The 50,849-nt window shown below is 65.9% G+C and carries 54 protein-coding genes (1 of these 54 only partly in view); 33 read left to right on the forward strand and 21 right to left on the reverse strand.

Features of this window, described 5'->3' with window-relative positions; translation table 11 throughout:
- A protein-coding gene (locus tag ACNJ7E_RS26465; protein WP_418341331.1) for a hypothetical protein crosses the window boundary here: on the forward strand, nt 1–194 show its final stretch. 811 nt of this gene lie to the left of the window's left edge; 194 of the gene's 1,005 nt are visible here — the last part of the coding sequence; its start codon lies off the left edge, out of view; its stop codon occupies nt 192–194.
- A 475-nt stretch (nt 195–669) separates the two neighbouring features.
- Here ACNJ7E_RS26465 and ACNJ7E_RS26470 read toward each other — a convergent pair whose 3' ends face one another.
- The 7 genes from ACNJ7E_RS26470 to ACNJ7E_RS26500 form a co-directional block, all read right to left on the reverse strand.
- The gene (locus tag ACNJ7E_RS26470) at nt 670–1,086 is read right to left on the reverse strand and encodes a hypothetical protein (protein WP_418341332.1); all 417 of its coding nucleotides are present in this window, start codon (nt 1,084–1,086) and stop codon (nt 670–672) included.
- A gap of 775 nt (nt 1,087–1,861) precedes the next feature.
- Nucleotides 1,862–2,317 (reverse strand): hypothetical protein, encoded by a 456-nt coding sequence (locus tag ACNJ7E_RS26475; RefSeq protein ID WP_064080011.1) that lies wholly within the window; start codon nt 2,315–2,317, stop codon nt 1,862–1,864.
- The gene (locus ACNJ7E_RS26480) at nt 2,314–2,544 is read right to left on the reverse strand and encodes a helix-turn-helix domain-containing protein (RefSeq protein WP_064080010.1); all 231 of its coding nucleotides are present in this window, start codon (nt 2,542–2,544) and stop codon (nt 2,314–2,316) included. The genes ACNJ7E_RS26475 and ACNJ7E_RS26480 overlap by 4 nt, the downstream gene beginning before the upstream one ends.
- A gap of 402 nt (nt 2,545–2,946) precedes the next feature.
- Entirely contained in the window at nt 2,947–3,363 is a 417-nt protein-coding gene (locus ACNJ7E_RS26485) for a hypothetical protein (protein ID WP_064080009.1), read from the reverse strand.
- 514 nt (nt 3,364–3,877) lie between these two features.
- Nucleotides 3,878–5,041 carry a DUF2637 domain-containing protein gene (locus tag ACNJ7E_RS26490; RefSeq protein WP_418341333.1) on the reverse strand — a complete coding sequence of 388 codons (1,164 nt, stop codon included), beginning with the start codon at nt 5,039–5,041 and terminating at the stop codon, nt 3,878–3,880.
- 77 nt (nt 5,042–5,118) lie between these two features.
- Complete coding sequence (locus ACNJ7E_RS26495; protein ID WP_418341334.1) at nt 5,119–5,379, reverse strand: ParB family protein; 261 nt, start codon at nt 5,377–5,379, stop codon at nt 5,119–5,121.
- Nucleotides 5,380–5,507: 128 nt separating this feature from the next.
- Complete coding sequence (locus tag ACNJ7E_RS26500; RefSeq protein WP_206017365.1) at nt 5,508–6,458, reverse strand: ParA family protein; 951 nt, start codon at nt 6,456–6,458, stop codon at nt 5,508–5,510.
- A 995-nt stretch (nt 6,459–7,453) separates the two neighbouring features.
- Here ACNJ7E_RS26500 and ACNJ7E_RS26505 point away from each other — a divergent pair.
- On the forward strand, nt 7,454–8,272 hold the full coding sequence (locus ACNJ7E_RS26505) for an SDR family NAD(P)-dependent oxidoreductase (RefSeq protein WP_064080005.1): 819 nt from the start codon (nt 7,454–7,456) through the stop codon (nt 8,270–8,272).
- A 76-nt stretch (nt 8,273–8,348) separates the two neighbouring features.
- Nucleotides 8,349–9,353: a GAF domain-containing protein gene (locus tag ACNJ7E_RS26510; RefSeq protein WP_418341335.1), complete on the forward strand. Its 1,005-nt coding sequence runs from the start codon at nt 8,349–8,351 to the stop codon at nt 9,351–9,353.
- Between the two features lie 153 nt (nt 9,354–9,506).
- Here ACNJ7E_RS26510 and ACNJ7E_RS26515 read toward each other — a convergent pair whose 3' ends face one another.
- Nucleotides 9,507–10,091: a hypothetical protein gene (locus ACNJ7E_RS26515; protein WP_064080003.1), complete on the reverse strand. Its 585-nt coding sequence runs from the start codon at nt 10,089–10,091 to the stop codon at nt 9,507–9,509.
- Nucleotides 10,092–11,457: 1,366 nt separating this feature from the next.
- Between ACNJ7E_RS26515 and ACNJ7E_RS26520 the strand changes: the two genes are divergently transcribed.
- On the forward strand, nt 11,458–11,880 hold the full coding sequence (locus tag ACNJ7E_RS26520; protein WP_155755975.1) for a hypothetical protein: 423 nt from the start codon (nt 11,458–11,460) through the stop codon (nt 11,878–11,880).
- Nucleotides 11,881–12,290: 410 nt separating this feature from the next.
- On the opposite strand, the gene ACNJ7E_RS26525 is transcribed toward ACNJ7E_RS26520, so the two are convergent.
- Both ACNJ7E_RS26525 and ACNJ7E_RS26530 read right to left on the reverse strand, forming a co-directional pair.
- Nucleotides 12,291–12,434: a hypothetical protein gene (locus tag ACNJ7E_RS26525; RefSeq protein WP_155755974.1), complete on the reverse strand. Its 144-nt coding sequence runs from the start codon at nt 12,432–12,434 to the stop codon at nt 12,291–12,293.
- 200 nt (nt 12,435–12,634) lie between these two features.
- Nucleotides 12,635–13,129 carry a helix-turn-helix domain-containing protein gene (locus ACNJ7E_RS26530; protein ID WP_418341336.1) on the reverse strand — a complete coding sequence of 165 codons (495 nt, stop codon included), beginning with the start codon at nt 13,127–13,129 and terminating at the stop codon, nt 12,635–12,637.
- A 1,313-nt stretch (nt 13,130–14,442) separates the two neighbouring features.
- On the opposite strand from ACNJ7E_RS26530, the gene ACNJ7E_RS26535 reads away from it, so the two are divergent.
- The 25 genes from ACNJ7E_RS26535 to ACNJ7E_RS26655 all read left to right on the forward strand — a co-directional run bounded on the left by ACNJ7E_RS26535 (nt 14,443) and on the right by ACNJ7E_RS26655 (nt 37,328).
- Nucleotides 14,443–15,648, forward strand: coding sequence for a hypothetical protein (locus tag ACNJ7E_RS26535; protein WP_418341337.1), 1,206 nt, complete (start codon nt 14,443–14,445; stop codon nt 15,646–15,648).
- A gap of 13 nt (nt 15,649–15,661) precedes the next feature.
- Nucleotides 15,662–17,215: a cutinase family protein gene (locus tag ACNJ7E_RS26540; protein ID WP_418341338.1), complete on the forward strand. Its 1,554-nt coding sequence runs from the start codon at nt 15,662–15,664 to the stop codon at nt 17,213–17,215.
- A gap of 64 nt (nt 17,216–17,279) precedes the next feature.
- Nucleotides 17,280–18,035, forward strand: a complete 756-nt coding sequence (locus ACNJ7E_RS26545; RefSeq protein ID WP_418341339.1) for a DUF8176 domain-containing protein — start codon at nt 17,280–17,282, stop codon at nt 18,033–18,035.
- Entirely contained in the window at nt 18,032–18,979 is a 948-nt protein-coding gene (locus ACNJ7E_RS26550) for a MinD/ParA family ATP-binding protein (protein WP_418341340.1), read from the forward strand. The genes ACNJ7E_RS26545 and ACNJ7E_RS26550 overlap by 4 nt, the downstream gene beginning before the upstream one ends.
- The gene (locus ACNJ7E_RS26555) at nt 18,979–19,620 is read left to right on the forward strand and encodes a DUF6668 family protein (RefSeq protein ID WP_418341378.1); all 642 of its coding nucleotides are present in this window, start codon (nt 18,979–18,981) and stop codon (nt 19,618–19,620) included. Before ACNJ7E_RS26550 ends, ACNJ7E_RS26555 begins: the two co-directional genes overlap by 1 nt.
- A gap of 35 nt (nt 19,621–19,655) precedes the next feature.
- The gene (locus tag ACNJ7E_RS26560; RefSeq protein ID WP_012691833.1) at nt 19,656–19,943 is read left to right on the forward strand and encodes a hypothetical protein; all 288 of its coding nucleotides are present in this window, start codon (nt 19,656–19,658) and stop codon (nt 19,941–19,943) included.
- Nucleotides 19,940–20,191, forward strand: coding sequence for a hypothetical protein (locus ACNJ7E_RS26565; protein ID WP_005561380.1), 252 nt, complete (start codon nt 19,940–19,942; stop codon nt 20,189–20,191). Before ACNJ7E_RS26560 ends, ACNJ7E_RS26565 begins: the two co-directional genes overlap by 4 nt.
- A 73-nt stretch (nt 20,192–20,264) precedes the next feature.
- The gene (locus ACNJ7E_RS26570) at nt 20,265–20,900 is read left to right on the forward strand and encodes a DUF8175 domain-containg protein (RefSeq protein ID WP_418341341.1); all 636 of its coding nucleotides are present in this window, start codon (nt 20,265–20,267) and stop codon (nt 20,898–20,900) included.
- Entirely contained in the window at nt 20,897–21,799 is a 903-nt protein-coding gene (locus tag ACNJ7E_RS26575; RefSeq protein ID WP_418341342.1) for a DUF8175 domain-containg protein, read from the forward strand. The genes ACNJ7E_RS26570 and ACNJ7E_RS26575 overlap by 4 nt, the downstream gene beginning before the upstream one ends.
- Complete coding sequence (locus ACNJ7E_RS26580; RefSeq protein ID WP_418341343.1) at nt 21,784–23,343, forward strand: hypothetical protein; 1,560 nt, start codon at nt 21,784–21,786, stop codon at nt 23,341–23,343. The genes ACNJ7E_RS26575 and ACNJ7E_RS26580 overlap by 16 nt, the downstream gene beginning before the upstream one ends.
- Before the next feature lie 13 nt (nt 23,344–23,356).
- Nucleotides 23,357–23,527 (forward strand): hypothetical protein, encoded by a 171-nt coding sequence (locus tag ACNJ7E_RS26585; RefSeq protein WP_418341344.1) that lies wholly within the window; start codon nt 23,357–23,359, stop codon nt 23,525–23,527.
- Nucleotides 23,524–25,020 carry an SCO6880 family protein gene (locus tag ACNJ7E_RS26590; RefSeq protein WP_418341345.1) on the forward strand — a complete coding sequence of 499 codons (1,497 nt, stop codon included), beginning with the start codon at nt 23,524–23,526 and terminating at the stop codon, nt 25,018–25,020. Before ACNJ7E_RS26585 ends, ACNJ7E_RS26590 begins: the two co-directional genes overlap by 4 nt.
- Before the next feature lie 18 nt (nt 25,021–25,038).
- Nucleotides 25,039–26,709 (forward strand): hypothetical protein, encoded by a 1,671-nt coding sequence (locus tag ACNJ7E_RS26595; protein ID WP_418341346.1) that lies wholly within the window; start codon nt 25,039–25,041, stop codon nt 26,707–26,709.
- Nucleotides 26,706–27,008 carry a helix-turn-helix domain-containing protein gene (locus tag ACNJ7E_RS26600; protein WP_185950159.1) on the forward strand — a complete coding sequence of 101 codons (303 nt, stop codon included), beginning with the start codon at nt 26,706–26,708 and terminating at the stop codon, nt 27,006–27,008. Before ACNJ7E_RS26595 ends, ACNJ7E_RS26600 begins: the two co-directional genes overlap by 4 nt.
- Nucleotides 27,009–27,016: 8 nt before the next feature.
- On the forward strand, nt 27,017–28,699 hold the full coding sequence (locus ACNJ7E_RS26605) for a peptidoglycan DD-metalloendopeptidase family protein (protein ID WP_418341347.1): 1,683 nt from the start codon (nt 27,017–27,019) through the stop codon (nt 28,697–28,699).
- Nucleotides 28,699–29,592, forward strand: a complete 894-nt coding sequence (locus ACNJ7E_RS26610; RefSeq protein ID WP_418341348.1) for a DUF8175 domain-containg protein — start codon at nt 28,699–28,701, stop codon at nt 29,590–29,592. The genes ACNJ7E_RS26605 and ACNJ7E_RS26610 overlap by 1 nt, the downstream gene beginning before the upstream one ends.
- Nucleotides 29,589–29,813 carry a hypothetical protein gene (locus ACNJ7E_RS26615; RefSeq protein ID WP_418341349.1) on the forward strand — a complete coding sequence of 75 codons (225 nt, stop codon included), beginning with the start codon at nt 29,589–29,591 and terminating at the stop codon, nt 29,811–29,813. The genes ACNJ7E_RS26610 and ACNJ7E_RS26615 overlap by 4 nt, the downstream gene beginning before the upstream one ends.
- Before the next feature lie 59 nt (nt 29,814–29,872).
- A complete protein-coding gene (locus tag ACNJ7E_RS26620) occupies nt 29,873–30,556 on the forward strand; it encodes a hypothetical protein (RefSeq protein WP_418341350.1) in 684 nt (227 codons plus the stop codon).
- A gap of 4 nt (nt 30,557–30,560) precedes the next feature.
- On the forward strand, nt 30,561–31,157 hold the full coding sequence (locus tag ACNJ7E_RS26625; protein ID WP_418341351.1) for a hypothetical protein: 597 nt from the start codon (nt 30,561–30,563) through the stop codon (nt 31,155–31,157).
- Nucleotides 31,158–31,259: 102 nt separating this feature from the next.
- A complete protein-coding gene (locus ACNJ7E_RS26630; protein WP_418341352.1) occupies nt 31,260–33,047 on the forward strand; it encodes a type IV secretory system conjugative DNA transfer family protein in 1,788 nt (595 codons plus the stop codon).
- A complete protein-coding gene (locus ACNJ7E_RS26635; RefSeq protein WP_418341353.1) occupies nt 33,044–33,775 on the forward strand; it encodes a DUF4913 domain-containing protein in 732 nt (243 codons plus the stop codon). The genes ACNJ7E_RS26630 and ACNJ7E_RS26635 overlap by 4 nt, the downstream gene beginning before the upstream one ends.
- A 21-nt stretch (nt 33,776–33,796) precedes the next feature.
- A complete protein-coding gene (locus ACNJ7E_RS26640) occupies nt 33,797–34,693 on the forward strand; it encodes a hypothetical protein (protein WP_418341354.1) in 897 nt (298 codons plus the stop codon).
- Between the two features lie 36 nt (nt 34,694–34,729).
- Nucleotides 34,730–35,554, forward strand: coding sequence for a hypothetical protein (locus ACNJ7E_RS26645; protein WP_418341355.1), 825 nt, complete (start codon nt 34,730–34,732; stop codon nt 35,552–35,554).
- A 388-nt stretch (nt 35,555–35,942) separates the two neighbouring features.
- A complete protein-coding gene (locus ACNJ7E_RS26650; RefSeq protein WP_418341356.1) occupies nt 35,943–36,470 on the forward strand; it encodes a MarR family winged helix-turn-helix transcriptional regulator in 528 nt (175 codons plus the stop codon).
- A gap of 3 nt (nt 36,471–36,473) precedes the next feature.
- Nucleotides 36,474–37,328 carry an EamA family transporter gene (locus ACNJ7E_RS26655; RefSeq protein WP_418341357.1) on the forward strand — a complete coding sequence of 285 codons (855 nt, stop codon included), beginning with the start codon at nt 36,474–36,476 and terminating at the stop codon, nt 37,326–37,328.
- Nucleotides 37,329–37,532: 204 nt separating this feature from the next.
- Here the strand turns inward: ACNJ7E_RS26655 and ACNJ7E_RS26660 are convergent, their stop codons facing one another.
- Nucleotides 37,533–38,543: a hypothetical protein gene (locus tag ACNJ7E_RS26660; protein ID WP_418341358.1), complete on the reverse strand. Its 1,011-nt coding sequence runs from the start codon at nt 38,541–38,543 to the stop codon at nt 37,533–37,535.
- 272 nt (nt 38,544–38,815) lie between these two features.
- Between ACNJ7E_RS26660 and ACNJ7E_RS26665 the strand changes: the two genes are divergently transcribed.
- Nucleotides 38,816–39,043, forward strand: a complete 228-nt coding sequence (locus tag ACNJ7E_RS26665; RefSeq protein ID WP_418341359.1) for a hypothetical protein — start codon at nt 38,816–38,818, stop codon at nt 39,041–39,043.
- A 29-nt stretch (nt 39,044–39,072) separates the two neighbouring features.
- On the opposite strand, the gene ACNJ7E_RS26670 is transcribed toward ACNJ7E_RS26665, so the two are convergent.
- The 7 genes from ACNJ7E_RS26670 to ACNJ7E_RS26700 all read right to left on the reverse strand — a co-directional run bounded on the left by ACNJ7E_RS26670 (nt 39,073) and on the right by ACNJ7E_RS26700 (nt 45,723).
- Nucleotides 39,073–39,765 (reverse strand): GAF and ANTAR domain-containing protein, encoded by a 693-nt coding sequence (locus tag ACNJ7E_RS26670; protein ID WP_418341360.1) that lies wholly within the window; start codon nt 39,763–39,765, stop codon nt 39,073–39,075.
- Between the two features lie 312 nt (nt 39,766–40,077).
- Nucleotides 40,078–40,281, reverse strand: a complete 204-nt coding sequence (locus ACNJ7E_RS26675) for a cold-shock protein (protein WP_009476254.1) — start codon at nt 40,279–40,281, stop codon at nt 40,078–40,080.
- Between the two features lie 80 nt (nt 40,282–40,361).
- Complete coding sequence (locus tag ACNJ7E_RS26680) at nt 40,362–41,129, reverse strand: ANTAR domain-containing protein (RefSeq protein WP_418341361.1); 768 nt, start codon at nt 41,127–41,129, stop codon at nt 40,362–40,364.
- A 194-nt stretch (nt 41,130–41,323) separates the two neighbouring features.
- Nucleotides 41,324–42,496, reverse strand: coding sequence for a protein-L-isoaspartate O-methyltransferase family protein (locus ACNJ7E_RS26685; RefSeq protein WP_418341362.1), 1,173 nt, complete (start codon nt 42,494–42,496; stop codon nt 41,324–41,326).
- Between the two features lie 228 nt (nt 42,497–42,724).
- Nucleotides 42,725–43,342: a hypothetical protein gene (locus ACNJ7E_RS26690; RefSeq protein WP_418341363.1), complete on the reverse strand. Its 618-nt coding sequence runs from the start codon at nt 43,340–43,342 to the stop codon at nt 42,725–42,727.
- A 264-nt stretch (nt 43,343–43,606) separates the two neighbouring features.
- Nucleotides 43,607–45,328, reverse strand: a complete 1,722-nt coding sequence (locus tag ACNJ7E_RS26695; RefSeq protein WP_418341364.1) for a relaxase/mobilization nuclease domain-containing protein — start codon at nt 45,326–45,328, stop codon at nt 43,607–43,609.
- Entirely contained in the window at nt 45,325–45,723 is a 399-nt protein-coding gene (locus ACNJ7E_RS26700) for a MobC domain-containing protein (protein ID WP_387494295.1), read from the reverse strand. The genes ACNJ7E_RS26695 and ACNJ7E_RS26700 overlap by 4 nt, the downstream gene beginning before the upstream one ends.
- A gap of 599 nt (nt 45,724–46,322) precedes the next feature.
- Between ACNJ7E_RS26700 and ACNJ7E_RS26705 the strand changes: the two genes are divergently transcribed.
- The 3 genes from ACNJ7E_RS26705 to ACNJ7E_RS26715 all read left to right on the forward strand — a co-directional run bounded on the left by ACNJ7E_RS26705 (nt 46,323) and on the right by ACNJ7E_RS26715 (nt 48,322).
- The gene (locus tag ACNJ7E_RS26705; RefSeq protein ID WP_418341365.1) at nt 46,323–46,700 is read left to right on the forward strand and encodes a hypothetical protein; all 378 of its coding nucleotides are present in this window, start codon (nt 46,323–46,325) and stop codon (nt 46,698–46,700) included.
- Between the two features lie 79 nt (nt 46,701–46,779).
- Nucleotides 46,780–47,550: a CPBP family intramembrane glutamic endopeptidase gene (locus ACNJ7E_RS26710; RefSeq protein ID WP_418341366.1), complete on the forward strand. Its 771-nt coding sequence runs from the start codon at nt 46,780–46,782 to the stop codon at nt 47,548–47,550.
- Between the two features lie 184 nt (nt 47,551–47,734).
- Nucleotides 47,735–48,322 carry a hypothetical protein gene (locus ACNJ7E_RS26715; RefSeq protein WP_387494389.1) on the forward strand — a complete coding sequence of 196 codons (588 nt, stop codon included), beginning with the start codon at nt 47,735–47,737 and terminating at the stop codon, nt 48,320–48,322.
- A 143-nt stretch (nt 48,323–48,465) separates the two neighbouring features.
- Here the strand turns inward: ACNJ7E_RS26715 and ACNJ7E_RS26720 are convergent, their stop codons facing one another.
- From ACNJ7E_RS26720 to ACNJ7E_RS26730, 3 genes are all read right to left on the reverse strand, one after another.
- The gene (locus ACNJ7E_RS26720; protein WP_418341367.1) at nt 48,466–50,085 is read right to left on the reverse strand and encodes a ParB/RepB/Spo0J family partition protein; all 1,620 of its coding nucleotides are present in this window, start codon (nt 50,083–50,085) and stop codon (nt 48,466–48,468) included.
- 85 nt (nt 50,086–50,170) lie between these two features.
- Nucleotides 50,171–50,398: a hypothetical protein gene (locus ACNJ7E_RS26725; RefSeq protein ID WP_418341368.1), complete on the reverse strand. Its 228-nt coding sequence runs from the start codon at nt 50,396–50,398 to the stop codon at nt 50,171–50,173.
- A 17-nt stretch (nt 50,399–50,415) separates the two neighbouring features.
- The gene (locus ACNJ7E_RS26730) at nt 50,416–50,763 is read right to left on the reverse strand and encodes a hypothetical protein (protein WP_418341369.1); all 348 of its coding nucleotides are present in this window, start codon (nt 50,761–50,763) and stop codon (nt 50,416–50,418) included.
- Nucleotides 50,764–50,849 lie beyond the last annotated feature (86 nt).

Genomic DNA, 50,849 nt, shown 5'->3' on the forward strand with positions numbered 1-50,849 from the left:
CACACCTCGATGCGCTCCGCGCCGGTGAGGATGGCCAGATCGGCACCTCCGACGACGACGAGACGCGGTACTACTACGACGCCGACGGCAACCTCGACGTCCGACCGGACTACAGCAGCCCCAGCTACAGCGGCGGTGACGGCGGTGGCGGTGGCGGCGAGAGCCGCTTCTGCAGCAAGAGATGGTGGTGCTGAAATCATCCCGCTGATCGGTTCTTTCGGAGTCCCCAGTGCTCGGTCGGGCACTCCCTTGCACTGACCGGACGTGCCTCGAACTGAGGCGCGACCTCTCGCCGGCGAACCCCTTCCGGGTTCGCCGGCGAATTGGTCTGTGGGGCTCTGCTCCCCTGCTATGCGCGGCACCGGCGTAGGCGAAGCTCGACACGTGAAGGCCCTATACCGGGTGTGGGTGACTCAGGCGGAGAAGGATGCGATGAGCCAGGTTCTGCACTTCTGCTGAGCGGGGAACCCGACCGACCGGGTTCGACCCACGCGGACGCTGTGGCCATGCTGAGGTGCCGGGCGCACAGCCGTGGTCCTATCGGGCTTGTGGAACAGCCTCTCAGCCTGCAGGATTGGCGCACAGCGTCGCGTTTGTGGTCGTCGGCCGGGGTGACGGACCGCCGACTCGGTGCGCTGCGCCGAGGTGCGCGGGCCCCGCGTATGAGGGTCACGGCACCCAGAACACTCCCGTCCCGGCGATGACCTCGTGCCCGATGGTCATCGATGCGGTCACCGGTCCTATACCCGTGAATGCACTTGCGGACTCGTTGTACGGGACAGTCAGTACTCCAGCGGCCCCAGTCGCTAGGTTTCTCCAGTGCATCCAGTAAGTGCCGTTGCCGTTGGCCGAGATGGCCGGGAAGGTGACGGTGCCGGGTCTCTCACCTGTTATTACCGTCGGAGTCCTGACACAGTAGTAGAGCGGCGGCGGGCACCCCACAAAGAGACCGTTGCTCCAGACGAGCGGAATCTGAAAGCTGTTCACAGTGGGCGCTGCTGACGCCGTGCTTGGTGCGATAGTTAACGGGGTAGCCACCACCAGGGCGGCGACAGTGAGTGCTTTCACGAGCGTGGACTTGAGCACGGTGCGAGCCTTTCGTTCACTGAAACGACTACTCAGACCCGCCCCGACGCAGATTGAGATCAACGGTAACTGCTATCTCCTGGTCTCGTGCGGCGTTTGGAACTGGTGGAGTTCGTCCCAGTCCTGGCATGCCCGCTCCACGTGAGTGAGCCACCGGGCGGATCCCCGGACCAGGACATGGCGGGCTCAGTGGCCGATGCGGCCCGCAAGCAGGTCCGCCGGTACTGGCTGGTGTCGGAGCACCGGTCAACCTGAACGGACACCGCTCGACACACCCCGGGGCGATTCCGACCAGGTGGCCACGTAGGGCGACGGCCACCCCACCGCTCGGCCGGGGTGGTCGCATGCAGCTCACGGGGACGGACCCTGGTCCGTTCGAGCGTCCTCCCGAGCACGGTATCGGCCACGTTCCCGTGAAAAATGCGTTGAGGTGCGATTTCGGTGGAGACGGTGCGGGAAGAGGAATTCTCGTCACCAACCGCGCACAAACCGGAAGTAAGCCGCTGCAGGGCCTCGGTAGCCCCAGCAGAGCATTCCGAGTCATACCCATGAGTCTCCCGGGAGAATCCGCTCCCGCCCTATTTTCCCGGACCGATACGCCGCTTGTGCAGGGTCAACAAGGCGGTCGGACAGGGCGGCGGCGTCGCGCAGGATGTCGGCTACCAGGAGTTCGCGCCTGCCCTCGACGGCCGCACGGACGGTGCCGACGAGCTCGTCGCGTCGGTGGGTCGCCTCGGCGATGTGGGCGAGGACATGGTCGGGGCCAAGGTGGCGCTCATGAGCGGCCCCGTAGCCGTGAGCCGAGCTGGAAGGCCCCGTCGAAGACGTCGTAAACCTCGTTCAATGCCCGCTGCGTATCGGCGAGTCGGTCGATGGTCTCGGCGACCGCGACGGCGCCGTTCATGGCTGGGCCGAGCTCGTCGACGTCGACCTGCTCGGGGTCGAGTTTGCCGTACTCCTCGTACAGCTCCCGGACGCGGCGCATCAGTTGGAGCAGGTCGTCGCGGGCCTTTCCGACCTCCTCGTTCAGGTCGGCCGGCGCATTCTCGTCGGTCATGCGATCACTCCCTCGGTTGAAGCTGGCGGGCATATCGTGCAGGCGGCCCGCCCGCCAGCACTGGGCCAGCATCATGCGACGGGTGTAGAGCTCGGCGGGCAGGTAGGGGTTGGTGGCGTCGAGGATGCGGGACTGGGCGACGCCGAGCTCGTAGGCCGCTCTGTAGGCGTTCACACCGTCACCTGCGTATCGTCGGCGAGGTAGCGGTAAACGGTTGCCCGGGAGACGCCGAGCGACCTACCCACCTCAGCGGCCGAGAGGCCCTGTACACGCAGCTCAAGGGCACGCGCGGCGTCGGACGTGTCGACGCGTCGAATCACTGAGACCCACGCTCCCAAACCGACGGTGTTCCGGCTATCCGCCTCTGCCAGGTCCGCCAGCGCGATCAGCGACTGTGACACAGAAAGTCCTCTATCCATCGGGCGTCCAAGTCCGAACCCCGTCCACTATCGCGCATCACGTCGAATTACGTGAGGGGAAGTCTCACCCAGGACCAGAGAGGTCGAGGTCAGGTACGTGCAGGACGGGTGCTGGCAGTGCTGTACCCCGGCGCGATCCTGGGTCTCGGCGTCGTGTGCAGCCTCTGGGGAGAGGATCCACACGAGCGCCGCCGACCTTTCGGGGCGTGAGCGTATCGGGCTTCTGGTTTCTGTCGCGGAACCGGCGGTGCTACCAGCCGAGCTCGAACCAGTCGACTTCGCGCAGGGCTGTCTCGATGCGGGTGGCTTCCCGAGCGATTTCGGCGGGGCGTTCGATGGCTCGAACCCTGGATTGTGTGACTCCCGGCGATATTTGGCACGGTGTCAGGGGACCGTCCAGACACCGGCGCCGGGCGTGCTGGCGAGCATCCGGTATCCCGGCCCATCGGCGGGAATCGTGGCCACGGCGACCACCGTCCCGGAACCGGTCTCGACCGATGTGCCGTAGCGGTTGTCGAGGTATGCGACACCCGCTGCACCGGTGGAGATGTTTCGCCAGTGGACGTGGACACCGGTGTACGGCCCGAGGCGGGTCACTCCCGGGGTGTCAGTGTCGGTAGTGGCGGTCAGGTAGAAGTAGCCCGAGCTCGGGAGTCCGGTCACACCGACGCTGAGACCGGCAACAGGAATGGGGAAGACACTGTCGATCGGTGCGGCGGCGGCCGGCTGTGCCGCGAGAAGCAGCGCTGCACCGGCTCCAGCGACGACGGATGCTCGGCGTAGACGGTGACGTGGTCTCATCGATGGACCTCCCTGCCTGGTGGCCCGCTCTCGGTTCCGACACCGACGCCAGCCAAAGGATGCTGTCAGCCTACGTCCGCACCGGGTGACCCGACCATGAATCACCTGGTCGAATCCATCCGGCGTCGACGAGCGTAGTTGCAATAGCCCGCCACCTTCGGCCGTCAGAACCGCGCCACTTATCGCTGAAGTCATAGCCTTTCGTGTTCGCAATCGATGGTTCGCGAGACACCCCGAACCCGAGGGCGTTTCCCCAGGTCGTCGGTGCCACGTTTCCCGTGTCCGCGGCTATGGCGCACGCTCGGGGGTTCGTCTTACGCTCGACGGCTGCGGATCGACCTTGGCCCAGGTCTCCACAGCGATCAACTGGCGAGTTCGTCGTCGGCATCTACCACCGGCGGGTGAGGTGCACATGGAAACAGACCGTCTACTGCAACCTTCTGAGCAGCAACCAACCGGATCGTGCCAAATAACGTCGGCAAAACCGCCGCCCCGCCCCCGTCTCCGGGAGTTCCTAGTGGGCACCTACCAGTTCGTACGGTGTTGATTCGGATTTCTCGCTGCCGTTGTCCGTTGCCTCATCGGTAAGTGGGAGTGGCGGGGTACGGAATCCGGCGTCAACTGCGAGGTCTTTGGCCTTGTTGTATCGGCGCAGTGCAGTGCTCGCCCACTTCTCCCCTGTTGCCTCCGCAAGTGCTGCGAACGTTGCGTCTGGTTGCTCGATCTTCAGTCGGGCGGTCTCCTTGACCATCGGATCGAGCTTGCTCGACTCGATGAAGGCGAGCAGATATTCAGTGGTTTGCAGTTCGTCCGGCAACACCGAGGTCTCGGTCTCCGCCGTTGCGAGCTCGTTGCGCGCAATGTCCTGATCGTCGGCAACGGACTCTGCAACGACATCATCTTCATCAGCGCAACCGTCAACGCGGGTTGTCCCGGCCTCTGCAATGTCGTCGTTCATTGCATCAGGCGACGTTCGTACTCTCGCAACCTGAGTCTCTGCGGCACCGACATAGACGCCAGCATTACTTGCATTACCAGCATTCATGTCATTAATGGCGAAACTGTGCTTGCCGTTGCGGTCGGGGACGACCTGCGGGTTTAGCCGAGAGCTGACTGTGCCTGCGTTGCCTCGCTCCTCGTCCGCCCTGCTGGTGATGTCGTTGCATAGGGCGTTGTACTCGGTGTGTGCTGTACCGATTGCCTTGATGAGGATGCCGACACCATGGGTGAATGCCAGCACCAGCAACGGCGGAATGATCGCAATGAGCGACGCGCCTGTCGGCGTCAGCGGTGTGAAGCCCAGGTCGATGCCGGCCGCGACGTTGCGGGCAGCTTCTTCCCCGGCTCGGCGGGCATGGTAAGCGTTGCCGAACACACTGATGAAGACCACTACGACGGCGAGCCAGAGGAAGAACCGCTTTCCTGTCGCGCGGCCACTGATCTTGCTCAGCGCAACAACCGCGATCGTTGCGCCGAGGATTGCGCCGTCGACGATGGCCGGGAAGATCCAGGTGAGGTAGTGCGGGATCCCGGCTTGCAACGCGAGGTCGCGTTGCACGGCAAAGGACAACACAAAGGCCCCTGTGGTGATGCCAATTGCAATGGAAATCGCAACGATCAGAGCCGCAATCAGCGCGCGGACCTGGATTCGTGCTGCTCGAATACTAAGGTCATTCATGACTGGTCTTCCTTCCACGGGGTACCGGTCGGAACGAGGCCCCTGCCGACCCAAACGGCAGGGGCCTCATCTCTTTGCTAGTCAGCGAGCGGACGGCCAGGTGGGAGGGGCTTGTCCTCCCCCTCAAACGCGTTGCCGTCGTTGTGTTGCGCGGCGCGGCGCTGTGTTGCGTCGGCGAGCGCCTTCTCCACGAAGTGCGACCAGTTGCGGTCGGCCTCGGCGGACTGCGTTGCTTTGAATGCCAGGCGCGCTTCTTTCAGGACGTCTGGGGCGATGTAGACGGTTGTCGGTTTGTTGCTCGGCTTCTTCTCCGGTTCGGCCGGCTGTTGCGCGGCCACAGCCGTCGATGCCAGATCCGTTGCAGCCTTGTTGCGTTGTCTCCTCAGTGCTGACACATCGGGGGTCGCAGCTCGCGCGGACGCCCCAGGTCGCGGCGGCAGCCCCGTGATAGCTCGATCCGTTGCACTCACGATGCCGCCACCTCCGCGGCCTCGGCCTCAGTGATGCGTTGCACCATCTCTTGGCATACGGCCAGCAAGTCCGCGGCGACCTCTTTCGCGCTTTTTGGTGCGTGTTCCTGGGCCTTGGCACTGCCGCGGACGACTTCGTACCACTTCGGTCCGCTCTGGACGACGTCGTCGAGCTCATGGACCAGCACTCCCCGCTCCCGGATTGCGAGTGCTGTGGCTTCTGAATGCCTCACCATCTTCTCGAACACGACGTCGTCGGCGTCCCCACCGAACGCCGTGGCGATTCCTTCACGAGCCGTTCTCTGTACGGACGTGGAGTTCGCGCCGACACCGACGAGGACAACGCCGAGGAGGTCCAGCTCCTCGTTGACGTCCATGACCGAGGTGAGGCGGGCCGCGACGGCTGCCATGCCTTTGCGGCTCGACCCGTCTGTCTTCGTCGGGACGAGCAGCCACTTTGCGGCCGCAGCGGCAGCAGTTTGCAGTGTCTCGTCGCCGGGAGGGCAGTCGATGAGCACCATGTCGTACTCGCCTGCCAGCGGCGCCAGAGCCGTCGCAAGGGCTAACTTGGCACCTAGCGGGTCTTTCGTCGCTTTCGAGGCCAGCGCGGCGGTAGCCATCGACAGATGCGTTCCGCCCGGGATGATGTCGAGGTTGGGACGAATATCGCGGACCGGGGTGATTGGATCACCGAACGATAGAGCCTGCGCGAGATTTTTGCCCTCGTCGTCGATCTCGCCGTACGTGTAGCCGAGATCCTCCGCAATATTGCCCTGCGGGTCGAGATCGACGAGAAGGACCTTGTAACCAGACTCGGCCAGCAAACCAGAGATGTTCGCGGCCAGGGTCGTCTTGAACACTCCCCCCTTCCCGTTGATTACTGCGGTGACTCGATGCAACGCGACCGCATCGCGTTGCGGGACTACGTGCGTGCGAGGTGGTGGCATCGGTGTCTCCCTTGTTGTCCCGGAGCGGGTTTCACTGTTAATGCTGGCATTGCCATCAATGATGGCTATTGCTTGCAACGCCAGGATTACCTGCGTTGCAGGTGTTGCAGGTGTTACCAGCGTTGCTGGTATTGCCCATGTTACCGGCAACGCAGTCATTGCAAGCATTAATGTCATTCCCGGCGTGTCGCCCTGCCAGTAATACCGGCAATGCTTTTATACAGGTCAGAGCGCCTATGCTGGCATTGCTTTCATTACCTGCACAGATCCCTCATGCACGCCGGAAGTAATACTTGTTTTGCATGCAATGCTGGCACTTCGTGCGCAACGAGTGGGGCATCAGCTTCCGAGGTGCTCAGACTGTTGCATCGGCAAGCTTTACCAGCATTAACGGCAAAGCTTGGAATCCGGCTATTGCAAGGAACACTGGCGCAACGTCCGGCCGTTGCGTTGCCGCGTTGCAGTACGTCATCCTGTTGCGCCACGGCCCGATGTTGTGTTGCCTGCCGTGATTGAGCCGGAGAGCGCCTGACCGCCAAACAGGCCGCCGCCGCCGAAGCTATTCCTGCGGCGAAACCCCGACGCCTGCCAACGGGTGCGGAAACCAATCTTTTGGGCCAGTTACCCTTGGAGGCACCCCTCAGAGGAGGGGCGTCCTCGATCCTGTTGCTTCGGTTCGAGTCGCATCGCAGTCGCGGCGTCCGAGTTCCGCACTGCGCAATCGGGGCTACATCGACGGGTTGAGATGCCAAACACCACGCTGCCGTCCTCGTTCGACGTTGAGACACCTCGAGAAACCTCGTCAGAGTCGGAGACTGGTGACTGCGTACGGCCACAGCGCGATTTCAAGGTCGCTCCGTTCTCGTCGCGCCCCACCTCGGACTCTCGAGCGCAGTAGGCACGCTGGCGAGATGCCCTCGTCCACACCCGGACGGACCTACCACCTTGGATAGGGTGGAGACAGGGACGCCGACCGGTGAGGTGAAAGGGAATGGATGGGCTACTTCGAGGGTCGTGTCGTCGCAATAACAGGGTCCGGGGCAGGAATTGGACGCGAGCTAGCTCTACAGCTCGTTCAGTCTGGCGCACATCTGGCGCTGTCAGACTCGTCGGAGTCTCAACTGTCCGCTACCGCTGACCTGTGCGAAGGCGGACCCGGAGAAATCTATACGTCGGTTGTCGATGTGACGGACCGAGCTGCGGTGCTCGCCCATTCAGAAGATGTCGCTTCTCGATTCGGCCGAGTTGATGCTCTGATCAACAACGCCGGCGTACTTTTCGCCGGGGACGTACTCGCCACGACCTTCGAGGACTACGAGCGGGTGGTCGACGTTGACTTCTGGGGAGTCGTCAACGGAACTAAGGCGTTCCTTCCACACGTGATGCGCTCGGATCGAGGCCACATCGTCAACATCTCGTCGGCCTTTGGGTTGATGGCTGCTCCGTCGTATTCCGCCTACAACGCGGCCAAGTTCGCTGTACGGGGTTTCACTGAGTCGCTCCGCCAGGAGATGGTTCTCGGGGGACATCGCGTAAAGGTGACCTGCGTTCACCCGGGTGGAATTCGGACCACCATCGCGCGCACTGCTAGGCACGCGGCAGGAGTAGACGGGACCGAACTCGCAGATTCATTCGAGCGGCGTATCGCGAGAACAGATCCGAATGCCGCCGCTCGGACGATCCTCCGTGGCGTTCAACGCGGGTCTGCGCGCGTCTTGATCGGCGCAGACGCCAGAGCGGTCGACATGGTTACGCGAACGCTCGGAGCGCGCTATCTGTCCATCCTGCCCGCCCTGAAGAAGCTTGGTGCATAGCTGGACATTCGACCTGACCGGCGTTCAATCCGGACAGGCTAGGATCTCCTCGTTCATTCGGTCGGGGAGGTTTTGGATGGCGACAAAGTGGTTGCTGGTAAGTACGTTCGGGGGCGCGGTGCCTTCGATTGTGGGACAGGGCCGCACGCCCAAGCCCTTCGTGCCGTTGGAGCAAGTGATCAAGAGCAGGCGGTCATTTGCAGAGGCGACTTCGGCGATCACCGAGGTCATGGCGCACGCGACAAAGATTGACAGGCTTTCCAGTGACGACCGTCGCCGGGTTATCGCGGACCCCTTGTGCACATTCGAGGGCAGACTTCACGCGATCTATCTGTGGTCCGGATTGGCTGAGGAGCAGGTTGCACATCGTGATCCGGCTGGAGCCTGGTACTTCAATCTCACCGACCTCAAAGTTAGTGGTAGCGAGGATCTTTTCGACCTGTATGGGGTAGCACCCGAGAATCGTCGATCTGAAGCTGCAATGGCCGGGGCGTTCGATCGGTTGGATACCGGCGTCGACGAGGGGCAAGCGCTAGCCAAGATCGTTCAGTCGACCCCGGGGATGGAACACCAGGCGGTGTGGACAGTCAAACGCGACGACGGCGAGCGCCGTGCTGCGCATTTCTCGTGCCGCGCTGTTGAGGAACGGCCAGATCCGAACAGCGATCGGAAGGTGGTGATTCTGAGGGGTGTTACACATGACATTGGTCCGGCGGACGATGTGCCGACTGCGCCGCCGCCGGTCATTCTGGAACATCGCGTCTTGGACGCCAAGTTGAAGCCTGGTGAGTATCTGGCCTACGTGGATATCAAGAAGCTGAGCCTGATCAAATGGCGAGGCAACCCTATGCCCGGAATTGCTTGGGAAGGTGGGGTAGGGGAGCCGACGCCTGCGATGCACCCGGATGACGTCGCGGTTGCGCGGCGTTTATCTGCAGAACTTGCGCGTGGTAGCACCTCTGGTGTTGTTCGTTTTCGCGGGCTGGATGGTGAGTGGAAGCCATTGCACCTTGAGGTCTCGTTGATGGTCTTTGACCAGCACACGACTGGTGGACTTGTCACCGTGTCAGCGGCGCCGTAGCCGGGACACCGGTGGCTGCTAGCTCGCGATCACAGGCGCGCCGGTACGGCGCCAGTTCTCGATGTACCTGACGGCCAAGCCGCGCCGCGGCTGGATGCTGACACGCTTGGGGAAGCCCATCGAGTCTCTTTGTTCGCGTGGAATCGGAAAAGTTTATCGCCAGCCATTATTGCGGATACGAGTGTTGGTACGCGCTGGGCCTTGGATGGTGACACCTCGTTGCGCTGTGACGTGGGCATTGTCGTGGAGGAGGATTCGGCTGTTGTCGGTGGCGTGGACGGTGGTGTGTCCGTCGGCGTGGATGGTGGCCTGGTCGTAGGCGTAGATCGTGGGTTCGTCGGTGGCGCGGACCTTGGCTCGGTCGACTGCGTAGACGGTGGTCTTGTTGCGGGCTTCGACCTGGGTGTCGTCGAACGCTTCGATAATGGCGGTGGTGTACGCGTAGCAGCGAGAGTGTCCCTCGAGCTGCACCTGGGCCGCGTCGGTGACGACGATGGCCGGCGACCGTGTCTGTTGTTGCGGTGTGCTGGTGGTGATGCGGACGCATGAGGTGCCGGTGATCCGCAGGGTGCCGGTGCCAATGAGGTTGTGGAGTTCGAGGATCTGATCGGGCGGGGAGTCGACAATGACGGTCTTCGCGCCCTGAGCGAACCGGGCTACGACGTCGGTAGCGGTCCGGCACGGAGTCCGGGGTGTGCGGCACTGTGGGTTACGTGTCGAGGTGGTTGGGCGCCTCATGCTCGATAACCTAGTCGGGATCCGCCGCCGGGGAGTGGGTGCCGCGCTGGCGGCGACGAGTCCTGCCTGGGCCTGTGTATGCCCAGTCGCTGCATTGTTCGTCGATCCACTTGGTCTTTTGTCATGCGGCCGACCGCACGGCTGAATTGATCTGAGACACCACGGCTCGGGCGGTGGAGTAGTCAGCCCTCCCGTTCGATCTGGTGGGGAACCTGCCGTAGCGGACTCGGGCCGGGGCCGAAATTGGTAGCGCAAGCATTCCGGTCGAGGTAGTCCGCCGTGTCCCGCGCTTCTTACCCCGCGTGCTTCGCCACTGTTGCTCTTCGTTCCACCAGGTAAACAGCTCGCGGTCTACCAGATGGCGTGCGGCTCGGCGGGCGCTGATTCCGGCAACTCCCCGGGTCTGTGCGACGGTCTCAAGCGTCCGGAGCAGCTGCTCGCCCGTGGCCTTCGAGCTGAGCAGTCCTGTCGAGTGCAAGCGGGTCAGTGCTCGTTCGATGTACTCGGTGCCGTAACCAGTCTTCTCCGACAAACCGGTCAGGCTGGCGACCCCAGACCGGTAGAACCAGTGAACGCGGGCGGTTGCAGCACCAAGGCCACCGGATCTCGAGGGACTCCATAGATCGTGGGCGTGATGGGTGAGGAGCGTGAGCCCGGGCCCAGAAGCGGGGGCGGGTTCCCCTTGTGTTGCATGAGAAGTAGTCTCTACGCCCACATCCCGCGGCTGGTTGAGGGTCCACCGTGCAGCTCGCGTCCCGGCGCTGGGAGTGGTAAGCGTGACCCAGCCTTCCCGTGCCAGCACACGAAGCCTGCGTGAGACCGTGGAGGCGTCGAGCGCGCAGGCCTGTCCCAGGCGGCGGCAGTCGATGTCGAGGACCCTAGTCCGGGCGGTGCGCGCTAGCGCAGTCAGTGCGTGCAGGATCCGCTCGTCACTTGCTCCTCCTCGCCGGCCCCAGTGCGCTGTTGTCGCTGCGAGGGCATGTTCAATGGCGTCGAGGTCGTCGTCGATCGGTTCACGGGGTGCCTGGCCGGGGTCAGCGGTGAAGGTCGCTGCTCCGGCGAGGGCGCGGGACCATTGGCGTTCTGTGTCGTCGCGGCCGCGGTCCGCGTCCTCACGAAGTCGAATCAGACCTGGGGCGGTGGCAACGGCGGCGCGGGCGTCGTCGAGTGTGTGTCCGGCTCGCGCCATGGAAAGAAGGATGGTGTACGCGAGGGCACTGCGGTCCGCCCCTTTCGACGGCACCGTCGCGAGCAAAGCCGCAGTTCGGTGGGGTAGCGGCCGCCGGGGCCGGTCGAGTCTCGGACCCGCCGCATCCTCAATGATCCGCGGCCGTCGATGTTCTTCGGGCGGTGTAGCGGGCTCGACATGGGGATGCCGCGCGAGGAGCCAATTGACGACTTCCGGCGTCGTCCCGCGGCTGACGCGCTCGAGAGCCTGCTGCAACTCGGCACCGGCCAGGTGGGGGACGGCCCGTCCACCGTCGCGATGTGGTGCGCCTGGAGGCCGCACAACTCCCATACGGGGTTTGCTCAGGGGCGATGTGTCGAAGGTGGCGTAGTGCTGGTCGAGCACGCGGTTGAGTTCACCGACCGCGGCCGGGTCGGCGCCGTTCTCACCAAGTCGGAGCCAGATGTGTTGGCCGCCCCACGGCCCAGAGTGCGCACGCAGGTAATGGACACCCAGGTCGTCGAGGTGTGCGGCGAGACGGTCCGAATCAGCACGCGCCTGATCGGCGCCAAAACGGGAGGTGTCGAAGTCGAGCACGAGAAGCCGAAAGCGGTGATCTGAGCTGGCGAGATAGATCGCCCAGGGAATTTCCGGCTGCTGCGGGGGCATGGAGATAGAGGCGTCGTAGTTGTGTTTTCGGTCCGGGTCGACGCGGACGCGCCGCCGCGGCGACCACATGCGGGTGCATGTGTTGTAGAGCAGTTGTGTGCTGTCTGGGTCACCACTTGGCGGGGTGACACGCGCATGGGTTTCTAGACCTGAATCAGGGCGTGTTATACCCTGGGCTCTGTCCAGCAAGACAGTCCCTCCGGGGATGAGCAGTACAGAGAATCGAGCGGCTAACTCGTTTCTCAACCAACTTCAAAGACCCAATGCCCTCGGCCCTGCCCGGTCGGGGGTTTTTTGGTTAGTTGGCGTGATGCACTACGTGATGTGTGTTCGTTTGTGCAGCGTCAAGGCCGCCATCGCGTTCACGCGGAAAGTTTCAGCACCTCCTGGTTGGTCTCCTGAACGAGTTGGGTATGGCCGGTAGCGGCTGCGAGAAGATCTGCCAGGAATTGGCTCATGTTCACACCCGCTGCCATCCGCCTACGTTCGAGTTCCTCGAACACCACGTCAGGGACTCTGCTGGTTACGCGAGTTCGGTCTCCCTTGTATGGGTTTCCCATCCCCTTCTCCTTCCCTGACCCCGACCGTCCACCTTCGGACTCCAATCTGCAGCATCAAACCTGTCACAAGTTGGACCGATAACGATGAAGACACGCCGTCGAGCGCTCTCAGAGATGCCGAATCCGTGCTTTAGTTGCGTGATTATTTATAGGTTCTTCGCGCGTGTCTCGCGATGTTCATGACCGCGCTTCCATGCTTCTGCAATGATTCGCTTGTCGATCCCGTAGAGCTCGGCGATCTTGGGCACAAGGTCATCGCGGACAGCCTTTACCCCGTTCTCGATCTCGGCCAATGTAGTGGCCCCGATTCCGAGCCGGGAGGCTGCATTTCGCTGATTCAGCGCTGCCCGCACTCGAAGGTCGCTCATTCTGAGCTTGCCCGCCGGGATCGGCACGAGCACAGAGATTGATGTGTCTAGGGCTTCGGCAAGAAGGCCGAGCATTTCCGGTGCCGGCCTTGACCGTCCGGTTTCCCAGGTCGAGACTGCCTGACGAGTTGTACCGATTCGGGCCGCGAGATCGTCCGGCGTGAGCCGTGCTTTCACTCGCTGTTCGCGGAGCTTGTCACCCCGGAATCCTCTGACTCCGCTGCGAGGCACTTCATCAACTCCCGGGGTCCGACCACTTCTGTATCCGACCATTGTTGCCCTTCCCGGGGTGCGGTCATGCGCTAGCGCGTTTTATAGTTGCGTGTTATTGTTGCGCTAATCCTAGCCGCTTCCAGCGGACTCGCTCAGCGGAAGGGGCGTGAATGAAAAGCGTGAATAGGTTGCGCACAGAAGCTGCCGCGGTTTACGATCCATTCGCGCGCCCCACCGGGGAGTCCTGCGGCCTTGTACACGTCGGGTCCGCTTGTAGCGCAAAAGGTGCTGCACACCGTCTATTTGGTGTGCCCTTTGGACTCTCAGGGGCGATCGTGTCGGAAGCAACTAACACAAGGTGTGGCTCGCGTAGAGCCGCACCTTCGCGTGCTTCTGACGTCCACACTCTCCGCGTCACCACCGCGGCGACCAGCGGTTCTGCTCGTCGAGTTTCTGAAGTCGAATTGGCTCAGGCTCATTCGCTCCGGACAGAATTCCGAATTCCCAAGACTTCCACTGTGCGGTTGAACTTCTGCCCAAGTCACCGCTCAGTGGTCTCACTTCGCAGCTCGTGGTTCGCACGCGGGCCAACTTGTGCTGCGCAGAAAACCCCAGGTGCGGTGATGATTGGCGTCCTCGCCCGCACCTGGGGTTCTACTCCCCGCAGCGTTTCAACGCGTAAACGTCCACGCCGCAGGATCTCGGATCCCCGCGGGCCATTTCTGTACCCAGTTGGAGGCTCCGATGTCTTTGGGTGCCCAGATCCACCCGACCACTAATCGTACTGCTGCCCCGTTTTCGTTACAGGCAGATTCCAGCGAGTCCGTTCCTCACGTTCCGATCTCGGGGAATGAGGGCGGGCGGCCGCTCGGCGTCGTCGCATACTGCGCTGGTCGGGCGCCTGGTTACAGGTGCTACAGCATCGACCTTCCTGGGTTTTCGACCTGTCCCGCGGGCCACTCGCTGGTGCCGTACTCGTCACCCTGGGTCGGCATTCAACCCGTCGTCTAACTCGCTGACAGATTCCCAATTCGATTCTCCATTAAGGATTTTCGCGATGTTTCTCGTCTTTCTGATCACCTTGCTCTTCGGTCTCGGCGGGGCCTTCCCTGGCTGACCAGCCTGACCATTCGCCCTGGGCCGATGAAGGGCCAGTGAGCCTCCCGATCCGGCTTCCAAAGTTGTTGTCATTCACATATTTCCGATTCGTCTTCGGTACCTGCGGTTGCACAGAGGTGCACCGCAACGGCGTTTCCTTCGAGAGAAAGCGAGTAGCGATGAGTAGATCAGGTGGTGGCCGGCATCGTCGGCGGGCGGAGCGGGCCGCGGTATGGTGCGCAGTTCCTGTGGCGCTGTGCGTGGCATGTGCGGGTGTGGCGCAGGCAGCTCCGTCGCAGCCGGGCACCGGTGGTGGAAGTCAACCGGGGACCGGCGGTGGTAGCCAGCCCGGAACGTCTGCCCCGGCGCCGGAGCAGGAACGGGATTACCTGCCTGGGTACACGCCGTCGCCGAATGTGCAGAACTCGGAGTGGCGGCAGTACTCAGATTGGGAGACCGGCTACCAGCAGCCCCAGTACGAGGCACCGCAGTACGCACAGTGGTCGTCTCCGCAGACCGACTACGACGCGGCACCCTCGTACCAGCAGGCGTACGTCGAAGAACCGACCCAGCCGGCTCTGTCGGTTGTCGAACCTGAACCCGTCCCGGCTCCGCCGATGGTCGAGCGAAAGGGGATCGCGCCGGTCGAGGCACCCGAGGGGTACATCTTCACCGGTGCAGGGTTGCTCAAGCAGCCGGATTGGATGCCGGATGAGGACCGGGACCGGATCACGAACACGATCGCGGCAGTGCAGGCGGACGCCGGAAATGCGCTGACCGACGCCGGCGTGAATGCATCGCAGGCGGACCGGATCACCGGTGGTGCGATCGGTGGTGGCCTGCTCGGTGCGGGGATCGTCGGTACCGGCCTGGCTGTGCCTGTCGCCGTTCTTGGTGCCGGTGTCGGCGCGGGTATTGGTGCAGGTATCGGTGCGGCTGTGACCGCTCCGACCGGCGGATGGGGTGTCGGCCCGGGTGCGGCGATCGGCGCCGGTACCGGGGCGGTCGTCCTCGGTGCACCCGCTTTCGTGCTGGGTGCCGGGTTGGGTGGTGTCGGCGGTGCGGTGGCTGGTGCCACTGTTTTCGGCGGCCAGGACGTGACCGTTCAGGAGCCCGCCCCTGCACCCGCACCCGAAGCCGCTCCGGAGCCCCTGTGGACACCCCCGGTGGTCGATACCGCGGCGGTGTCGGCTCAGACCTCCGCTGTTGTCGAGCAGGTTCAGGCCGTTCCCGGTGGCAGCGAAGTTGTCGAGCAGGCGCGGGATTTCGCGGCCTCGGCACCGGCGTACGTCGAGCAGGCGACTCCGCGAGTTGATGCGTCAGCTGCCCTGGTCCGGGACGCGGCGCTGGCGCAGCCGGGCGGAGACCAGGTCGTCGCCTCGGTGGAATCGGCCGGGACGAACGCGGCGGCCGCGGCCGCACCGGTGATCGAGCAGGCGGCCACGTTCGCTGGCGCCGTCGTCAACGGCCTGAACGCCTGATCGGGGTGACCACATGAAATTACTTCCCCGGGTGGCCGCGGCAGCGGCAGTGGCTGTGATTGGGGTCGGGTCGGCGGGAACGGCGTATGCCGCGCCCGCCGGACCGGCGAGCGAGCTGGTCGGGGACTCGTGCCCGGCGTTGTTCGCTCTCGGGATCCAGGGAACGGGGGAGTCGTCCCCGGACACTCCGGCGACACTCGACACCGGCATGCTCTCGCAGGTCTTCATGCCAATGATGGTCAAGACCACCGATTCTGCGGGTGACACCCTCGCGGGCCGCGCCTATGTGCCGTATCCGGCCGGGTTCGGTGGCGCGGTGCCCGGTGCGAATGTGCCGTATTCGCAGTCGGTGGAGGAGGGCCTGCAGAACCTCATCGACACCGCCGCAGAGGTCGCGCAGGCGTGCCCGAACACGGTGTTCACCGGGGCGGGATATTCCCAGGGCGCGCATGTGATGAGCATGTTCGCCAAGCGTGTCGGCGCCGGTGAGGGGCCGATTCCGGCGAACAAACTCGTCGGGGTGGCACTGTTCGGCGATCCGACGCGAGCACCGGGTTCGCCGTTGTTCCCCGGCGCCGCAGGCCAGACGTCACCGAAGCCCGCCCCGGGCACGACCGGCGCCCAGGTCGGGAAGATCTCGGCCCCGGCGCAGGCGACTCCCGAGGGCGGCGGTATCGGACCGACCGCGGACACCGCAGTTGCCTATGGGTCTCTCACCGGGCGGGTGGCGTCGATCTGCGAGCCGGGCGATCTCTCGTGTGATGCACCGGCGAACGCGCCGATCATGCGGGCGGTGACCAATATCGCCGGGCAGAGCGAGCTCTCGTCGGGGGATCCGATTCAGTCGTTGACCTCGATCAGTGAGGCGTTGGCGCTGACGACGATCAAGACGGCAGTGCCGGTGATCAATGAGGACATTCAGGGCACCACGCTGGCGAACTTGTCGATCGACCCGAAGAAGTCGTTGTCGGAGCGGGTGGCGATCGCCTCCGACCCGCGCACGGAAATGCCGACCGCGCAGGAAGCGATCAGCGCGGTGTTGAAGGTCGGCACGATCGGGTTCAACGCCGTCAAGACGGTCGCGAAGGAAGTCCTCACTCCGGCGAACATCGCCCAGCTGGCCACGGTCGGTCTCGCGAATCCAGCTGCGGGGGTCGCGTTGTTCGCCACGAAGTTGGTGGGGGCGATTCCGAAGCTCATGCCCCCGGCGACGACGTCGCGGCTCACTCGGCAGGCGTTCGACGTGGTCAAGGACAACATCAGCGACAACGCCGACCTGGTGTCGACGACAGCGCTGACGAAGTACTGGAACACGGTGCGGGCGCACGGTTCCTACGGGTCGACGCCGGTGACCGCGACCGGGCAGTCCGCGGCGCAGTTCGTAGCCGAGTGGTTCGCCGCTCTCGCCAAGGATGTCGCGGCCGGAACTGACTCGTCGTCGGTGACCTCGACACCGCGGGTGACCTCGCCGACCACCACGACCCCGCGAACCAGTTCGTCCACTACCCCCACGTCGTCAACGACGAGTGCGCGTCCGACGTCGACCAGCCCGGTCGCTGTCGGTTGACCGGCCCGGTTCCCCGGACGGGTTTCGTCCGGGGAACCGGATTCGCACAGAAAGGGATTCGATGATGACAGATACCAACTTCCGCAGGCCTGATCCCACAGCTGGTGAGCTGACCCGCTGGTATCCGTCCTTCACCCCTACCGTCGCCGCCCTGGCGGAGACCTCGCCCGTCGAGCGCCCCGCCGAGCCCACCCCGGTCCTGCCCGTGGACCCGGCCCCGCCGGTGGCAGCGCCCGCACCGGCACCTTCGGTGGCCGGGGGCACGCGCCGCCGGATTTCGCCGCGCGCGGTCGCCGGACTCGGGTCCGCTGCCGCGACGGCCGCGGTCGCGGCGGGCCTGGGCGTGTGGGCGCTCGGTGGTGGGCAGGACAGCTCGCCTACCGCTGCTGCCGTGACCGCGCAGCCGACCATGGCTCCACTGACATCAGCGGCTCCGCGGCCGTGGTGCGACCCGGCTGCAGCCGTGGACGGCGTGATCATCGGCAATGGCCCCGGTGGAACCGACTCCGGCCCCGCCGCGATCCTCGCGTTCGACTTCGCCTACTACGTGCAGCGGTCCGGAGAAGCGGCACGCGCCGTCGTCGCCCCCGACGCCGTCGGTGTCGAGCCCGCCAACCTGCTCCAGAGCGCCATCGACACCTACATTCCCGCCGGCGCGGAGCACTGCGTGACCATCCGCGCGGCCGAGCCGCAGCGATTCCTCGTCACGCTGCGCGAACGCCAGCCGAGCGGTGAAGAAGTCGCCTACACCCAGCAAGCCATCACCACACGAGTGGTCGATGGACGTCACGTGATCACGTCGATCGGAGAGGCATCATGAGCACCGAACCCGAATGGATGCAATGGCTGGGCCAGGAGCCGGAGCCCGAAACGGACCTGCCCCCGGCAGCGGTGGTGCCGCTGCGAGGGGCCGACAGCCCGGCCGCGACCCCGGACACTGCGGCGCCAGCCGAGCACCCGGCACCCGCACCCCGAGACCAGGACCCGCAGCGCGAGGCTGCGGCCACACCGGTGTGGCCGCAGCCGCCGGTAACAGCTCCGCCGCTGGTACTGGTCACCGGCGTAGGCGGGGGAGCGGGAGCCACCACGACCGCGGTCGGCATCGCCGGGGCATGGGCGACCCACGACGCCAACTCCTCGGTGGCGGTGGTCGATCTGACCGTCACCGGCGGTGACCTGGCCTCACGCGCCGCCGCCGAGGACCGGGCCACCACGATCGACACCCTCATCGAAACCCCTGAGCCCGCCGCGATCGTGACGGAACTGCCCCGGTCGGCGGCCGGCGCTCGGATCATCGGCCGGGGCGAGAGCCGGTTCGACGACGCGGTAGTACACCGGGTGCCTGACCTTCTGCGCTCTCACGTCGACACCGCGGTCTACGACCTAGGCGCGGATGCGCTTGGCAGCCGCGAGTGCGTCCGGCTGCGCGAGGACGCCGATGCGGTGTTCGTACTGGTGGTGCAGGCCCGGGCGGATGCGTTCAACCGGCTGCGCGGCTACCTGGACCTGCTCGCTAACGCCGTCGGCGAGTGGGTGTTCGGGCGCACCGTCGTGGTCATCTCGCACCAGAATTCCGCCGAGCCCGATGTCGACCCGTCCGAACTGATCGCCCATCTGGCTGGGCTGGTGCGCGTCGAGGAAGTGCCCTACGACCCGCACCTGGCCACCGGGTTGGCCATTGCGAGTTGGGAGCTGCGCGCGGCCACGGTCACCGCATACGACCGGATTCGACGGGCGACAGCATCCGCCGAGGGTCGGCAGTGATGATGTCGGCACGCAGCTTCTCCCGCTGGTCACAACCGCAGACAAGCGGTTCGGGCATACCCGTCCGCACCCCGAACAGGGTCGCGGAGATCTGGGATCGGCCGGTACCGCGCGGGCTGGGCAGCCCGGCACCGCTGATGTGGCTGCTCGGCGCCCACGGCGGCGCGGGAATCAGCACGCTCGGTCATGTCCTCGACTTCGCGAGCGAGTGCGGCCAGAAGTGGCCGGCACCGTTCGAGGGGGAATCACCCTTCGTGGCGATCGTCGCCCGCGAGCGCGTCGATTCCCTGGACAAGGCCGGTGACCTGATCCGCCAGCACGTTTCGGGCATGGCCGGTAACAGCACGCTCCTCGGCCTGATCACCATCGCAGACCGGCCCGGCCGCAAGATCCCGAGGGAGATCGACCAGACCCGAAAGATCGTCGGAGGCCTGGCCCCGACCACGTGGCGGATCGAGTGGATCGAGCACTTCACGCTGATCCGCGACCGCAGAGAACTTCCGGTCTGGTCGCACCGCGACCCGGTACCGGAGAACAAGAAACGCGCAGCAGACGACCCGACGGCCGTTCCCAGCGAAATCGCAGAGATCGCTGGGGCGCTCCGCAATTCGATCATCACCAGGCTCAACCCCGGCACCTGACCGGGGCCTGGAAAACAAGGGAAAGGACAACTCGAATGATGCTGCTACAGAGCACACTCGACACGATCAGCGTGCTGGCACAGGGGATCGAACTCCCGCCGGAACCGCCGCCGAAGTCGGAGAAGCTGCTTGAACTCGGCCGATGGGCGTCGTGGGTGGTGATGTTCGCCGGCGTTCTCGCCTTGGTTTACGGCGGCGGGAAGTTCGGGTGGGAGAAGTTCAACGGTGGCTCGCTCGAGTCGCCGAAGATCATCGCCGGTGCCCTGGTCGGCGGCGTGATCGCGGCCAGCGCCGGCGGAATCATGGCCTCGGTCGTGTCATGACGGTCGTCGCGATGTGGATCCCCTCGGAGGCGGTGACCGAGCCGCTGCTCCAGCTCGGCCGCTACGTGATGTGGATCATCTTCGCGATCTTGACCATTCGCCTCGTCTGGTACGGCGGACTGTTCGCCTGGAACAAGCAGCAGAACCCGTACGAATCCGAACCCGCCGCTCGAATCGGGATGACGCTCGTCGCCGCGGTGCTGTGTTCGGCGGGCAGCGGTATCGCCGCAGCTCTCCTGACGTTCTGACAAGGAAGGACCATCTGATGATCACAACCCGCCTGGCGGCAGCGGCACTGGCCGNNCCGCCGCGGCGGCGCCGATGATCGCTGGTTGCGGTTCCACTGAGGAGACCACCGCAACCGACTCGGTCACCACCCCGGCGCCGCCTGACCCGACCACCCCGCCCGCACAGATCGAATGGGACCGCTTCCAGTCGATCTGGCTTCCGTTCGCCGACGAGGGCCCCACTCGCAACACGGGCAACGGGGCGGTGTCCGGGTTCTCACACACCCCGCAGGGTGCCGCCCTGGCAGCGATTCATCAGACCGTGCGCATGTCGGTCGCCCGCGACGACCAGTGGGCCGCCGTCGTTCACGAGGGCCTCGCACCGGGACCCGAACGTGACGCGTTCGCCGTCAGCCGCGCTCAGATCAGTGTCACCGCTGCCGCCGACCCTGCCGAAGCCCCGACGCTGGGTGGGTATGTCGTCGCCGACTACACCGATGAGCGCGCTGACATCTCGATCCGCACCTCGTTCTGCGACCAGTCGGCCGCGATCACCGACACCACGGTCGTGTGGACCGGCACGGACTGGCAGCTCCAGCTCCCGGCCGCCGACGACTCCGCATCCCGCGTCCACGTCTACGACCCGCAGACCGCCACCTACGACACCGGCCGTGAGGTGGCTCTCGCCGCGCCCGCCGCCGCGTGCAGCGACCAGGAGGGCACCCCGTGACCACTGAAGACACCGAAAGCACTGACCAGAAACCCGACAGCTCCGCCGATCAGCGGCCGCGGTCGGGGCGGCGGGGGCGCACGTCCGCCACCTCGAAGCACGGCCTGGGCTTCACGTTCTGGCTCGCGGTCGTGTTCGTGTTCGTCGTCGTCGCCGGCGGTGGCGTCGCGTACTTCGCTTCCCGCGACGACAACGACACCGCCGAGGGCCAGGCGCCGGTCACCCTTGCTCCGCAGACCGAACGCGCCGACTGGGGGCTTCCGTTCACCGACGAGCTCGGCCGCCGCGTCGAGGTCCCACCGAATCCCGATGGTGTCGCCCTCGATCAGGACACCTACTCCCGCAAGCCTGCCAGCGACATCACCGGCGCCCCGGGTGGTCTGCAGTGGCAGCAGATCCGCAACTTCCCGCTGCCGTTCTCCACCACCGACGGACCCACCGGCATCGAAGGCCGCATGGCCACCGGATTCGCCCAGACCCCCCGCGGTGCGGCACTGGCCGGTATTCAGCTCTACACCCGCGGCGGCGCCACCATGGCCGGTGCCGCCGAGTTCTACGCCGACCGGGTCGTCCCCGACAGCGACCCGCTCGAGCAGCTGCGCCAGGATTTCCTGCGCCGGGCCACCGATGCGATCGCGTCCGGTCGAGGCGACGAGCGGGCCCTGTTGCCGTACTTCCGTGTCGATGCCTACCGGGTCACCCAGTGGGACCCGCAGCGCCCGGACTACGCGGTGGTGGAGTACGCGATGCTCAAGGAGAGCCGCACCGGATGGGTCTCGAAGTCTGCGGAACTGCTGTGGCGCGACGGGGACTGGCAGATCAAGCTCACCGCGGATCTCTACGGCGGGCAGAAAGAGGTCAGCAACCTCGGGGGGTGGACCCAATGGGCCGCCAACTGACCCGCATCGTCACTGCCCTGGCGGTTGTTCTCGCGATCGTGCTCGGGGCCGCGACCACCGCGGCCGCGCAGGACACCGAACCCAAGCCCGGTGAGGACCGGTCGGTGGTGTGCCAGGGCGTGGAAGTCGCCGGCCAGGGGCTCGGCCAGCTGATTCCCGGTTTCGGCGGAGTCAACGTCCCGGGCCTGCCCAGCACCGGCGACGTCGTCGGCAACTTGTCGGGCAGTCTCTGCGACAACAACGGCAACCCCGTCGGCGCGGTCAAGGACTTCGCGAGCGAACAGCTTCAGGAGCAGTGGGATTCGCAGTTCGGGCACATTGTCACCTCGATCATCGACGGCATGTCGCAGGCGATGATCATGGCAATCACCTGGTGGATCAAGATTCCCAACGCCGACCTCGAATCGTTCGGACCCCTCGCCCAAATCAACGAATACACGCTCTGGATCCAGTCGTTCCTTCTGATCATCTCGATCGGATTCATGTCACTGCGGCTGGCCGCGGCCCGGCGGCAACTGATGGTCGAGCAGGCCGAAGAGACCTTCCGGACCCTGTTCCGGGTGGTCGTCACCGCAGCGACGATGTCAGTGATTGTCGCGCTCGCGACCCGCGCCGGTGATGCGTTCGCGATCGAGATCGTCAACGCGACCTCGAACAACGACCCCGCCGGGACCGTGCAGTCGATGATGGTCCTCAACGCCTACTCCGGCATGGCGCCGGGACTGATGCTGATCATCGGATTCTTCGGCGCGTTCGGCGCGCTCGCACAAGCGTTCATGATGCCGATCCGGCAAGGATTCCTCATCGTCGCCGTCGCCGCCCTGCCCGTCGCGGCCGCGGCGAGCGGAACCAAGACCGGCTCCCAGTCCTACGACAAACTCCTCGCCTGGGTGATCGCGTTCTGCCTGTTCAAACCGGTCGCATCGTTTGCGTACGCGATGGCGTTCTTGACCACCCAATCCTCCGCGCTCGCCGTCCCCGAAGGTCAGACCCCGACTCTCCAGCAGTTCCAGTACTCGCTGATCGGAATCGTGCTGCTCGCCGCCACGGCGCTCGTCCTTCCCGCGCTGATGCGGATCATCACCCCCGCGATCTCGGCGGTCGGCAGCGGCGGCTCCGGAGCAAAGGCCACCGCCGGGGCACTTCTCGCCGGTGCCGCCCTGCTGACCGGCGGCAAAGCTCTCGCCGGCAAGCTCGCCGGCGGCAAGGCAGTCCCGCCCGGAGGCGGATTCTCCGGCGGCGGCGGCGGAAGCGGCACACCCGGTCTCGTCGGAGGCGGCGGAAACCCGGGGAACGGCAGCGGCAGCCGCGGAAACAACAGCGGAAGCCGAGGCACCCCGCCCACACCCGGACCCCGCCAAGGCGGGCCCCGCGGCAACGGGGCGAATGCCGGCAGCGGCCCGAAGAAGGGCAGCGGCGCGAAGGCCAGCAAATGGGTCGGAGCCGGAGGAGGCCGCGGTAGCAGGTCCGTCGACAGCGCCGCCGGTGACCTCGCCGGTGACAACTACGCCCACCCCACCAGCCGCCACAACATCCCGCGATGACCAGGAGATACCGATGACCAGTGAGATTGCGCGAATCCAGTTCGGGAAGACCGCCGACGTGTGCGAGCTCTACCGAGCTGGCGTGTTGCCGCCGGTAGAGGCTTTCCGCGCCGCCGATCCCGGCTCGTGCGACGTTGACCACGCACCGACCTTGCTGCCGCCCACCGGTGGTGATCGTCGGTGAGCGCGACCCGAACGAACAGCGAACCGCAGGTCTATCTCGGAGGCCGGGCACCTCGAAATGAAGGCGTCATGGGCCTGTCCGGGCCAGTGACCTGGTTCATCCTCGGCACGTTGATCATCTCGCTGCTCGTACTCATGCGCTGGGGCCTCAAAGTCGGCGCGATCACCGGCGGGATCCTCCTGCTGGCCGTCGTCCCCATGGTCCTCAAACGTCACGGCCTCACCGGATACGAAAGGTCCCTTCTGGCAATGCAATTCTTCGGCGCACTCCGACGTAAGGAGAACATCTACCGCGGCGGCTTGTTCTCCGAGATGCCCGGCGGGAAATCGCAGCTTCCCGGTGTCCTGGCCCCAACGAAGATGTACGAGGGCGAAGACAGCGCCGGCTACCGGTTCGGCATGATCCACATGCCGAAGACGAACCAGTACACGATCGTGATGCGCGCCTGGCCGCAGGGCGACGAGGCCGTCGACCGAGGGCTGGTCAACCAGTGGGTCGGTGAGTGGGGAATCGTCCTGGCCTCGGCGGGCCTGACCAGCGACATCGAGGGAATCGTCCCGGTCCTCGACACCGTCCCCGAGACCGGCAACGCCCTGCTCACCCAGGCCCGGGCCATCACCCGCGTCGACGCCCCGGCGCTGGCGAAGGCCGTGGTGTTCGAAGGCGCGACCGAGTTCCACCGCGACGAAGTGCAACTCGCGGCCCGCGTGGCGATCACCTTCGCCGCGACCACCGACGAACGCAAGAAGGACCCCGGTGCGCAGGCCGTCGAGATCGGGCGCCGTCTGCCCGGCATCCGCGCCGCCATCGAGGCCTCCGGTGTCGCGGTGCGCCCGATGACCGCCGCCGAGATCACCGGGGTGGTGCGCCGCTCGTTCGACCCGGCATCGCAGCTGACGATCGAACGGGCCGAAGCCACCGGCGACGACCACGGGATCACCTGGGACAACGCCGGTCCCATCTCGCACGAGAACAAGTGGGAAGAGTACTGGCACGACGGCGGCCGGTCCGTGACCTGGCTGATGAGCGCGGGCCCGAAGAGCGCCGTCGACGAATCAACGCTGCGACGTCTGATCGCCCCGCACCCGGACCTTCCCCGCAAGCGCGTCGCAATCGTCTACCGCCCACACCGGGCCGCGGACGCGGTCAAGATCATCGACGACGACTACCGCAACGCGATCGTCGCCGCTCAGAACCGCAACCGGGGCATCAGCTCGGCCGCCGCCCAGATCGACGTCGAACTCGCCGAACGGTCCCGCGACGAACTCGCCCGCGGACACGGCGCCACCCGCATCGGGCTGCTGATCACCGTCACCGAACCGATCGAGGCCGACATGCCCCGAATCGATGCCCTGGTCAACGACCTGGCTGTGCAGTGCCAGCTCAACATTCGCCGCTGCTACCGGTTCCAGGACGCGGCATTCGCCGCCTCCCTCGGCATCGGTGTGCTGCTGCCCGACCACGCGTCGATGCCGTCGGCGCTGACCGCCTAGAAGAAGGACGGCACACTGATGTTCGAGATCATGACGCCCGAACAGCGGGCCAAGTATCAGACCCGTGTCTACGCCGGTGGAATCGGCGGCGGCTGGGCGAAGTTCAAGATCCGCACCGACGACAACCGTCGCCGCAACGCGAGCGCCCGCGAGCGCACCGAGCTCGCCACCACCGCGGGTGGCCCGAAGCTGAGCGATCGGGGCCACCGCGGTGCCGGCGGCGGCCGCGCCGCATCGGTCGGCAAGCAACCCGAACTGCGCTCGACGAGTGTGCACGCCGCCGGCGCGTTCTGGCCGTGGTCCGTCGGCGCAGGTGCCCCCGCGGTCGGGCCGGTGATCGGCAGCCACCTGGTCACCCACGCCCCGGTCTCGTTCGGGCTGCTCAACTGGTTCCGCCGCGGCTTCATCACCGCCCCGGTCGCGTTTGTCCTGGGCCTCAACGGCTACGGCAAGTCCTCATTCGTCCGCAAAGTGATTCTCGGCGCGATGGCACAAGGGGTGACCGCGCTATTCCTCGCCGACAAGAAACCCGACTACCGCAAGATCGTCGAGGAAGTCGCCGGTAAAGACGCGGTCGTCGATGTCGGCTACGCCTTCGGACACATCAACCCACTGGCCGGCGGTGTGCTCGGGTCGATCATCCCGCGACTGGCCGCGTTCCCCGATCTGCAGCTGCGTTGGCTCGAGGAACTGCGGGGCCGCCAGACCGAAACTGTGAGCGCCCTGATCGAGTTACGGCGCGGACAAGCGCTCGAGGACTGGGAAGAGTCGATCGTCGGCTCGGCCATCGCGATCCTGTTCGACGAGAAGGGCTTCACCCCCGACGAGCCGCCGCTGCTCGAGGACATGCTCGGCCTGATCATCGAGGGCCACCCCCAGCTCCTCGAAGACGCCGGAGTCGACACCATCGAGGACTACCGCGAGGCGGTGCGGCCGCTGCGCCGATCCCTGCGCGCCTTCGTCAATCCCAAGAGCCGGTTCGGGCGGATCTTCAACGGACAGACCACCCACCCACTCAGCCTCGATCACCCGGCGATCGGCTTCGACGTCTCCCACATCCCCAATGGGGACAAGAAGCTGCGAGCTGCGGTGATGCTGGTGTGCTGGTCGGACGGATTCGCCCTGATCGACGCAGCGAACGCCCTGACCGACGCGGGCCTGGCTCCGCAGCGGTTCTTCGAAGCGGTGATGGACGAAATCTGGGATGTGCTCGGACTGGGCCCCTTCATGGTTGACCGGATCGATGCCCTCACCCGCCTGAACCGGCAGATCGCCACCGGGCTGTGGATGATCACCCACTCGATGGCGGACCTCGAGACCGCCGCCGACGGCGCCACCACCTCCCGCGCGGTCGGATTCCTCGAGCGCGCCCGGGTGAAGATCATCGGCCCGATCCCAGAGAAGGAAATCGACCGCCTCGACGGCGTGGTCACCTTCACCGACACCGAAGCCGACATGGTCACCAAGTGGTCGTCCCCGCCGCCGATGACCGGCGAGCAGCCTCGGGAAGACCAGCCCGCCCCGCCCCCGCCGGGAACCGGAAACGTGCTGATCAAGACCGGTGACGACCCGCGCGCCCCCGGAATCCCGGTGCACGTGATCTTCACCCGCTCCGAGATCGAATCCGGAGTCCACAACACCAACGCCCGCTACACCGACACCGCCGCCCGTGAGGAGGACGCCGCGTGATCCCGCAACGCCGCTACCGGGACGTCTCCCCGGAACTGAGGACCGCCGCCGTCAAAAGTGTCGCCCTCCTCCAGAACGAGGTCTCCTCCCGCTGGCGGGCGATCCAGCTCGTCGCCGAAGCCACCGGCGTGCACCCGAACACGCTGCGCAACTGGGTCGAAGCGCACCCCGACGGACCCCGATCCCCGCGCCGCGACCTCGAACGCGAACTGCGCGAACGGGATGCGGCGCTGGCCGCGGCGTCGGAGATGATCGCCGACCTGTCGTCCCGGATCCCGGGCCACGCCGGGCGGGACTGAACCCGGCCGTGGACATCAAGAAGCTGGTCGCCGCCGCCGTGGCCGCCGTCTTGGGACTCGTACTGCTGGTGGTCGTCGTCGCCTCCGACAGCGGCAACGAGTGCCCGGCCCCGGTCACGCCCGGCGGCGGCACAGCTCCTGCCGGATCACTGGTCAAACCGACCAAATCCGGCACCACCACACTGACCTCGAGATTCGGGCCGCGATGGGGCACCGAGCACCGGGGCATCGACTTCGCCGGCGAGGTCGGCACTCCCATCTACGCGTTCACCGACGGCCGGATCATCGCGGCCGGACCCGCCTCCGGATTCGGGAACTGGATCATCGTCGACCATCAGATCGACGGGAAGGTGGTTTCGACCGTCTACGGGCACATGTTCGACGACGGTGTGCTGGTCAAGGCCGGTGACCGGGTGTCCGCCGGACAAGAGATCGGCCGTATCGGCAACGCCGGCGACACCACCGGCGCGCACCTGCACTTCGAGGTCTGGGACGGGGGCCGCCTCCCGGACGGTGTCGGCACCGCCGTCGACCCGGCTCCCTGGGTGGACCAGGGCATCGAACCCGGCCAGACACCCCAGACGGGGGAGGGAGACGGTGGGGCGCCGACCTCGCCCGGCACCTCCACGGCCCCGGGGCTCGCCGTCTACAACGCCCGCCAACTCGCGATCGCCAAGCAGGCCATCGCGATCGGGGAAGCAATGGGTGTCTCCGAGCGCGGCATCACCGTCGCCCTCGCCACGATCGGCCGCGAGTCGACGTTCCGGATGCTCGCCAGCTCCGTGGTATCCGAATCCCTGAACTACCCGCACGACGGCGTCGGCAGCGACAACAAGTCCGTCAACCAGTACCAGCAACAGGTCGGGATCTGGGGAACGGTCGAAGAGTTGATGAACCCGGTCACCGCGAACGTGAAGTTCTACCAGGCCCTTCTGCAGGTCTCCGGGTGGGAGTCGATGCCGGTCACCCTCGCCGCTCAGACCGTGCAGGCCTCGGCGCACCCGGAGGCATACGCCCCGTGGGAAGACGCCGCGCACGCCATGTACAGCGAGTTCAAAGGTGCAAGCAAGGAACTCACCACCGACGAACTGTCACAGATCTCCTCCGCCGGTCGGGCCACGGCCGTCGCAGCGGGAGGCATCTTGCCCGATCCGTGCCCACCCGCAGGCGGCGAGCACGGCCCCCTCGCACCGGGCCCATTCGGGCAGAAGGTCATCGAGGCCGCGTCCCGCTGGCTCGGCACCGAATACGCATGGGGCGGCGGTGACGTGAATGGCCCCACCCGCGGGATCAGCGACGGCGGCGGTGCGGCCGACGCCCACGGGGACACGGGCAAGATCGGCTTCGACTGCTCCGGCCTGACCCTCTACGCCGTCTACCAGGCATCCGGGGGTGCGATCAGTCTGCCGCACTTCACCGGAGACCACTCCAACCCCGGCCAGCTCTACGACGCTCGCGGGCAGGACATTCCGTTCGACCAGAAGCAACCCGGTGACCTGATCTATTTCGGGTCCGGTGGCAGCACCCACCACGTCGGCATCTACCACGGCGTCACAGACGGCCGGGACATGCTCCTCAACGCCCCGCAATCGGGTGATGTCGTCTCCATCCAGCCGCTGTCCAACTGGGCCGGCGAAGAAATGTACGTCCGCCGATTCGGCGACCAACCCACAGAAAGGCAACCCCAGTGATGAACCCGATTGTTCTCGATCTCGGCGGTGGACCGACGCGGTCCCCGAAGTTCTGGGCTGGCGCCTCGGCGGCGGCGATCCTGGTCCTCACCGGCTGCGCGCCCCGAGCAGAGGAGCCGTCAACGCAGCCGCCCACCACACAGGACACCATGTCCGTTGTCGATGTCGCGGACGCCGACCGTGCAGTCACACCGACGATCGACGATCTCGGTCGACTGGTGTTCACGGCGCCACGATCCGATATGAGCATCCCGCAAGGGGAATGCGCTGACCTGGACGACAGTGACCCGCAGCTTCGCGACGGAACACTGGTGTGGGCGCGGGTGGCGGGCACCACCGTGCCGATGTCGACGACCGACGGCCCGCCGGTCGTCGGTCAGGTCGGTCCGCCCCGCGGGATCTCTGAGACTGCTCGCGGAGCTGCTCTGGCAGGGCTCAATCTGATCAACGCCGCCGCCCGCAGCGCCGCATCCGCCGTCGAGGTGCTCGGCGTGGCCTCGACTGCCTCGCCGGATGCCTCACCCGAGATGCTCGATCGAGGGCCGCTCATCGACCGGATCGTGCACGCTGCTGACGTTGATTCGCCCGGCGCCGGTCCGGCCCCGCAGTGGGCGACGCCGGTCACCGACGTTGTCGCATACCGGGTCCGTGGGTGGAGTGAACAGAATCCGCAGCACGCGATCGTCGACTATGCCTCGCAGAGCAGCGCAGAGCGCTACACGGCCCGCTCCTTTGTCGTGCATTGGGTGGACGACAAGTGGCGCCTGGAAGTGGACCACGACGGGCCGACAACGCACACCGCGGAGGTCGACAACCTCGACGGATGGACCCGCTTCCCGGCTACCGACTCCACCGTGCGCGTCTGCGGGCAAGAGCAGGACTCCGTCCGATGACGGCCACCGCGCAGGTCATGGGCGCACCGCTCGGGCAGCACGTGGAGTGGATCTGCTGGATTGCGCTCGTCGCCGGCGCGGTCATCGTGACAGTGGCGGGCGCCGCGTACGGGTGGCGGCGGTGGACCCAGCAGGCGGGCGAGGGATCACCCGGGATCTGGATGTTCTTCGGATTCACGCTCATGTTGACCGGATCTACCAGCACTTACCCATTCCTCTAGGCCACCGCTTCACACGACCGGACACACAGACCGACTCAGAACACGAAGGGACAGGGCACATGACGGAAAACGTGATCGAGAACCCCGCACCGAAGAGCGTGGCTATCAAGAGTTGGGGCCAGGAAGAAGTCGCCCCGCACAACTGGGCTGCCAAGGTGCTGGGCGACCAGACCGACATCCTCGAGGCGAACGGATGGCAGGTCACCGAACGTCAACGCGACCTCGCGTATCTGTCGGCGCTGGAAGCGCTTGATGCCGAGGTTCTCCGGCGGCCGTTGCGGGGGCGGGATCAGCCCTCCCCGGCGTACGCCAGCACGATTCACCAGATCACGGCCACCGAACTGCGGAAGGTCGCCGGTGAGCCGGCCCCGGTCAAGCCCTGGGAGATGGTGTCGCTGGGGCTGCTTGTGGTGGTGGCCGCGATTACGGTCGGCCTCACCTGGAAGGTGGCGCGGGACATCGCCAGTGAGTTCCTCCGGATCGACGACACACTCTGGTTGGGGCCGCAGCGCCAACAGACGGCAGCGAACTGGCTGTTCTGGCTCGGGCAGAGCGGTGCCGTCGCCGCCGCGCTCTTGCTGGTACCCGCGCTGGTCGCCGCGGTGGTCACGGTCGTGCGCCGCGCCCGACCGCGATACAGCCGTGAGGCATCGGTCCTGGTCCTCGTCGCAATCGTGGTGTGCGTGGCCACGGTGGTCGCGATGCTCACCAGCGCGATCATGCTCGCCGGGCTGAGCCGGTGACGAGATGAATCGGCATCACAGCAGGACGATCCGCGGCAGCGTCGCCGCCGCGATGGTGACGGTGACCATGTTGGCGGCCGGGTGCGGCAGCTCCGACGACAGGCATGACCATGCCGCCGAACCGATGGACTCCGGTGGCCCGACCGCAGCGTTGACGACTCCACCACCGCCGCAGCTGCCGGAACAGTTCAGCGGTGTCGATCAGAACGATCCGGAAGCGGTGATGGTCACCGCCGCGCAGGCCCTGTTCAGCTACACCCCCGCGACGGACCCGACCCAGGCCGCTGGCGCCGACCGGGCCGCAGCGCTGCTCGACGAGCGGTTCTACGCCGAGAACAAGGCGGGGTTCTCCGTGCTTGCACCGATCACCGGTGCCCAGTGGGACCGGTGGGCGAGTGAGAACGCGACCGTGACAGCCCGCGCGGCGGTGACCGGTGACAACCATCCACCGGATGCGCCGGCCCGGATCTCGCGGGTGGTGGCCGTCACCCAGACCGCGACCACCCCAGCCGGAGCAGTGCTCGATGAATCCACGCTGGCGGTCTACATGAGCGCAACCCGTCTCGGGGTGTGGCGGGTGAGCGCTCTGACCGTCCGCTGACACCGGCAGACGAAACCGACAACTGCAACGACATTCAGGAGTGATGATGACGAGTTCGACCAAGACGGTCGTGGCCACGACCCTCGGGCGAGGGGAGCGGCGATGAGTGACCGTGGAGTCAAGGATCCAGTCAATTCGGCACGCGAGGTATATCTGATCGCGGCAGTGTTGGCCATCGTCGGGGTGGTGGGCGGCGGGGTGATGCTGGCGCTGCGCCTGGGCACCGATCAACAGGTGCCGTCGAACCCGGCCGTGGTCCTGATCGACCTGGTGAAGGGCCACCTTCAGTGGTCGACCACCGCAACGGTGCTCATCACGGTGTACGCGGTGCTGGTGCTGGCGGCAGCGTTCGTGATCTTGGTGCTGGTGGCCCGCAGCCGCGGCAAGCGCACCCGCGTCGACAACAAGGCCAAGCACATGGGCCGGTTGCGGGACGTGGGATCGCTGACCGAAAAGCAGTGCCGTAAGGAGTCGGACCGGTTGGGCGTCGTCCTCGAAGAGAGTGCGGCGCCGGGGGTCCCGATCGGCAAGCACCTGTTGTCGGGGCAGAACCTGTACGCGAAGTACGAGGACATGCACGTCGACATCTGGGGTCCACGTTCAGGAAAGAGCAGCTCCCGGGTGATTCCGGCGATCCTCGAGGCACCCGGCGCGGTGCTGACCACCTCGAATAAGCGGGACGTGGTCGATGCCACCCGCGACCCACGTGAAGCCAAAGGCGGGAAGGTGTGGATCTTCGACCCGCAGAAAGTCGCTGGCGGGGAGAACACCTGGTGGTGGGATCCGCTGTCGTGGGTGACCGACGAGGTCCGGGCCGCGGACCTGGCCGCGCATTTCGCGGCCGGCGACGACGGCCTGGATGCGAAGAAGGATTCCTTCTTCGACCCGGAGGGCCAGGACCTGCTCACCGCCCTGTTTCTGGCGGCCGCGTCCGCGAAGAAGCCGATCACCCAGGTGTACACGTGGGTCACCGATGAAACGAACGTCGAACCGGTCAACATTCTCCGTAGACACGGCTACGACCTGCACGCATCCGGTCTCAGTGGCCAGTACAACGCTCCGGCGAAACAGCGCGGTGGTGTCTTCGGCACGGCCCGGAAGATGATCCGCTGCTTGAAGATGCAGTCCATCCGGCCGTGGGTGTCGACCGACGGCCAGCGAAACCGGGTACCGCATTTCGATCCGCGGGAGTTCGTCCGCTCGAACGACACCATCTACCTGCTCTCCCGCGAGGGCAACGGGTCCGCCGGACCGCTGGTAACGGCGCTGACCGTCGCGATCTGCGAGGCCGCCGAGGAACTGGCCACCCGGTCGAAAGGCGGGCGCCTGCCGGTGCCGCTGCTCGCCGCCCTGGACGAAGCAGCCAACGTCGTCCGCTGGACCCAGCTCCCAAAGCTTTACTCCCACTACGGGTCTCGAGGAATCGTGATCATGGCCATCCTGCAGAGTTACGCCCAAGGCACCGAAGTGTGGGGCAACAAGGGCATGGGAATGCTGCACTCGGCCGCCAACGTGAAGGTCTACGGCGGCGGCTGCGAAGTCGCCGTCGACGACAACTACCTCCGATCGCTGTCCACCGCGATCGGGGAGCACTGGGAATACAGCGGATCGGTCTCCTCCGGTCGCGGAGGCCGCTCCACCTCACGCCAGCGCACGAAAATCACCACCTTCACCGAGTCCGAACTCGAAGAACTGCCCCGCGGCCGCGCGATCGTCCGCTCGTCCGGAAACCGGGCCACCCTCGTCAAGACCGTGCCCTGGTGGGAAGGCCCCTACGCCGACCAGGTGCGGGCATCGATCGAACGCCACGATCCCGAAGCGAACAAGACCCTCGCCGAAGCGGTGACCCTCACCGACGACGCTGAACCGAAAGAGGTACAACCGGTATGACCAGCCTCGACGAGTTCGACCTGCCTGAACCGCCCGACGAGGACCTCGCTCCACCCGAGGATTCATGGGCGCCGCCGCTCGACGGTCACATGCCCGCACCCGCACCGGCGGGTACCCCGGCCGACGGGAACGGCGCGGGCGACGCCCTCGCGCTGTCCGACGAGCTGAGCGCCCGGATCGGGAAGGTCACCGGGACGTTGCTGAGTACGCAAATCAAGGCGATCGCCGAAACCCAGCTCGCCGAGCTACTCACCCCGGAGATCTATCAGCGGATCGAAGAGCTCTCCCGGCGTCGACTCGCCGCCGAGCTGGAGACGCACTTGGTCGCCGAGGCGCAGGCAGCGCAGGAGGCGGAAAACCCGCCGACCACAGTGTTCGGGTCGACCGAAGAGTTCGTCCGGGTACGTCTGGCCCCGGGTTACCGCCGCGACGTCGTCGACAACCGGGAAATCCGCTGGTGCCCGCAATGGTGGAGACACGAAGAAGCGATCTCCCGACTCGAAGCGCTCTGGCGCACATGGGAACACTTTCGCCGCGATCCCACCACCGGAATGAGCGTCTGGTGGCGCGACCACGCCGACCATCACATGTCGGTGCTGATGTCTTCGGACGGCCCGTTCAGCAAGTGCAGCGTTCAGCACGGCCACCACACCGTGGACAACGCCATCGCGCCGCTTCCGACCGATCCGGCACCTGCCGGGATGTTCCCCGACACCCGCGAGCTCTGACGCACGGAAGGACCAATTCTCATGGATATGCACCGCGACGACGGCATCTACACCGCCACCTGCCGCCACTACGATCACCGACCAATTTCCGAAGGACCAATCGGCGTCACCACCACCCAACACACCTCACAAGCTGCGGCATTCGACGCCCTCCACGAGTTCCTCAGCACTGCGTGGGAGGTCGGTCCCCGTTACGACATCACCGTCACCCGCGACGACACCCCACAACGGGACGTCGTTTTCGCCACTGGAGGGCCGACCCGGGTCGATCGCCTTCGCCCCGCGATCGCCGAGGCCAGATCGGCATACTCCAGCGCATGGGACATCCTCAAAGCCCACGCGAACGACCTCATCGCAGAACTGCGTGACCCGAACGCGCTCGTACACCATCCGACCCCCGAGTTACGTGATGTGGCGTGGGCCGCCAGGAACACGTACGGCGCCCGCCCCGCCATGCAACACATGGCGTACAACAGCAGCACCGGCGAAGAACTCGACCGCGCCAAGAACCTAGCCCGCGACGCCGGGCACACCGAGAACCAGATCGACCGCGCCATCCGCGCCGACCCCGATATGGACATGCACAGCCTCCGCCAGCGGTCCGCCAACATGATCCGCGACGTCCGCTCTTTCGCCACCAACTACAACCTCACCCCTGACCAGGCCAGCGCCCTCCATGCCGCGGCCGACAGGGCCGAGGACACCGTCGCCGAACTCGCGGCCCCGAGCGGTGTCCCCCCGGCTGTCCCCTCACTCGACCGAAGCACCACGATCCCGCAGGACATCACAGCAGCCGCCCGGCTCGCTGCCAGCGACTTCCCTTCCCCAGCACGGTCCGTTCTCGTCCCACCGAACCGGCCCGAACCGACCCACCACTTCATGGCCGCGCCCACCCGCACCTCCAGCCTCGACATCTAGGCCACGTCACCACAAACAACCGGTAGGGAGAACCACATGTCCGAAGGTCCCGAAGTCGACTCGGCAAACCACGAAGTCAACGCCATGATGCGGGTCGCGCTGCAACTGGCATCCCGCATGGCCGAGAAAATGGCTCGAAATCGTGAGCGTGACCTCGATCAGGCGCGCCGCGAATCGGCAGAACGTGCCCGCGAACTCGCACAACGGCTAGAGACCAGTCGCGCGGCCGCCGAGGCATACCTGCGGGCCTCGTTCGATGACCAATGGTGGAACCGTGCACAGCCCGGCGAGATCGCCGACCAGTGGCAGCACGCACAAGCGTGGAAGGAACACTCCCAGATCGCATCGGAAGCCGTCGAACGGATCCGCGCCGAAACCGCCAAGCGGTATGGCATCGACGTGGGCGCTCCGGGCGCGGACGAGAAGGTCGTCGACGCCCTGCTGCGCGATGCGGAGAACCGAAAAGCCCGCGCCGGCGCCGAACACGACCGATCCCAAGCCGACACCATGATGGCCAGTGAGATTCTCGATGAGGCCGAGCGGGCGGATGCCGAACGCGCCGAGGAGAACGAACGCAACGAGACGAACAGCGAGGACGTCGAACCGCAGGCACCTGGCGGTGATTCGCTGCGCTCGGTGGCCGACCACGACTATGACTCCGCCGAACGTCGCGGTGAGGACGCCGAGCAGATGAGGGCCGCCGGCATCGACGAAGAGGAAGTCGCCACCCGCATGCGTGCCGACCTCGACCAGGCCAGGCACCCGGTCGAAGCGGTGGCCGGCGCGGGCAGCCATCCCAAGGCCCGCAAGGGTCGGGCCAGACGTGGTAAATCTGCCGAGCGGACGATGACTGGCCGGTAAGCATGAAGCGACTGACCTGACGGAGCTGTCGCACGGCACGAAGCGGGGGTGGACTTCTAGGCCCCCGCTTCTGCGTCTCAAACGGCATACGTTCCTGACAGTCCTGTAACCGGCGTCCGCGAACGCCTCGCTCCAGATCGTTCGGGGTGTTCCGATTGACGCCCCGAAAGGAAGATCATCACCGGACGGGTCAAACGGGAACGCGCAGCTCAGGGAGTTCCGGTCAGCGGCCGGCTTTCGAGACGTGCCGGTGCGGGTTCCTTTGCGGGTCGAACGAGCCGTCGACTGAAACTGGGAAGGTGCCCGATTCTGATTTGGACAGGCACAGAGGGTGTCAATGGTCGGGCTCGACCTTGACTAACATGCAGTCTGCATGAAGTAATGCAATATGCATGACATCGAACGCACGGCCAATCTTCTTGGCGCAGCGTCCCTGGCGCTCACCGACCTGGCCCTTGGTGGAGCGACTTCGGTGAGACGGCTGAGCGCGAGCAGTTCCGCAGCCCTGGTCTCACTGTTCGCCAATCCGGGGCTGAGCGTCAGCGAATTGGGCAGGAGGGTGGGGCTGAGCCAGCCGGCGGCCGCTCGGATGGTGGACTCACTGGAGGCTGATGACCTCGTGGAACGAATTCCGAGCCCTGCCAACCGGCGGTGGATGACCGTGCGGCCGACCCAACAGGGAAATCGGCTAGCGCAGCAGTTGCTCAGGGGCCGCAGTGCTCCGCTGGTTGACGCCGTCGCCAAGCTCGACGAGGAAGACCAGCAGGCGCTGGCCGCGCTGTTGGAGAAAATCCTGGCGCACGTCTACGAGGAGACGGGACAGGGCCAGCGCATCTGCCGCCTCTGCGATCGAAAGAGTTGTACCCGTTCGGCCCCGTGCCCGATCGGACTGGCCGAACGCGCAGAGGACAGATAACTCATGGGTATCGCCCTGGCGCTGGTCTCGGCCCTGAGCTACGGGATCTCCGACGTGATCGGCGGTCTGGCGTCACGGCGCATCTCATTTGTGCGCGTCGCTCTCATCGGGCAAGTCGGCGGTCTGTGTGCCACTGCCCTCCTGATGCTCGTCATTCCGTCCACCCCAGCGCAGGGCGCCGACTTGACCTGGGGTGCGGGCTCAGGTGTCGGTACCGGACTGGCCATGGGGTTCCTCTTCCGCGGCCTCAGTCGTGGTGCAATGTCCGTCGTTGTGCCTCTCAGCGCAGTCGGCGGCGTCGCGCTGCCGGTCCTCGTCAGTGTCGCGTTCCTCGGCGACAAGCCGCCCTGGCTGACCTGGGCAGGCATCCTGATCGCACTGCCGGCGTTGTGGTTCATCAGCACAAGCACCGACGGGTCCGGCTCTGCATCGCGCCCCGCCGTCTATGACGGTCTCGCCGCGGGCGGCGGCATCGCCATCCAGTACCTATGTCTCGCACAGGCGGACGCGTCCTCGGGTCTGTGGCCCATCCTGAGCGGACGCGCCGCGGCTATCGCGACGATCCTGGTTGCTGCGGTTGCGCTCCTGCGGAGTGCTACCGCGCGAAACACTCCAGCTACGCCCCCCTCAGCTCTGGCGCTCAGCGTCGGTGCCGGCGTGCTGGCCGCAACCGCGCTTGCCGCCTACCTCTACGCGCTCCGAACCGAGTTCGTCACCGTCGCTGTCGTCTTGTCCTCGCTCTACCCGGTCGTCCCGGTGATCGTGGGAATCGTGTTCCTCCACGAACGTCTCCGGCGATCTCAGGCACTCGGATTGGCCGCGGCGCTCACCGCGACAGTTCTCATAGCCGTGGCGTGAGCCCGGTACGCAAGATTGCGGTCCTCGCACTCTTCCCGACGACCCGTTCGCCGTTCCCTAACGGCTGCTCTGCCGGCCACACCCGCGAACTGAGGACATCGGATTCGTGGTGTTCTCCTACGGGCCACAGGATTCGGACGGGTACGGGGCGAAGTTCGAGCAGTTCCACTAGCGACGTTCCACTTACCGATCCTTCTCCGGGGCTCAGGCTCGTACCCAGTGGTCGTCGCACCATCGCCACAAGGCTGGCTCGTCGTCGACGTGAGCGACGTCGTTGTTCAGCCACCACGTCGCGTCCGGGTTCCACCCGGCGAGGACAGTTGCACCCTTGTTGTCTGCCAATGGGATTGCGAGACCGGGTGTGGTCAGGTAGCCGTGCAAGGTGAGGTGCACGGCGTCGTAGTCGTTGGCCACCGCAGTCCAGTCGGGAATGAACCAGTCGTGATGTTCGCCGGTGGTGTGGAACCAATCGGAGCGCTTGGACTCGCGGACGGCCAAGGGGTACGCGTCGACCAAGCGCGCCCAGTCCGTCGGATTCGTGATCTCGTAGACCCGGGGTGTGCGGCGGACAGTGACCGGCCAGACCCGCGCTTCGTCCCCGCCGAACGAGTCTTCTTCCAGGAGCAGTTCCAGTGCGCCCACGTCATCCCGTGCCCGGCTGGTTTCCAAGGCGGCACTGGGTAACGGTGTCGACCACCATTCCCCACTGATGGCGTTGTCCGGACGTTCTGCGCGCGAAGTGCGAAACCGTGCTTCCATCGCGAGGACGTGGTCGCGCCATTGATCGAGGCCGACAGCAGTACTGCGGTAGGGCAGCGTCGATTCCGGCCACTCCTCGTCCGGAGGGAGTTGGCCGATCATCCGCTGGTTGTCGAGGTCGACTGGCTCCGCCCACCACCGGGTGAGCGGGGATTCCAGAACGGTGGCAGCGACCGGATGTAAAGCCTCCACGGTTTCCGGCGTGGCGAACATGAGATCGTCCTCGTCCGGCGGTTGCCAGTACCGTGCCCAGTTTGTCGCGATAGCGAGAGCGTTGAGTAGGTCCAGTTCGGACAGCCCCGAGATGGCTTGAACATCGACTGCCGCGATCCTCTCGAGCACGTCCGCAGGTGTTCGTGGATGGGCGGCTCGCTCGTCCGTATTGCACATGTACGCGACGTTCGCGCAGAAGAATCGTCCGCGTGGTGACGCGAGAACGAGAGTGACCAGGTCCATCAATGAACGCTACCGAACCCGTGCTGTCCGTCGCACGCAGTTCCCCGCGGTGGAGTTCTGCCCGTTCATACTCGAACGGTGTCGCAGCCGTAAGCGGATCCGCTTACGGAACCACCTGTCCCGCCGGCGCGCTGTCGGTCGGAGTGCCCCGCTGGTGGTTCCGTTTACGGCATCGGTCTAGCCGGACGGAATACGTGCCCCTCGGGCGGCTGCACCAGCTACTGGTCAGAACTGGTGCAGCCTCGACGACTCTGATGGTCCGGAACATCGGAGTGTCTGCCATCTGGGTACCCCGTGCCGCGCGGGCACACGCGGGACCGGGCCCGGGATCGTCGCCGGCACCCTGGACATCACCCCCCGGGCAGGCGCGTGCGCTGATCGACGATCATGCCCGCCTGGTGGGGGTCACGTTGCGCGTGCTGGCCCGGTCGATTACCGACGGGTCGGTTCATCCCACCGAACTGCTGACGGCTGAGGCTCAGCGCCCCGACGCGCCCTGACACCCCCGTCGCCTCCCGACGACGCTCGCTCAGCGCCGGTGTGAGCCGTCATCGACGACCTTTTTCGCGACCTCGGCCAGCGGGGTGTTGGATTGCTGGGACAGTTTCACGAGCATCGTGAACGCCGGGTCCGCGCTGATGCAGAAACGCTCCATCAGCATGCCCTTGGCCTGACCGATCAGGTCCCGGTTCACCAGGGCGGAGCGCAATTGCAGTTCGCGGCGGTCGGCGAGAATCGCGATGGCCGCGTGGGCGGCGAGCACCTCGCCTATGGTGACGGATTCGTCGTCGAACGCGTGGGCGGTCATCGCGAGCACGTTCAGGGCGCCGACGATGTCGGTGTGGGTGTACAGGCGGAAGGAAACGGCGCTGCGCACCCCGGACCCGACGGCCTCCCGGGTGTACTCCGGCCAGCGGGTTTCGGATTCGAGGTCGTCACTGCGGACGACCGCACCGTCGACGGCCGCGTCGACGCAGGGGCCCTGCCCGTATCGGACCTGCACCGCATCGAGTTCGGCGGGCAGCGCGCAGGTGGGGGCCAGGGACTGGAACTTACCCTTGCCGGCGATGGTGAGGATGTCGGCGCTGGCGGCGCCCGGGATCAGCTCCACCGCTGCCTTGGTCACCGCGTGCAGGGTGTGATCGAAATCCGCCGGGGTGGTGAAGGACCGGGCCAGCTCGGCCATCATCGTCCCGAGAGTCTTGTGATCGAAATCGTCCATCCGTCACACCATCCTGGCCTCGCACGAGACGCCCGTGCATCTCAGCACCAGCGGGCAGGCAGGACCGCCCGAAGGCGTTTTACGTCTCTCGTCGAACATTACGCCGCGATCGACCCTGCGCCGCGTGACCAGCCGGTAAATTGAGCCGTTCTGCGGTAGAGCAGCCCGCCTGTATCCAGCGGCAGGGAATGTTCTCGGAAGGCTGCAGCGGCCGATCGGGTCACGCCGCCTGTCGACAGCCGCCTACAGCCTGACCCTGATCCGGGCTTCGAACGAGGACCGCACCCACCGGGGTGCGGTCCCGCGGACTAGTTAGACAGGCCGCACATTCGTGGCCTGCGGGCCCTTCTGTCCCTGGCCCACCTCGAACTCCACACGCTGGTTCTCATCGAGCGACTTGAAACCGCTGCCCGAGATTTCCGAGTAATGCACGAAGACGTCCGGAGTTCCGTCGTCGGGCGCGATGAAACCGAAGCCCTTCTCGCCGTTGAACCACTTCACAATGCCCTGCGCCATGCCGATACTCCCTAAATGTCGATCCGGGCACTCACATCGAATTCCCGATCTCGATACCTCTGATCCTGCCACGCAAGGGGTCAGCGATCGGTGAGGAGGGAGGTCATCAGGTTGCGGGCGACGTCGGCGAGTTTGGTGTTCGTGCGCTGCGACTTTTCCACTAGTTGGTGGAAGGCCTCGTCCGCGGTGATGCGGTGGATCGCCATGAGCACCCCCTTGGCCTGGTCGATCTCGGCGCGCGAGACCAGGGCGGTCTCAAGTTGGGTGACGGTTTCCGCGGTCGCCTGCCAGCGGCGGGTGTTGCTGATCGCTGTCGACGCGGCGGTGGTCAGCAACCGCATCAGCTTCTCGTCGATCGGATCGAACGCTGCGGCCCGGTAGCTGTAGATGTTGAACGACCCGAGCAGCTCACGCTGGCCGGCGCCGTCGACGAGCACCGGAACCGACAGAGATGCGCGGATTCCCGCGGTTTCTGCGGCGGCGGAGAATTCGGGCCACAGGTCGGTGTGCTCGCCGACCACGGCACGGACCGGTTCCTGGGTGCGGGCGGCGTCCAGGCACGGACCCCGGTCCGCCGCGTACTGCTGCTCATCGAGTCGCACCGCCGCCTCGTCGGTGGCGGCGATGGTGCGCGAGCTGGCCTCCTCGATGCTGGTCACGCTCACCGCGTCCGCATCGGGCAGCACACCAAGCGCGGTCTCGGCGAGCCGACCGAGCACCGTCTCGAGCGGCTCCGCCACCCGGGTGGCTGCCCGCAACTCGTCCAACGCGCCGGTGACGGCGTCCAACGCGGCACCGACCTTGATCACCGAGGACGTACCCGGGAACTCCTCAACCATGTCAGCCATCGCCTTCTGCCTTCGATCGTGTCGATTGCGAGTGTCCCACGAACAAACAGATCGCCGATCCTCTGCGCGGGACGGCACAACAACTGCGCCCCCTGCGTCCAGTCAGGCCCCCGAGCCGATACAAAGGGCCAGTGACGACCGCACTCGTGGCACCGTTCCCTCACCGGTTGCCGATCCGTAATCGGTGCCCGTTGTTACGCGCGGAGTGTGACGATGCGGTTGGCGTCGCGATCGGGTTGTATCCACCGATATCCGCTCAGTGGCACCGGAATGTCGGTGTCACTGTGGGGCAGGATCTCGATGTCGTAATGCCCGATGGAGGGGCAGGCCAGGTTCTTCCATTCGGTGAGGTAGCCGGCGAGTTCCCGCACCGCGGGACTATCGGGGCCGGTGGTGGCCAGCAGGCGGCCCCAGGCGACGAGGGCGATGCTGCCGTGCTGGTCCGCGATGCCACAACCGGCATGCACCTGCGGGGTCGGGCCTGCAGTTTTGACCGCGATGTGCTGGAGGTGCGGCGCTTGGAGTGCGAGGAAGAAGTCGACGGCCCATGCCTGGCTGGGTTGACATCCGAGACCGGTGTCGAGCAGGTGCTGCTCCTCGGTCAGTTGCACGCGGTGTGCGGCGCCGCGGGGCCGGTGAAGAGCGTCGCCGTCGGCGAGCATGAAGTTCGAAGCGGCGGTGAATGAGCCGTGCCAGTGTCCCGGCTCGGGCCCCTTTTGGAGTCGGCACAGGGGGTGCGCTTCGCCGTGGCGTAGTGGAACAACAGCGACACCGTCCTCGGTCAGGCAGTCCCACCACAGCGGCGGCACGGTCGCACACCCCACGGTTGCGATCAACCGGTCGAAGGCCCCCCGCAGCATTTCCGGGTCGTCACCGCCGTCACCCGCACGGACCTGCACATTGGTCGCCCCCGTGTTCGCGAGCACGGCTGCGGCCCGAGCAGCTACCTCGGGTTTCGAGTCGATCGTCACCACGCTTCCGGTAGCGGTGACCAGGTGCGCGAGCAGGGCAGCGTTGTAGCCCGTCGCCGTGCCGATCTCGAGGACACGATCACCGGGTGCGATTAACAGAGCGTGCAGCATCAGCAGCATCAGGGAGGGCGTCGTCGACGAACTCGATGGCATGCCGTTCTCGGCGATAAGGGTGGCGAGTGCCTGGTCGCTGTAGATGGCGGCCGCCGCCTCGGATGTGAGGGGCTTGGAGGCATCGATCCAGTCCGGTTTCCCCTGCGCTCGAAAGCGATCGACATAAGACGCTCGGTCCACGGACTTGAACGCTTCGGCAATTCTCTCATCGAGTTCCGGGAGCGAACCCAGGACGCCGCGCTCAAACGATGCGCGAATCTTCGGCGTTCCGTTGTCCGTCAAACTAATTCCCCCTTTTCGACCCGTGCCGTCATGATGCCCGCTCCATCGCGTTGCAGCCGGAGGTTCGCAGGCCCGGTCAGGGATCCGTTAGCGGAGAGATCTCGGGCAACGCCATGTCACCGCGCGGCGCAACACTGGTTAGGTAACGCTCCGCAAGGGGTCGATCAAAAGGGCCCCCACTGTCTTGCCTGACGCCTACCCGATAACGCCTCGCCCTGCAGGGGCTCGTCAGCTCGGGCGCTCGGGCCGCAGGCTTGGATGATGGATCGGGACTGTCTCGCCGCTGGCAAGGGTTACTGTGACGTGCAGTTTCTCTCTCCAGCGCGCGCGGAGCACCGCAAACACGACTCCGTCGTCGGCTCCGACACCTCCGGTGTCTGTATCGAGCGACGACCTCACTTCGAACTGAGACACGCCTTCGGCAGCGATTCCGGCCAGCGCCATCCATCCGAACTCTGGTGGTTCCTTCGCGACGGACGGATCGCCGGATTGATGGACGTTCAACCGCTCCAAGTACGAAGCCCGAAATGAGCGACCGAATCCAACGCGGGGATTGGGTACCCCGAGGATGACGGAAGCCTCCGGTGAATCTTTCCCTGGCCGAACAAGAACCGCCCAACGGGTCGTACCTGCGGCGAATACGACGGCGAAATCGGAGTCGCGCTCGATGAGCCGGACTGGACCGAATCGCTCTCCGGCCGTGGTGCGGTGCATCAAGGGGACTGCTTCGCTCGCAAGCCTCACCGCTGGGTGGGTGCGTAGGTCTTCGTCGATTCTGTCGCGAACCGGAAACAACGTGCTCCCCGGTTCGTCATCCGGTGTGCTCGACGATATTCGGATGCTCATGAACCCTCCAGAACGTGCCCTGAGACCCGATGGATAGTCAGTCCGTACATCGTAGAAGAACAGCCGGCGTGGAATCCGGCGATGTAACCGATCGGTGCGGACTGCATGCCATAAGACGATCCCTAATCGGGGCGACTACTGACCGAACGTGAAGCGCAGGTTCTCGCGTTGATGAGTTCGTTCACTCGCTTGCGCATGCGGACTGTCGTTTCTCCGTCCGGGACACCGGTCACCCAACTGACTACGCAGGTCGGGGATGTGCCCCTATCGTTCAGTGCCATCGTTCCCGCGTGAACGGTCGTGACCGGCATGAGTGCGTGGGGGTGAGTCGAGAGGGGAGGGGATCGGGGAACCCGGGCGCCGCACTGCCTCAGATGGTGGTTCTGCATTGTCGAGCGCGACGAGCCGCCGCAACGCTTCCTGTTCTGATGTGAGTGTCGATGTTGTCGTGCGGCTCTGCTCCGTCGACGCTTCGTCGTGCGCGGAATCCGGCACCGACAGCCGCGGCTGTTGAGGGGCGTGGATGGTCGCGAGCTCGGTCTGCACGGCGTACTCGATGTCGAGTGCCCGGCGCAACTCACCTGCCGCGCGATGCGCATCCGCGATCGCCTCCATCGCCTTCATCAACTGCCGCAGCAACAGCATCGCGGACACGCTCTTCGGGAGATGCCCACTCGTCTGCATCACGATCAGCGCGGCACCACCCGCAGACATCGCCCCCTTCGGTGCCCGGTACGCCCGGTACGCCGGAAGCTGCGCGGACCGAGCGAGCTGACGCGCCGCCGCGGCCAACGGTCCCGGTGTCGGTTCGATCTTCGCGGACCACGCCGCGAACACCCCGGCGGTACGGCCGGCGGCGCGTGCCCACTGTGCCCGGTCCTCGAGCGGGATGGATCGCAGGTAGGCGTTCCACTTTCCAATGTCCGCGGTAGCGCGGTCGAGCAGCTTCGGGTCGAGCTCCTGACTCTCCCGTCCCGCCCGTACCGTCGGCAGGTCGCGGCGAGCCGCGTTCCATTCCGCGACTGCCGCCGACGACGCCTGTGGGCTGTCCTCCCACTCGCTGCGCAACCGCGGCAACGTCAGATCCTTCGCGAGATGTCCACCGCCGTAGAAGACCGGAGTCTGCCCAACGACAGGCCGAACAGCGACCTTGTATCCGACCACGACGTCGCTTCGCCCCGACGCGAACCGGGGCCGCGCGACCAATCCCTGCCCACGCAGCCGACGCACGAACTCCGCCTCCGACTTCGACGCAGTCGCACACGCCCGGACACGGCGCGCGAGAAGCTCGCGGTCCAACTCAGGGGCACCCTCACGCTCGGCACGATGCTTCTCGGCCCGGTGGTAACCGCGCTCGCCGGAACCCGTTACACGAGAGGCAATAACCGCGAGTCCGTGCTTGCGTTCCAGCTCGCCCGCGAGCTCACTCGCGCGCTTCTTCGACCGCCACAAGTCGACCTTCGTACCGTCCTCGCGCACCACGGACGCCGCGATGTGGATGTGGTCGTTGCCTTTGGTGGACACACCGTGCCGGACCGCGGCCCAGCGGGCGGGGGAGCGGCCGGAGGTCTCGGTGAACCCCATGCCGTCCATGAACTCCTGCGCTATCGCGCCCCACTTCTCGTCGGTGAGCTGCCCCTCGTCGACGTGCAGCGAGAGCGAGCAGTGCCACACATTCGCATCCCGCCACGGGTCGATCGGGTCCCGGACCTTCTTGCCGTGCGAGTCCCGCACATCCTCGCCATTGGCGTTGCGGAGGTAGTTCGGTTCGCGGACCTCGGTGCCGAAAACCCGGCGCGGCTCATCGATCTGGCGGGCAATCGCGATCGCGTCCTGGTGCGATAACTCGTTGTCGTCGTGCCATGCCATGATCGCCGGATCTCCCGCCACCAGGTGCGGGTCGGTGTGCTCGTTCGACCGGCCTGGGCCTTGCAGGTACGACAGCAGGCCGGTCATCTTCTCACCGTTGGTGATCTTCACGATCATCGCGCGTCGAACTCCTGCAGAATGCCGTCGATTCGCATCGCAACCCGTCGCACCTCGCCGAGCGTGACACCGAGATTCTCGGGCAGATCCCCGGTGGCGTTGGTGGCCTTCGCCATCTGGTTGACGTTGATCGAAATCGCCGACAACAACCGGAACGCGCCGAACAATTGCTCTGCGAATTCACGGCGCTCCGACGCGGTCTCAGAGTGCTCCGCCAGGGCGGACTCAACGAGCAACCGCGGGACACTCACTCGCGCATGCTGCGCCTTCGCCAGCAGCGCCGACTCCTCCTCGGGAGTCACCTTCACCACATGCCGGGCATGCCGGCCCCCGTCGACGTTCGCACGGCGCTCACGCCGGAATCGGCGCGGACGATCAGCGGTCTCATCGCTCATCGTCGTCACCTCTCAGTTCGGCCCAGCGCAGCGCCCCCACCACGTGGGGCTACACGAGAGTGTCTCAGGTCCAGAGCGCAGCGTCCAGACCTGACCCCAACTTAGGGCACCTAAGTTTCCATCTTGCTCCGCCGGGGCTCGATCAGTTGGCACGCAGCGCCTGCGTCGTGTGCCCGTTCTTGAAAGAAGTACAGGACGAGCGCAGCGAGTTCATTTGCGCGGTTTTCCGGCCATCCCCACCTGTGGTGCGGACCCAATTGTGGGTGCCTGAGATCGAGCGGAGCGGGATAGGGAATCTCGGGCATCCACACGAGGATCTGGGCGCTCCACACTTGTGGTCGGCCGACCCCTGAACAGGGCGACAGAGGGCCGCGCTGCGCGCGTCCGACGCGACTTCGCCGCGGGGGAGTTGTCCCCAAGTGGGTACCGGGCTTAACGGCATTGGGCACACACGACATTTCTCCGCTCCGCTGTGTCGTGTGCACACAACGCCTACCCGGACACCCACCCGGGGCAACGGAATCCGAGCGCGACTCGCCTCGCGCACACGCCGCGTGTACGGCTCGAGATTCGCGCGCAACGTCTATACGATCGACCGCATGGAGAACCAGTCGCTGGAAACCGAATTCGCCGCTCTCGATGAACAGATCCGACGAGAAGCCGAGAAGAAGATGCAAGCGATCCGCGTCGTCGCCACCGCACACAAAACTCTCGCCGACACCCGCGAGGAGTTCGCGCGCACGGATGCGGCCAACAAGAAGGCCTTGACCGACGCGATCGCCGACGCCCGCAGCGCCGGATTCACCGACGCCGACCTGAAGCGGTGGCAGGCCGATGACAGCAAGACCAACCGACGCGGACCGCAACGCCGGCCCCGCAAGAGCGCCCAGAAAGAACAGTCGGCGACACCGGCCAACAGCGGAGCGGCCACCGCCTCACCCGAATCGGCGGAGGACAAGCTCGCTGCGTCGGCCTGACCAAAGTCTCACGCCATCGTGCCACTGACACTGCATGTGTCGGTGGCACGCTCATGTTCATCACTTCGGGGGGATCTCGATGAGCGATGCCGCGATCGACAAACAGGACAAACCATCAAACGGTGATCGCCACGCTCACGTGCGCGATAAGCGCTTCCTCATCACAGTTACGGGACCGCTTCTGGGGACACTATGGGCCGCGAACCTTGCACCCGATCACCCAATCTCGGCAGTCCTCGGCGCACTGATCATCTTCGCCCTGGCCGCGCTCATGGTGAAGAAGGCTTCCCCGATCGGGCCGGCCTGGAATGTCCGCGCGGAGTTCGCCCGCGGGTTCCGCTGGCTGGGTCTCGGGCTGGTACGGATTCGGGATCGACAAGTAGCGGTGCGCGCTCAGCTGATGTGGATCGTGGTCATTCCCACTGCGCTCGCACTACTGGACTATCACTACCTCTCAGAACTGATCAGCGAGGCGTTTCCCGTAGTCGACCCCGCAGAGCTTGCCGCGCAGGAAACTCGGCATGCGAATGTGAAAACTCTAGGGCTCTATGGCGCGCTTGCCGCATCGTTTCTCGGTGCAAGCCTCTTCGAGGAAATCGTCTTCCGCAGCCTCCCACTGATCGTGCAGCGATGGCGACCGCACGCCACGATCCTCATCGCGATCACCGCTGCCGCATCCACCGCCCTGTTCGCGCTAGTGCATTCGAACTTCGGCACCGGCAACGTCGTTTCGGCGTTCATCGGCGGCGTGGTCTACGTTGCACTCGCGCTCTACACCCGGTCGCTCTGGCCATCGATCATGGCCCACGGCATCTACGACGCGATCATCATGGTGAGCTGGGCGATGTAGGCCAACCACAACAACACGCAGCGAGCGCCCCGATCCGGTCACAGGTCGGGGCGCTCGCTCGCTGCGTCACCGCTTGTGTCCGACCTGTCGGTCCCTGCATCTATCCTCGCCGGTAACAGCACCCGGAACCGGTTGAGTGGAGGACACCCTGAGCGTCACCAGCGGAATTTCCCCGCTCCCGGGTATGCCCGTTCCCTCGACAGATGCGGAGGACGAACAGCTAGCTCTGATCGGACAGCCACAACCGGTGCGCGTTCCTGCACGACTGTGGCGATCGTGGCTCACCGAGCCCACGATCGTCGCTCGGTTCGAAGCGAAAATCTATCGGCGTGCCGACGAGCTGTGCACTGTCTGGACCGGAAGTGTCAGTTCAACAGGCCACGGTTCGTTTCGTGCGGCGAGCCTTCCCGGCGCGTCTCGACGTGGCACCGTGCCCGCGCATCTGTTCGCCTACCAACTCGAGTACGGGGTGATCCCGAGACTGGGGTGGTCCGGTGCCGATGATGCGGTGCTGTGCCATCAATGCGACTTCGCCGGTTGCGTCAATCCACACCACATGCGCCTGGGCACCAACGCCGTCAACCGCACCGAGTACTACCTGCGCCGCCGGAACCTCGCCAGTCCACTCGCCGACATCCGCGGTCCCGCCGGGCGCACCCGCGCCGTCGCCGCCGCCGTCCGCGCCGGCCTCGCGCACGGCGACGAACCCGACCGCATCGAGTTACGGATCCGCCGCGCCGAAGCCGCCGGCCTGCCACTGACTCTCTGGTGATTCACGGTGCGTCGCACAGACCCAGGTGCACGCACACGGCTGATGCGCAGAGGGTGTTCGGGGCTCGATGCCCCGAACACCCTCCATCCCCTCCCGAACGCGCCCCCGGAACTCCACACTTCCGGGGACGCGCCAGGTCATAACTAGGCGAGGTCGATGTCCTCGGGCCGCAGCTCGCCGCTGATCACCTTCTCCACATTCGAGAGGGTGTGCCCGTTCTCGGTGAGCATCCCGAGGTACTCGCTCACGTACTGCGGCCGCGACCGCCATGCGTCCTTCGCCATCCGCGACTCCATCGCCGCGACAGTGAGCGCGAAGGTAAGCATCCAGGCGCGGGACTCGCTGGCGGCCGTCGCTGCGGCCGCGATCTTCTTCTTCGCGTCGTACGTCGTCCAGGTCTTGTCACCCATCAACTCCGGCAGCAGATCGGACGAGTGGAACTCCGACAACTGGTGCGGTGCGAGCGCGACCATCATCGCCGTCCACATGGCGGCGTTCTTCGGGGGCTTGTTCGCCGACAGCATCTCGCGGATGAACTCACGCCTCACGTCGGTAGCGGACTCGGCCAACTTGTTCAGCTCCCGTACCCGACGCCGCTGCACCCGCTTCGCCTCCTCCGCCGCCAACAGTGCGGCCTCGCGCGCTTCCTCGTCCTCCGGCAACGGGTTGGTCGGGTTGAACCCGGCAAGCTGGATCGCCCGGTTGAACTGGTAGCGGCCACCGTTGACCGGAACCAGGCCGGCCTCCTCGGCACGCAGCACGTCGAGGAAATAGAACTGCGGCACATACACGTCGCGTTCCTCGACCGAGTTCGCGTGCCGCAGCCCTTCCTCGGGTTCGACGTCCGGGTCGTCGAAGGTGTCCCAGTCGATGTCACCCTCTTCGACCGGCTCTCCGGACTCGACTTCGACGTACATCGTGTCGGTGCGCACCCACACGCCCCACAGGTCCGGCCGCTGCCGCACCTGCTCCTCGGTGATGTGCGCGCGCGGGTCCGCCTCGGCGTCCTCGGCGGTGGCGATGTACCGCCAGTGGATCTTCGAGTCGTCGCGGTAGCCGGGATCGCCGTCGAGCACGGTGAACCCGGCCTCGGCGTACGGGGCGGAGCGTTCGGCGCGGGTCGCCTTCTCCTTCCGGTCCGCCAGCAGCATGCGGGCCTGGTAGTCGAACGAGTGGCGCTGGCACTGCGCCAACATCTCCACGGCCTCGGTGTCACCGTCCGCCTCGAACTTCGCCACGATCGCGGCCTGTTCGAGCGTCAGGCCCTGTTCCTCGAGGCTCGCGCGCGCGGCGTCGCGGCGTCCGACGGCGCCGAGCAGCTTGACCGCCTTCCGCTTCACGCTCAGCTCCTTCGAGACTCGTTCCACCGGCACCCCGAGGTCGAGCATTTCGGCGATCCCGGCGGCGTTCTGCGCGGTCGTCAGGCCGGTGCGGTGGTTGTTCGAGTTCATCTGCTCGCTGATCCGGGCGATGGCACGCTCGATCTCGTCGGTCGTGTCCTGCGAGCGCACCAGCACGGGGATGGTGTCGCGGTCGGTGGCGATCGAGGCAAGCACTCGGCGCTGTCCGTCGATGACCACCAGGACACCGTCCTCGCGGCGGTTCGCGGTGATCGGGTGCAGCACACCGTGCTCGCGGACCGACGCCACGAACCCCGGTGTCGCCTCGAGGTCCACCTGGTCGCGCACGTTCTTGCCGACGTCGAGGGTGTGCGGGTCGACCTCGATCAGCTCGACGCCCACCGGTTGCTGTGTTGCGGTCATGATGTCCTTCTCCTGTACTGTCTCGGGCGAGAACACCGGGCAGATAGTTGCTGCCCGGTGTTCTCTTGTTTCCGGTGGTTCCTCGTCAGCGGGAGGCCGGTGTATCGGCGGAGCCGTACGCCTGCCGTGCCATCTGCCACCCGACGGCGAAGCCGTCGTTGAAGGTGTCGAGTTCGGCGGCCATGTAGCCGAACTCGATTCCTGCGCGTTCGGCGAGCACGTGCAGCGGCTCGTCGTCGCTTTCGCCGCACGACGCGAGCACACCGGCGGTGAATCCCTGCTCGCGGATGATGCGGACCGTGTCCTCGGTCATTTCGGTCTCCTGGGTTGTCAGCGGAAGGTGATGGATTCGCGCGTCGGGTAGACCCGCACGAATCCGGCGGCGGCGACGGCGTACGCGACCTCGCCGTAGAACAGGACGTCGCCCTTGCTCAGCGATCGGTGCCCCTCGGCCCGGTACCGGCGGACCACGTCGAGTCCGACAAGCTGGGGGCCGGGTTCGTTGAACGCCTCAAAGACCTCCTCGAGGTTCACCTCCAGGTCGCGGCGCGGATCCATCTCGAACCGGGCCACCTCGCGCAGGGGGTCGCCGTCGGTGTAGCCGATGAGCATCGCGTCCCGTGCCTCGTTGTGCAGCACCCGCATCGGCACACTCGGCGCTCCCGGTGTCACATTCATCTGAGGTTCCCTTCGGTGGTGATGGGACCGGACCTTTCCGGTCCCGGTCGTGTGAGTGGTGTCCGTCGTGTCGGTGGGAACCGGGC

The organism is Rhodococcus mengyinensis, assembly GCF_048381435.1.
Lineage (GTDB): Bacteria > Actinomycetota > Actinomycetes > Mycobacteriales > Mycobacteriaceae > Rhodococcus_F > Rhodococcus_F opacus_D.

What these genes read in the sequence shown, in the direction of transcription:
- ACNJ7E_RS26485 (WP_064080009.1), bottom strand. Translation starts at nt 3,363, where the DNA reads ATGAGACCACGTCACCGTCTACGCCGAGCATCCGTCGTCGCTGGAGCC.
- ACNJ7E_RS26490 (WP_418341333.1), bottom strand. Translation starts at nt 5,041, where the DNA reads ATGAATGACCTTAGTATTCGAGCAGCACGAATCCAGGTCCGCGCGCTG.
- ACNJ7E_RS26500 (WP_206017365.1), bottom strand. Translation starts at nt 6,458, where the DNA reads ATGCCACCACCTCGCACGCACGTAGTCCCGCAACGCGATGCGGTCGCG.
- ACNJ7E_RS26505 (WP_064080005.1), top strand. Translation starts at nt 7,454, where the DNA reads ATGGGCTACTTCGAGGGTCGTGTCGTCGCAATAACAGGGTCCGGGGCA.
- ACNJ7E_RS26510 (WP_418341335.1), top strand. Translation starts at nt 8,349, where the DNA reads ATGGCGACAAAGTGGTTGCTGGTAAGTACGTTCGGGGGCGCGGTGCCT.
- ACNJ7E_RS26515 (WP_064080003.1), bottom strand. Translation starts at nt 10,091, where the DNA reads ATGAGGCGCCCAACCACCTCGACACGTAACCCACAGTGCCGCACACCC.
- ACNJ7E_RS26520 (WP_155755975.1), top strand. Translation starts at nt 11,458, where the DNA reads ATGGGGATGCCGCGCGAGGAGCCAATTGACGACTTCCGGCGTCGTCCC.
- ACNJ7E_RS26530 (WP_418341336.1), bottom strand. Translation starts at nt 13,129, where the DNA reads ATGGTCGGATACAGAAGTGGTCGGACCCCGGGAGTTGATGAAGTGCCT.
- ACNJ7E_RS26540 (WP_418341338.1), top strand. Translation starts at nt 15,662, where the DNA reads ATGAAATTACTTCCCCGGGTGGCCGCGGCAGCGGCAGTGGCTGTGATT.
- ACNJ7E_RS26545 (WP_418341339.1), top strand. Translation starts at nt 17,280, where the DNA reads ATGACAGATACCAACTTCCGCAGGCCTGATCCCACAGCTGGTGAGCTG.
- ACNJ7E_RS26550 (WP_418341340.1), top strand. Translation starts at nt 18,032, where the DNA reads ATGAGCACCGAACCCGAATGGATGCAATGGCTGGGCCAGGAGCCGGAG.
- ACNJ7E_RS26555 (WP_418341378.1), top strand. Translation starts at nt 18,979, where the DNA reads ATGATGTCGGCACGCAGCTTCTCCCGCTGGTCACAACCGCAGACAAGC.
- ACNJ7E_RS26560 (WP_012691833.1), top strand. Translation starts at nt 19,656, where the DNA reads ATGATGCTGCTACAGAGCACACTCGACACGATCAGCGTGCTGGCACAG.
- ACNJ7E_RS26565 (WP_005561380.1), top strand. Translation starts at nt 19,940, where the DNA reads ATGACGGTCGTCGCGATGTGGATCCCCTCGGAGGCGGTGACCGAGCCG.
- ACNJ7E_RS26570 (WP_418341341.1), top strand. Translation starts at nt 20,265, where the DNA reads ATGATCGCTGGTTGCGGTTCCACTGAGGAGACCACCGCAACCGACTCG.
- ACNJ7E_RS26580 (WP_418341343.1), top strand. Translation starts at nt 21,784, where the DNA reads ATGGGCCGCCAACTGACCCGCATCGTCACTGCCCTGGCGGTTGTTCTC.
- ACNJ7E_RS26585 (WP_418341344.1), top strand. Translation starts at nt 23,357, where the DNA reads ATGACCAGTGAGATTGCGCGAATCCAGTTCGGGAAGACCGCCGACGTG.
- ACNJ7E_RS26595 (WP_418341346.1), top strand. Translation starts at nt 25,039, where the DNA reads ATGTTCGAGATCATGACGCCCGAACAGCGGGCCAAGTATCAGACCCGT.
- ACNJ7E_RS26610 (WP_418341348.1), top strand. Translation starts at nt 28,699, where the DNA reads ATGAACCCGATTGTTCTCGATCTCGGCGGTGGACCGACGCGGTCCCCG.
- ACNJ7E_RS26615 (WP_418341349.1), top strand. Translation starts at nt 29,589, where the DNA reads ATGACGGCCACCGCGCAGGTCATGGGCGCACCGCTCGGGCAGCACGTG.
- ACNJ7E_RS26620 (WP_418341350.1), top strand. Translation starts at nt 29,873, where the DNA reads ATGACGGAAAACGTGATCGAGAACCCCGCACCGAAGAGCGTGGCTATC.
- ACNJ7E_RS26625 (WP_418341351.1), top strand. Translation starts at nt 30,561, where the DNA reads ATGAATCGGCATCACAGCAGGACGATCCGCGGCAGCGTCGCCGCCGCG.
- ACNJ7E_RS26630 (WP_418341352.1), top strand. Translation starts at nt 31,260, where the DNA reads ATGAGTGACCGTGGAGTCAAGGATCCAGTCAATTCGGCACGCGAGGTA.
- ACNJ7E_RS26635 (WP_418341353.1), top strand. Translation starts at nt 33,044, where the DNA reads ATGACCAGCCTCGACGAGTTCGACCTGCCTGAACCGCCCGACGAGGAC.
- ACNJ7E_RS26640 (WP_418341354.1), top strand. Translation starts at nt 33,797, where the DNA reads ATGGATATGCACCGCGACGACGGCATCTACACCGCCACCTGCCGCCAC.
- ACNJ7E_RS26645 (WP_418341355.1), top strand. Translation starts at nt 34,730, where the DNA reads ATGTCCGAAGGTCCCGAAGTCGACTCGGCAAACCACGAAGTCAACGCC.
- ACNJ7E_RS26650 (WP_418341356.1), top strand. Translation starts at nt 35,943, where the DNA reads ATGCATGACATCGAACGCACGGCCAATCTTCTTGGCGCAGCGTCCCTG.
- ACNJ7E_RS26655 (WP_418341357.1), top strand. Translation starts at nt 36,474, where the DNA reads ATGGGTATCGCCCTGGCGCTGGTCTCGGCCCTGAGCTACGGGATCTCC.
- ACNJ7E_RS26660 (WP_418341358.1), bottom strand. Translation starts at nt 38,543, where the DNA reads ATGGACCTGGTCACTCTCGTTCTCGCGTCACCACGCGGACGATTCTTC.
- ACNJ7E_RS26670 (WP_418341360.1), bottom strand. Translation starts at nt 39,765, where the DNA reads ATGGACGATTTCGATCACAAGACTCTCGGGACGATGATGGCCGAGCTG.
- ACNJ7E_RS26675 (WP_009476254.1), bottom strand. Translation starts at nt 40,281, where the DNA reads ATGGCGCAGGGCATTGTGAAGTGGTTCAACGGCGAGAAGGGCTTCGGT.
- ACNJ7E_RS26680 (WP_418341361.1), bottom strand. Translation starts at nt 41,129, where the DNA reads ATGGCTGACATGGTTGAGGAGTTCCCGGGTACGTCCTCGGTGATCAAG.
- ACNJ7E_RS26690 (WP_418341363.1), bottom strand. Translation starts at nt 43,342, where the DNA reads ATGAGCATCCGAATATCGTCGAGCACACCGGATGACGAACCGGGGAGC.
- ACNJ7E_RS26695 (WP_418341364.1), bottom strand. Translation starts at nt 45,328, where the DNA reads ATGATCGTGAAGATCACCAACGGTGAGAAGATGACCGGCCTGCTGTCG.
- ACNJ7E_RS26700 (WP_387494295.1), bottom strand. Translation starts at nt 45,723, where the DNA reads ATGAGCGATGAGACCGCTGATCGTCCGCGCCGATTCCGGCGTGAGCGC.
- ACNJ7E_RS26705 (WP_418341365.1), top strand. Translation starts at nt 46,323, where the DNA reads ATGGAGAACCAGTCGCTGGAAACCGAATTCGCCGCTCTCGATGAACAG.
- ACNJ7E_RS26710 (WP_418341366.1), top strand. Translation starts at nt 46,780, where the DNA reads ATGAGCGATGCCGCGATCGACAAACAGGACAAACCATCAAACGGTGAT.
- ACNJ7E_RS26715 (WP_387494389.1), top strand. Translation starts at nt 47,735, where the DNA reads ATGCCCGTTCCCTCGACAGATGCGGAGGACGAACAGCTAGCTCTGATC.
- ACNJ7E_RS26720 (WP_418341367.1), bottom strand. Translation starts at nt 50,085, where the DNA reads ATGACCGCAACACAGCAACCGGTGGGCGTCGAGCTGATCGAGGTCGAC.
- ACNJ7E_RS26725 (WP_418341368.1), bottom strand. Translation starts at nt 50,398, where the DNA reads ATGACCGAGGACACGGTCCGCATCATCCGCGAGCAGGGATTCACCGCC.
- ACNJ7E_RS26730 (WP_418341369.1), bottom strand. Translation starts at nt 50,763, where the DNA reads ATGAATGTGACACCGGGAGCGCCGAGTGTGCCGATGCGGGTGCTGCAC.